Origin of the sequence: Bacillus cereus group sp. BfR-BA-01492, from assembly GCF_022662815.1 — a bacterium.
Taxonomy (GTDB): Bacteria; Bacillota; Bacilli; order Bacillales; family Bacillaceae_G; genus Bacillus_A; species Bacillus_A cereus_BD.
On record NZ_JAKUEH010000025.1, the window covers coordinates 1 to 48,795 of the forward strand.

The following is a 48,795-nucleotide window of genomic DNA, read 5'->3' on the forward strand; positions in this document are numbered from 1 at the left end:
CGCCAGCGTTCATCCTGAGCCAGGATCAAACTCTCCAATAAAGTTTGTCTAGCATCATAAATAAAAATTGACGTTTCACGTTGTTTGTTTCGTTCAGTTTTCAAAGAACTCATTTGCCGCAGAAGCGACTTTATTAATATAACATTTCGTTACATTTTCGTCAACAACTTTTTTTATTTAAAAGTTGTTTTCTTTTTTGTTTCTTGCGTTGTCTCTCGTGACAACGAATATAAATATACCAGTTCGGTTATTAAAATGCAATAGTTTTTTTAATAAAATTTTTAACCTAATAAAAAAGTATGAAATCAATACTAATACACTATATAAAAATACCTTTCTCATAAAGTGAAACTTGAATCATTCCCCTCTATCTTCTTCGTTTTTTTAAATCTTAAGATAGGAGATCTTGCTCACTATAAATAGTAGGATTAAAAAAAAGCTTTGGAGAAATCTCCAAAGCTTAGTCTTGTTTATGACGCATTGTAGGGAATAACAATACATCACGGATAGATGGTGCATTTGTTAATAACATAACAAGGCGATCAATACCGATACCTAATCCACCAGTAGGAGGCATACCATATTCAAGAGCTTCGATATAATCATCGTCCATCATATGCGCCTCATCATTTCCTTGTTCACGCTCTTTTAATTGAGCTTCAAAACGTTCTTTCTGATCGATTGGGTCATTTAATTCAGTAAATGCATTTGCATGTTCGCGAGCAACAATGAATAGTTCAAAACGATCTGTAAATCGTGAATCCTCATCGTTCTTTTTCGCAAGAGGCGAAATTTCTACTGGATGACCGTAGATAAATGTAGGTTGAATTAACTTTTCTTCTACTTTTTGTTCAAAGAATTCGTTAATAATGTGACCAACTTCCATTGTATCTTTAATTTCTACATCATGTTCTTTCGCTAATGCACGTGCTTCTTCCACGCTCATTGGTTTCCAGAAGTCCACTCCACAATATTGTTTAATTGCATCCACCATATGAAGACGTGTCCATTCTGGCTCTAAATTAATTTCATGTTCACCATATTGAATTGTTGTTGTACCCAACACTTGTTTCGCAATATGAGCAATCATATTTTCTGTTAGTTTCATAATATCTTTATAGTCAGCATACGCTTCATATAATTCAATCATTGTAAATTCCGGATTATGACGTGTTGATACACCTTCATTACGGAAAACACGGCCAATTTCATATACTTTTTCTAGGCCACCTACAATAAGACGTTTTAAATGCAACTCAATTGCAATACGCATATATAATTCCATATCTAATGCATTATGATGCGTAATGAACGGACGAGCAGATGCACCACCTGCAATTGCATGCATCATTGGTGTTTCTACTTCAAGATAGCCATTATCATCTAAGTATCTTCTCATTTCACGGATGATTTTACTGCGAGTAACAAATGTTTCGCGACTCTCCATACTTGTGATTAAATCTAAGTAACGTTGACGATAACGTTGCTCAATATCTTTCAATCCATGGTATTTATCCGGAAGTGGACGAAGAGATTTCGTTAATAATGTAAATGATGTTGCTTTTACAGAAAGTTCTCCAACATTTGTTTTGAAAACTTTCCCTTCAACTCCTACTAAGTCACCTAAGTCAGCTGTTTTAAACAATTCATATTCTTCATCTCCAACAGCATCCTTACGAACGTAAATTTGAACTTGTCCATGTAAATCTTGAATATGTGCAAAACCAGCTTTCCCTTTACCGCGTTTTGTCATAATGCGCCCAGCGATAGAAACAGAAATTGCTTTTTCCTCTAATTCTTCTTTAGATAACTCTTCATACAAGCTCAGTAACTCTTTTGATGAATGTGTACGTTCAAAACGTTTACCAAATGGATCGATACCTTGCTCACGTAAGTTATGTAGTTTCTCACGACGAACAAGTAATTGGTCGTTTAATTCTTCGTGGTTCATGTTATCCATGGTATTGATATCACTCCAGCTCTATTTAATTTTACAATATATACAGTATATCATTTTCTATCCAACTAGAAAAACTGCCAGTAAGTAACTGACAGTTCTTCTTTCTTTCACGTAATTATAGGAAGCAAAAGAAAGAATGTCAATCATTCCCTCTCGCTTCTTAACCGATATGAATATTTTCTTGTTTCGCTTCTACTTCTTCTACAAATGCACCTAATAGCGAAGCAAGATCTTCACGAGTATTACAAGCATTGATCCCATTGCGTACTCGCGCATTTCCACGAACACCTTTTAAATACCAAGCTGCATGCTTCCTCATCTCGCGTACTGCAACATTTTCATTCTTTAAATCGATGAGACGATCTAAGTGCAGCATACATACATCAATTTTCTCACGCGCTGTTGGTTCTGGCATTAATTCCCCAGTTTCTAAATACTTCACAGTACGATAAATCATCCATGGATTTCCAAGCGCCGCACGACCGATCATAACTCCATCTACACCAACTTCATCTAGCATACGCTTAGCATCTTGCGGAGTTTCCACATCACCATTACCGATAACAGGAATATTTACCGCTTGTTTCACTTGTTTAATAATATCCCAATCCGCTTTACCCTCATACATTTGAACACGTGTGCGTCCATGAACCGCTACAGCTTGACCCCCTGCACGTTCAACGGCTCTAGCATTTTCAATTGCGAAGATATGATCTTCATCCCAGCCAATACGCATTTTAACCGTAACTGGTTTTTCAACCGCATCAACAACTGCTGCTACCATTTCATATATTTTATTCGGGTCTAAAAGCCACTTCGCCCCCGCATCACATTTTGTAATTTTCGGAACTGGACATCCCATATTAATATCAATAATATCCGCTGTTGTATTTTGATCTACATATTTTGCGGCATCAACAAGTGTCTCTTTCTCGCCGCCGAAAATTTGTAGACTTAACGGCTTTTCTCTCTCATCAATATATAACATATCTAATGTTCTTTTATTATTAAGTAAAATGGCCTTGTCACTTACCATTTCAGCACATACCAATCCCGCACCAAATTCCTTAACTGTTAAACGGAATGCAGAATTACATACTCCCGCCATCGGTGCTAGTACCACTGGGTTCTTCATCTCAATGTTTGCAATCTTTAACACTCGACTAGCCCCTTTCTTTATCCTTACTTTGGCATTAACTCATCTATTGAAATGTTCAATGTCTTTGCAACTTCTACAACAAAATCTTGAGAAGGTGATCTATTCCCTCTCTCAACCTCTCCTAAAACTGATACAGATACCCCTAATTCTTTCGCAAAACTTTCTTGCGTATAACCTTTCAACTTCCGAAAAGCACGAATGCGTCTTCCCCATTTTTCTGCTTCCATACCGTTACTCCCTCTCGCCTTTTCATTTCTTCTACTTGTGAACGTGAAATATTTTGTTCTATATCTTGATTAATTTCTAACAACGGAACGATAACAAAAGCTCTTTCAAACATCCGCGGATGCGGAACAATAAGATTCTCTGCTTCAATATTGTCTTGATTATAAAGTAGAATGTCAAGGTCGATGGTCCGTGGACCCCATCTCATTTCCCTTTTTCTTCCTAAATCATTCTCAATCTTTTGTGTTACTGTTAATAGTTCTTGCGGCAATAAATTGGTAGAAATTTTTATGACTACATTTAAAAAGCGATTTTGATCTGTATATCCCACTGGGTCTGTTTCATAGATTGAAGAAACAGCTTCCACTTGAATATCAGAATTCTTATCCAATAAATCGATTGCTTGTGTTAAATACGTATAGCGATCACCAATATTTGATCCTAAAGCAATATAAACTGTATTTTTCATGTTTGTTCTCTCGTTATTTCTACCGCTACAGAACGATAATGTCCTGGTATGGGAGGATCAGGTTTAATGACCTTTACTGTGCAGCGCATCACACTTCCATACTGTTCCAATATATTTGCGGCTATATTTTCCGCTATACTTTCCACAAGTTTATATGTTCGTTCTTCTACAATCCGTCTACACAGTTCAAAAAGCTCCCCATAATTGACAGAATGCTCTAAGTCGTCACTTTCACCAGCTTTTTTTAAATCTAGCTCTACCGTTAAATCTACTTTAAATCTTTGTCCTAATTTATTCTCTTCCGGGAATACCCCGTGATAGCCGTAAAATTCCATGTCATGGATATAAATTTTATCCAATCACTTTCCCCCCTTACCAATCATTGCATCCATCATCTTTGCCATACGGGCCATTTCCTTCACATCATGAACACGAATCATTTCACAACCTTTAGCAATCCCAAGACAAATTGATGCCCCTGTTCCTTCAACACGCTCTTCTACCGGTAAATCTAAAACATGTCCGATAAAAGACTTCCTTGAAGTTGCAAGAAGAACCGGATACCCTAATACATTCAATTGCTCTAAATTACGCATAACTTCCAAATTTTGTTCAGGTGTTTTAGCAAAACCAATACCTGGATCTAAAATAATATTTTCATCGCGTACACCTGCATTTTTCGCAATCTTAACACTCTCATATAAATCTGCAATCATATCGGGCATTACATTACGATAATTTGTATGATCGCGATTGTGCATTAAAATAATCGGTACATCATAGTGAGCTGCTACTTCTGCGATTTTCGGCTCCGCTTTCGCTCCCCAAATATCATTAATAATGTGAGCTCCAGCTTCAATAGCCTGCTTTGCTACTTCCGCTTTATAAGTATCAATAGAAATAGGCACATTCGCTTTCTTCGAAACAGCTTGTATAACGGGTAATACACGTGCTAATTCCTCTTCTACTGAAACTTTTGCAAAACCTGGACGCGTTGATTCTCCACCTATATCAATTAAATCCGCACCAGAAATCACCATTTCCTTCGCATGGCGAACAGCCGTTTCTAATTCATTATAACTTCCGCCATCAGAGAATGAATCTGGTGTTACATTCAAAATCCCCATGACTAATGTTTTTTCATTTAAATTTAATGTATATTCACCACAGCGCAAATCATAGTTCCATTTCAAGTTCTATATCTCCCCTCTATAATTCATTTCTGCTCCAAAGATTCTCTCTATGCATCTCATATGCACCAATTAATTTTTTTGTAATCTCTCCCTCTTTCCCCGGGAAATCTCTTCCTTCTATATGGAGAAGCGGCACAATTTCTTGAATCGAATTTGTTACAAACACTTCTTCCGCTGTAAGTAATTCCTCTTTTGTAAACAAACCTTCTTTTACTTTTATATTTAGCGTTTGAACAACCTTTATAATAAATGCACGAGTAATTCCATTTAGAATTCCTGTATGAAGAGAAGGTGTATATAAAGCCCCTTCTTTTACAAAGAAAATATTTGACACAATCCCTTCTGCTACGTAACCTTCCTTCGTAAAGAAGATCCCTTCTCTATTCACTGCATTTCCAATTTCACGTTTTCCTAAAATATTATTTAAATAATGATGCGATTTCAAACGGAAATCTCCCTCTGGTGTATTTCGCACCTGTTTTAAAATAACCCCTTCCTTTTCTATCACTATATCTGGAGGAGTTAAAGGTTTGATAAATACAATGACAGATGGATTTTTGTATACGCCTGTTTGTAATCCTATTTCATCTATACCAGCTGATACATTAAAACGAATATAAGCATGCTTGAATCCGTTCCTTAAAAGCAACTCTTTAAGGATAGTAAGTATATCTTCTTTCGTCATATCCCATTCGATTTGCAGAGCAGCCAGAGCAGCCAGTAAACGTTCATAATGATCATCTAGTAGAAACGGATGCCCATTATAAATACGAAATGTCTCAAAAACACCAAGCCCATACAAGTATCCGTGATCATACGGAGAGATTTTCGCTTCCGTATCTTCTACATATGTACCATTCACATAAATTAACATAACACTTCACTCGAGCTATATTTCTGAATAAAGTTTTCCAATAGCTCTTTCCCATGAGAAGTCATTATCGATTCCGGATGAAACTGCACACCTTCAATCGGCAATGTCTTGTGACGAAGCGCCATAATCTCTCCTTCTTCTGTCCAAGAAGTTACTTCTAAACATTCAGGCAATGTCTCTTTCTTTACAATTAAGGAATGATAACGAGTTGCTGTAAACGGATTGGGAATTTCAGAAAAGATCGTTTTTTCATCATGATACATTTGTGAGGTTTTCCCGTGCATGAAACGTTCCGCACGAACGACTTCTCCTCCAAATACTTGTGCAATTGATTGATGCCCTAAACACACACCGAAAATAGGAATTTTTCCAGCAAAATGTTTAATAACCGCCATGCTAATACCAGCTTCATTCGGGCTACAAGGACCAGGTGAAATCATTAAAAAATCAGGTCTCATATTCTCAATATCCGCAATGGTAATTTCATCATTACGCTTTACGACAAGTTCTTGTCCAAGCTCTCCAAGAAACTGTACTAAATTAAATGTAAAAGAATCATAATTATCGATCATTAATATCATTTCTCTCACCTAACCGTTTCTTCGCTACGTTCTTTCGCACGCCATAAAGCGATTGCTTTTTTTAACGATTCTTTATATTCATTCTTCGGACTTGAATCAATGACAATTCCCGCTCCAGCTTGTACATATGCTTGACCATCTTTTGCAAGCAACGTTCGAATCACAATATTTAATTCCATATCTCCAGAGTACCCTATCCACCCTATTGATCCTGTATAAATACCGCGTCTTACAGGTTCTAACTCTTCTATAATTTCCATCGTACGTATTTTAGGTGCTCCCGTAATGGTACCACCAGGAAATACAGCTCTTACTAAATCAAAAGCATCCTTATCTTCACTCACTATACCGCGAACATTTGAAACAATATGCATAACATGCGAGTATTTTTCGATTACCATAAATTCATCCACTTCAACTGTCCCATATTCAGAAACTCTTCCTAGGTCATTCCGTTCTAAGTCAACAAGCATTACATGTTCTGCACGTTCTTTTTCATTTTCAATTAGCTCCTTCGCTAATCTTTCATCTTCTTGTTCATTATCCCCGCGAGAACGCGTTCCTGCAATCGGTCTTGTACTCACCTGATTTCCTTGTTTTTTAATTAATAATTCCGGTGATCCGCTCACAATTTGAAAATCCCCAAGTTCTAAGTACCCCATGTATGGGGATGGATTAATTTCCCTTAAGCTTGTATAAATTTCAAAAGGATGTGTTTGCAGTGTTTTTTCTTGTCTTGTGGAAAGGTTCACTTGAAACACATCTCCTGCTCCAATATACTCTTGAATACGCTCAACCGCATGTATAAATCCTTCTTCTGTGAAAGCTACAACTTCTTTTTCGCTTGTTGGGCTTTCAAATGGAATTTTCACTTGAGGAGCTTCCTTCATCCAACGTTCTTCCCAGTCTCTCAAGCGTTGTTCTGCATTTTCACGTTCCTCTACATAATGCGTAATAATCCATAATACCTTTTCATGATGATCATATACAAACACATCGTCAAATAATAGAAAGAATATGTCAGGTATATCCACATCATCCTTTGCAATTGAAGGCAATTTCTCAATATAACGAATACAATCATAACTAAAATATCCGATTGCTCCCCCTTGAAATGGTGGATAATCTGGATTGTGATCTGTTTTCCATTGCTCCATATATTTTTGCATTAAATTTAATGGATTCCCATATTCTATTGTTTCCTTACCGTTTTCACTTATATGCAACGTTTCATTCTTCCCACGAATGACCACTACAGGATCGAGCCCTACAATACTATAGCGACCTCCGCGCCCACTTTCTAATAAAATATGTTGCGCCTTATTCTGAGAGAGAAACTTATATTGCTTAAAGAAATCAAAATGATATGGAATAGAAAGTGCCAAAGATTTCCTTTTCTGCATATCAACACCTCATCTTCTTTTATCCCACTCCCCTAGTCTAATCATCTCAAATCACCAATAACTGATATGAAACACTTATCCATGAGAGCTAATGAAAATAAATTAACTTTACTACTTATTTTACATGAAGTTTTCTAGTCATTCACTCTTTTCCTATTTCCAAAAGAAAAAAGCATCCCTTTTCAGGAATGCTTTTTTCTAGCAACACAAATTATGATTCAAATTGGTAAAGAGGGGTGCTTAAATAGCGTTCACCGTTACTTGGAATGATTACAAGAACCTTTTTCCCTTTGCCAAGTTTTTTCGCAACTTCTGTTGCAGCATAAATAACAGCACCTGAAGAAATACCAACTAAAATTCCTTCTTCACGAGCTACTTTTCTTGCATATTCAAATGCTTGTTCTGTCTTCACTTGAATGATTTCATCATATATTTCTACATCCAATGTTTCCGGAACAAATCCAGCTCCAATTCCTTGGATTTTATGTGGACCTGGTTTTCCGCCCGATAGTACAGGAGAGTCTGCTGGCTCGACTGCATAAATTTTAATGCCTTTATACGTCTCTTTTAATACTTCCCCAGCACCTGTAATTGTACCACCAGTACCAATTCCTGCGATAAATGCATCTAATTGGTCACCCATCTGCTCAACAATTTCTGGCCCTGTTGTGAAACGATGAATTTCTGGGTTTGCTGGATTTTGGAATTGTTGTGGCATGAAATAACCATTCTCTTTTGCTAATTCAGTCGCCTTACGAATTGCGCCACCCATTCCTTCTGGACCTGGAGTTAATACCAATTCAGCCCCGTAAGCACGAAGTAAATTACGGCGTTCTATACTCATCGTCTCCGGCATTACTAAAATTGCTTTATATCCTTTTGCAGCTGCCACCATCGCTAAGCCAATCCCTGTGTTACCACTTGTTGGCTCAATGATTGTATCGCCTTCTTTTAATGAACCTTTTTTCTCAGCAGCTTCGATCATAGATAATGCAATACGATCTTTCACGCTACTTCCAGGGTTCATAAATTCTAATTTTAAATATATATCTGCACTGTCTTGCTCTACGATGCGGTTCAACTTAACGATCGGCGTTTTCCCGATTAATTCTGAAACTGATTGTGCCACTCGCATTCCTGTCACTCCTAACACCGAGTATTTTTATTGGTTTTCTCTATATTAATATCTTGTCAGAAAATTCTTCATTTGTCAATCTATTTAGACAACATGTTATCCATATATATATTACTTATATTATAGTGTTTCAATTAAATGTTTAATATCGTCTTTAGAAAATTTATATCGCTCATTGCAAAAATGACAATGTACTTCAGTTTCCTCTTTTTCCTCACGTATTTGTTCTAATTCCGCTTTACCTAAACTAATCAGTACACTTTCGATGCGCTCTCGTGAACATGTACAATTAAATTGTACATCCATCGTTTCTAACACTTTTACGTTTTCTTCTCCTAATACTTCATTTAAAATTCCTTCAGGAGAAAGGCCTTTTTCAATCATCGTTGAAACAGGAGGAATTTTTTGTAGACGCTCTTCAATAAATGAAATTGTCTCTTCTTGAGCTCCCGGCATAATTTGCAAAATGAAACCGCCCGCTGCTAATATACTATCATCACCATTCACAAGAACGCCAACTCCTACAGAAGAAGGAGTTTGTTCAGAGACAGCAAAATAATACGTGAAGTCTTCTCCTAATTCACCTGATACAATTGGAGACTGTCCAATAAACGGTTCACGCATACCGATATCTTTAATTACCGTTACATTCCCTTCTGTACCTACAGCTTGATATACTCTTAATTTCCCTTGTTCTGTTGATTCAAAATCAACATGCGGATTTGTTACATATCCGCGCACATCACCATTCGCATGCGCATCAATGACAATCGGGCCAATCGGGCCATTCCCCTCTACTTTAATTGTTAGCTTTTGCTCCCCTTTTAACATAGCCCCCATCATTGCACCAGCTGTTAAAGAACGCCCAAGTGCAGCAGAAGCTGTTCTCCATGTATCATGTCGTCTTTGCGCTTCACTGACCATATTTGTTGTACGCACACTATATGCACGAACTTCTCCATCAAACGCTAACGCTTTTACTAAATAATCTTTCATCATTTATTCACCTTTCTCATGTTGTAAATTTGCATTACGTTCATATAACATGTATAAACCTTTTAATGTTAAAAACGGATCGACAATATCAATTACATTAGATTCTTCAGCAATCAATTTTGCTAATCCTCCCGTAGCAATTACGGTAGGTTCTTGTTTAGCTTCTTCTTTCATACGCTTCACAATACCTTCTACTTGTCCAACATACCCATAAAGAATTCCCGCTTGCATTGCACTTACAGTATTTTTACCAACAATGCTGCTTGGTTTTGTTATTTCAATACGAGGAAGCTTGGCAGCTCGGCTATATAAAGCTTCTGCAGAAATCATAATTCCAGGTGTAATAACACCACCCATATAATGTTTTTCTTCGTTAATATAGCAATATGTAGTAGCTGTACCAAAATCAACAATAATAAGTGGACTTCCGTATAATTGAATACCAGCTACAGCATTTACAATGCGATCCGCCCCAACTTCACGCGGGTTCTCATATTTTATATTTAAACCTGTTTTGATTCCTGGACCTACTACAAGCGGTTTGATTTTAAAATACTTCTCACACATACGCTCTAAAGCAAACATAATCGGTGGTACAACAGAAGAAACAATAATCCCTTTTATATCTCCAAAAGAAAGGCCTTCATGCTCAAGAAGTTGCTTTACCAGCATGCCATATTCATCTTCTGTTTTATGACGGTCTGTTTCCATACGCCAATGCTGACGAAGTTTCCCTTCCTCAAACACACCAAGTACCGCATTTGTATTCCCTACATCCAATACAAAAATCATATTCTCACCACTTATCTTATTTAATCTATATTTGTGTAGTATGTACAAAACTTATAATGCCATCATATCACACATACCCGTATAGTCGGCTTCTCCATCTTCCCCATTTTACAAAAAGATTGTTCATCATTTCAATTTTTAATATAAGCAATTTTAAAATATATGCACCTGTATGGTCACATATCCAAAATAAAAAGGAGTGACAATTGTCACTCCTTCGTTTCACCTTTATCCTCTGCATTTTCATCATCTTTTTTCATCGTAATGTTTACCTTTACATCACTTTCAGATGATTTTTTACGCTCAGGTAAAGTGCCATGTTCATATAAATGATTGATTTGCTCTGCATCTAACGTTTCTACTTCAAGTAACGTTTTAGCGATAATATCAAGCTTATCTCGTTTTTCAGTCAGGATTTGTTTTGCACGAGCATAACATTCTTTCATAATGCTTTGCATTTCCATATCAATTTGATGTGCAATTGCATCACTATAGTTTTGCTCAGAATGGAAGTCTCTTCCTAAGAATACTTGACCACCCTGCGAACTACCAAATTGCATTGGGCCTAACTTATCACTCATACCAAATTCTGTTACCATACGTCTAGCAATACCAGTTGCACGTTGGAAATCGTTATGAGCTCCTGTACTTACTTCACCAAATACAATTTCCTCGGCAACTCGACCACCAAGTAAACCAGTAATCTTATCAAGCAATTCTGGTTTTGTCATGAAGTAACGATCTTCTTTTGGAAGCATTACTGCGTATCCACCAGCTTGACCGCGAGGAACAATTGTTACTTTATGAACGATATCTGCCTCATCAAGCACAACACCAATGACAGTGTGTCCTGCTTCGTGGAAGGCAACGATATTTCGTTCTTTCTCAGAAATAACACGACTTTTCTTAGCCGGACCTGCAATAACTCGATCCGTTGCTTCATCAATATCAGACATGTCAATTTTCTTCTTATTTTGACGCGCAGCCACTAATGCCGCTTCGTTTAATAAGTTTTCAAGATCTGCACCAGAGAAACCTGGCGTACGAGTTGCAATTGCTCTTAAGTTGATATCTTCATCAAGCGGTTTATTACGAGCATGCACTTTCAATACTGCTTCACGTCCATTCACATCTGGACGATCCACTGTAATTTGGCGGTCAAAACGTCCTGGACGTAATAACGCTGGATCAAGAATATCTGGACGGTTTGTCGCGGCGATGATAATAATACCTTCATTTGCACCGAATCCATCCATTTCTACAAGAAGTTGGTTTAACGTTTGTTCACGCTCATCATGACCACCGCCAAGACCCGCGCCACGTTGACGACCTACTGCATCAATTTCATCGATGAAAATAATACAAGGTGCATTTTTCTTTGCATTTTCAAATAAGTCACGTACACGAGAAGCACCGACACCAACGAACATCTCTACGAAATCAGAACCACTAATAGAGAAGAACGGCACGCCAGCTTCACCTGCAACGGCACGCGCAAGCAATGTTTTACCAGTACCTGGAGGTCCAACTAATAGAACCCCTTTCGGAATACGAGCGCCTACTTCAGCGAACTTACGAGGATCTTTCAAGAATTCAACAACCTCAACAAGTTCTTGCTTTTCTTCGTCAGCTCCAGCTACATCTCTGAAGCGTACTTTTTTCTTTTCGTCATTGTATAACTTCGCCTTACTTTTACCGAAGTTCATAACACGGCTACCGCCGCCCTGCGCTTGGTTTAGTAAGAAGAAGAATAAAATGAAGAGAATAACAAACGGAATGATTGAAGTAAAGAACGTCACCCAAGCACTTGTTTCTTCTGCTGGTTGATACTTCACTTCTACCCCTTTCACCTTCTCATTAATTTTCTTTTGTAATTCCTCAGTATTCGGTGCATAAGTAACGAATTGTTCACCTTGACTAGAGTTAGCGAATTGTCCTTTTACTTCAAATACACCATTTTTTGGTTGAAGTTGCACATTACGCACTTCACCTTGTTCAAGTCTAGCAATGAATTTGTCGTAGCTAACTGAAGTCGTTTTTTGCGTTGAACCATTGAAGTAGCTCACGATTCCAATTACTACTAAGAATATCAGTAAATAAAAGATGGTATTACGGAAGATACGATTCATTCCTAACCTCCTCTCACGGCATAAACACTATAGTAAATCGTAACATAGAAAAACTTTCCTATACAATTATAACGCCTGTATTTGATTAATTTGAGTAAACGCTTGGTTTTAATACTCCTACATAAGGCAGATTACGATATTGCTCTTTATAATCTAAACCGTAGCCTACAACAAATTCATGCGGAACAGTAAATCCAACATAATCCGCTTTAAGGTCTACTTTTCGACCAGTTGGCTTATCTAGAAGCGTAATAATTTTTACAGATTTTGCTTTGCGATATTTGAATAAATCTACTAAGTAGCTTAATGTCAGACCGCTATCAATAATATCTTCAACGATTAAAATATCGCGACCTTCTACAGAAGTATCAAGGTCTTTCAAAATCTTCACTTCACCTGTTGAAACTGTAGAATGACCGTAACTAGATACAGCCATAAAATCCATTTCAAGATATGTATCTGTTCTCTTTAATAGATCTGCCATAAAAGGCATTGCCCCTTTTAATACACCAATTGCAAGAGGTACTGTATTCTTATACTCCTCCGCAATGATCACACCTAGTTCGCGCACCTTTTCCTGTATTTGCTCCTCAGAAATTAATACTTTTTCAATATCTTGATTCATCATTTCATTATCCTCCCGGAAGACTCCTTGCTTTTGTAGTGAATAATTATATATTTATCCTTGTTTGCTACTTTTTGCGAAATAGCAAATGCAGATCGTTTCAACAAGGGAACCCAAATAATGTTTCCACTTGCATCACAAACAATCGGCCACTCTTCTCTTTTTTCCTTTGGTACTTTCGCTTCGATAAAGATAGTTTTTATCTTTTTTGTACCGCTCATACCTTGTATTGACATGCGATCTCCATTTTCTCGAGAGCGAATCAAAAGAGGATATGATATATCATTATACTTAGCGACAAATATCATTTCATTCATGTCACTCGGTATTTCCTCTATTACTTCTGCTATAAGCTTATCTCCATTCGCTAATGTAACTGCACCAGGTACGGATAAAACTTCGGAAAAAGGGGTAACAAATTCTTGTTTAAATCGGAAACTGCATTCTTCATATGCACGAACAATTTTTAAACCTTCTGGAAAATCTAGTGACCCTGATGGTTGTATTCGTTTGAAAAACGCAATTACTTTGTCAATATGTATAGAAGAAAGCGAAGATGGAATCTTATATTCATAAAGATAGTTTAATATTAGTTGAATCCCTCTCCTTTGTAAAGGCATAGACAAGGATTCAAAGGCAGGAATTGATAAAACAAGATATTTATCACTTTTTTTTGTAATTACTTTATTCATCTTTTCAAAAGCTAATTCCTGCAAATAGGCCTCATCCTCTTGCATAAGCTGACTAAATTTTTGAAATCGCTCATGCACCTGAGGATTTTCTTCTTTTAAATAAGGCAAAACATACTTACGTAGTCGATTTCTTGTATATACTTCTTTTTTATTACTTGGATCTATACGCGGTATAATGTCTAACTTGTCGCAGTAATCTAAAATTTCTTCCTTTGTCACTGCCAATAAAGGCCTAATTAAATATCCATTATGAAAAGGGCGTTTCACAGCAATACCAGCATATCCTTGCGGAGTACTCCCGCGCACGAGACGCATCAGAATCGTTTCTACTTGATCATCTCCATGATGACCAAGCGCTACATACCCTGCATCATATTTCCTCATTATTCTTTCCAAAAATGCATATCGACATTCCCTTGCAGCTACCTGCGCATTCTTTCCATATTGCTGTTGATATTGCGAAACATTAATTCTTATCGTTTCACAAAGAATCCCAAGCTCATGGCAAAGATTTTCTACAAATTGTAAATCTTCGTAGGATTCATCTCCTCTAAACATATGATCTACATGCGCGACTACAATTGTTAAATTCTTTGCTTCTCTTTTTTCTAACAAATAATATAGTAGAGCTAAAGAGTCGGGCCCTCCTGAAACTCCTACAACAATGGTCGAATGTTCCTCTAATACATCATGCTGCTTTGCAAATCTATCCACTTTTTCAACAAATGAATTTTTCAACTTCGCATTCACCCTTCATTAAAACCAAACAATAACATACTTTACCTTGATTATAATGGTACAACTTTTACAAACTTTGTGCAAAAAAAAGATGTACAAAATTCATATTTTTATCTTACATCCTTTATTACAATAAAAACCAGATTTCTCTCATACAAAAAGGCCTAGAGCTTCTAGGCCTTACGATAATTTACTATTGCGCCTGCATACCTACAATCGGGATTGTAGCCCATTTTGGCATATTTTTCTTCACCTTTGCAACTACAATCGTCATATCATCATGAATATACCCATCACCCGAGCGAATGACTTCTTCCATAATAATGTCAGCAATCTCTTGTGGGTCATCTGTTTGTAGCTCTTTAATTTTACGCTTCATCCATACTTCATGATTTTCAACATGTTGCGCCCCTTCGAAAATCCCATCGCTCATCATAATGAGAATATCCCCTGTTTTTAGTTGTTCACCTACAACATCTACTTCAACATCCTCAATAATCCCCATCGGTAAATTACTTGCTTCTATTTTTATAATGTTATTTCCACGCTTCACAAAGCTTGGTGTTGAACCAATTTTTAAAAACTTAGCGCTCGCATCTCGCAAATCTACCATAGCTAAATCAAGCGTCGTAAACATTTCTTCAGTTGTTCTTAAAGAAAGAATCGAATTAATAGATTTAATTGCAATCTCCTCATCAATACCAGATTGCAATATTTTGTGTAGTAGTTTTACCGTCTCCTTACTTTCCAGATGAGCTCTTTGTCCATTCCCCATTCCATCGCTTATCGCTAAAGCATATTTCCCTACACTTAAATCCATCATTGCATAAGAGTCTCCAGATACAAATCCTCCCCCCTTAGCTGCTGTGGCAAGTCCTGTATCAAGCGAAAATGTTTTTGCAGACCCAAATGAGATAAGACTATGACCATTTGGATAAGCAGATCGATCTTCATGTTTAACAATAATATTCTCTTTTAAAATATCAGAAAGCATCGGTGCAACTAATTTTTCACATTCACCATGCTCGTTAGACATAGCTGGAATCATCATTTCAATATCGATACTCCCCCTATCTAAACAATAAATATCCACGTGCTCTATCTCAACACCAAAATCTCGTAATGCTTGTAAAATTTGTTCCTCTTGTGCTTGATGATTCTCTCTTTCTTTCTGAATTTCTTTTGCAAAGTCCTCCATAACCTTCGAAACACCTAGTAGCTGCTCCGCAACAATTCTACGATTTTCCTTCATTTGTCTTCGTAATTTTTGTCCTTCATAAAAATGATCTAATTCACTCGCTACTAAATCCGTCACTTTCTTTCCTCTTACACAATACTTGTCCCACCCACGAACTAATTTACGGTTATGTTGAAGTGTCCCAGCCTCGGTTTCATCCATAATCTGTTTCATATAATCATACGTCTTATCAAAATTCACAACCCAACATTGATCTTTTTTAAAGCAAGTTTGACATGTTTTCGCAGTAATGGTACTTAAAAACAAGTCTGCTTCCGCTTCTTTATCTTCTTCTTCTACATATCCATACACCGAAAAACTATTTGACAATGCGGAAAATACATTTGCAAACTGATTAATTTTATTTGCTGTAACGTCACGCATTCTCCGTAAATATTGCTGCTGATCCTGTGAATGTTCTTGTGTCCCTGGCATAAACTTAGCAATTCGATCTATCATTGTTTTTGGTGTTAACATAAACAATGCAATTGCTATACCGGATTCTATTAAAGTTGTAATAATACTTGTTTGTTTATCTACATACAATGTAATTAAGCTTGTACCAATTAATAATCCTAAACTTACTCCAATTCGCTTTCCTTCTCTTAATAATCCTCCAAGCAGTCCCGAAAAGGCTAATAAACTCAGTTGGGATAAGCTGGCTACATTGGCCAAACTTAATATCAATCCAGTTACAACACCCACTGTTGAACCAGTCGCTGCTCCTGCAACGAAAGCAAACAATAACACTAAATATCTCGTAAAAATATGCTGAATAGAAGCATCATAAATAAACCAATCTGTTGTACCTGTAAGTACAGACGCCAATAATATAATCAAGCAAACAATTTCTTCGGTTTCTAGAGCTTGTTGCTTTCCCCTTCTTTCTGTTAACAACGGAACACTTTGTAAAAAAATCATTGTCAATACAAAACTAAGTCCTGCTTCTATTGTACTTACAAGCAAATCATACATGGTAACTGTTTGTTGCGCGAAATAAACAACAATAAGATGTGCGGTTAATGCGGAGATAAAAACTTGAAATGGTACAAGTCCAACGGTTTTGCGTGTAAATCGCTTAAAGAAGATATTATAAATGAAGAAAGTAAAAATAGATGCAAAAGCAAAAAGTAAATTATCGATCGAAACAGAAAGCGCTCCACCCATAAGAGCTAAAAACGCAAGTGCCATCTTATCCCGTTTCATTACATATACGGCAGCAAAAAATGGTAATGCGAATGGTAAAATATTCGTTAATATATATGCTCGTCCTAAAAGAAAACCGATTAAAACGATTACAAACCCCCATCTAAAAAAAACATGCTCCAACTTCATCCTTATCTTACTTGTCCATCCTGTTGTACTAAGCTGACCATCACCCATTGCTAATACACTTGTATTCATTGTATTCCTTCCTGCTTTAGGCATATTTTTAACACCACCTGCATAGTTTAATTATTGTCATTATAAAAGATGATGTTCAGGATTTTTGTCAAAACAACAGATATTCCCCTCAAAATCGTTCGACTTTTTATTCAAAATAAATCTATATATATACAAATAGTCGGAAAAATAAAATAGGAAATAATAATTTTTCTGAAATTAAATGGTGTTTTTGTAGAATTATCGAATATATTTATAAAAAAAGATCATGCTAATTTGCATGATCTTTTTTGGGATGACCCGTACGGGATTCGAACCCGTGTTACCGCCGTGAAAGGGCGGTGTCTTAACCACTTGACCAACGGGCCGTTAAATTAAAATATAGCGGCGGAGGGGATCGAACCCCCGACCTCACGGGTATGAACCGTACGCTCTAGCCAGCTGAGCTACACCGCCATGTCGTCTTATTTAACGGACAATTAGTATCTTATATCAAATCCATTTCAAAGTCAACATATTTAAAAAAGTTTTTTATTCTTTTTTTAACAAATATATTCATATAAAAAAGCGCCCTGAGCAAATTACTCCGGGCACCTCTCTATATGTTAGAAATAAAATGGTTTTATCCGCGACGAGCGCCTCGGCCACCACGTTTAGATTCTGTATTACGCTTCAAAGAAGTTAATCGATCTTCACTATCTTTTAAAAAGCGTGCCATTTTTTGCTCAAACGTTTCTTTCTGGTTGCGGCTATCATTACCACGGTTATCTCTGTTAAAAGAGCGATTACGTTGTGGACGTCCAGAACGTTGTTCACCGCGTGGACGATCGCCCTCAGTTTTTTCACGTTCTTTAGCTTTCTTTATAGACAGGCCAATTTTCCCATCTTTTTCAACATTAATAACTTTTACTTCTACTTCGTCGCCAACTTTTAAATGGTCATTAATATCTTTCACATAATTATCAGCAACTTCACTAATATGAACAAGACCCGTTAAGCCTTCTGGCAGCTCCACAAAAGCCCCAAAATTTGTAATACCTGTTACTTTACCCTGTAACTTGCTGCCTACCTCAATTGACATAAAAAAAATGCTCCTCCTTAGTGGTTAAAAAGTCAAATTTTACTTTATTATATATAATCCTAAAATATAGTGTCAATAAGACATACTCTACTTAGAAACAGGAAAAATTATCTCTCCTTTTCCAGAGAAGAAATAATCCCTTCTAGCAATCTTTAAAACGTACTCTTCATCATTCAACTTTTGAATATCACCTTTTAATTTTTTTTCTTCTTTCGTTAATGCTTCCAATTCCTTCTTCATGTCTTCAACCTTTGCTTCTCGCACTTTAATAGAACTATTTTGCTGATAAAATGTTACACTAACACTTACAACAATTGTAAAAGCGAAGACAAGAAAAACCGTTAAACGGCGATAAAGTCGCTTCCTGTTGTCATTTGTTTGTATTATATGTTCCTTTACAGAATTTGGATTCTTTTTTTCAATCACTCTTTGTTTCAGTTCCCTCATTTCCGAGGTCCCCCTAACTTCTGTTTTAGCCGCCTCCATACCTTGAAAATATATTCTTTCCATTTCTTCACATATTCTAGGAGTCCCGCATATTTCTCTATAAAAATTTTAACACGGTTAGGGAGAAGTTTCCATATGAGTGACGCAATAAATCGAAAAGGCCAGAAAAAAACTTTCCACACAAAAAGTACGATTAAAGTCAAGAACTTCCATAAAACATGTCCAACAGAAAGTAGCATACGAAATAAAAATAATATAAGTGCAATCATAAGCTGCATTATAACAACAACCGGCTTGATCAGGAGTTGTTTCATCATTTGAATAGCAAATTGGATCATTTGCATAGAAATATAAATGAGAAAGTTCAATACTTTCATGTACAATGATTTCAGTAGACTTTGATATGCAGCAAAGCCACATAGTAACGCAACAAATACATACACACGCAGTTCTGCTTCATTTACAAGTAATAATACATAAAAGACAAATAGTGCTTGGACAATCCAAAATAGTATATCATTCATAAATACAGTCCATCGTTTACGCTGTGAGCGTTTTAAAAAACGTTGGTAGGTATCTAAAGATGCACCAATCCAAGCGCCCATCCCAATCATCGAAAGCATTGTATACAATTGCACCGTTAGACTCATTTAAACAACTTACTAAAGAAGCCTTTAGCTTTCTCCCCTTGATTCTCATCAATATAAAGCAGCTCATGAATTTTGCCTTTAATAGATACAATCCCTTTTTCAACATCTAAATTTTTCATCTGCAAATTTTGACCGCGAATCGTTAAAAACCCCATGACAGTCTCTAACAAAAATTCTTCACTATCAAAACTCTCTACTTGTTTTACGCCGGTAATGTCAATTACACGTCTCCCACGCATAATAATATCATGCTCTACAGACCCGTTTTGCTGGTTAGAAGATATAGTTGAATAACTATTATTCACGAAGAATCCCCCCATAGCTTGATATTAGCTAATAGTAATGTATGAGGGGAGAAATAAATTTAGAACAAGCCTTCTTCAGCTTTTACTTTTTCTTCACGAATGACAGTATACATATTAGCAGCTTCTTCTTTTTTCGTCGTTTCTTTTAACTCATTTATTTTCACAGTTACTACTTTTTGACCAAATCGAATTGTAAGTTCATCTTCAACCTTTACAACTGAACTTGCTTTTGCAACTTGTCCATTAATTGAAATTCGTCCTTGATCTGCTACTTCTTTTGCTAACGTTCTTCTCTTAATTAAACGTGATACTTTTAAAAATTTATCTAATCGCATCTCATTTCCCCCTATTTATTCTCTACTTGTTTTGCTTCCTCCCACAAAACGTCTAATTGTTCTAATGTGAATTGTTGTATTTCTTTATTCATCTCAGCTATTTTTGCTTCCATATATAAAAAGCGGCGCATAAATTTTTCATTTGTGACATGAAGTGCTTCTTCTGGATTTAAATTATAATAGCGAGCTATATTAACAAATGCAAACAATACATCACCAAACTCACCTAACATTTTTTCTCGATCCATTTTCTCTACTTCTTGTTGAAACTCTTCCCATTCCTCTAATGCTTTCTCTTTCATCGGCTGAACATCAGCCCAATCAAACCCAACTTTCCCTGCCTTCTTTTGGATTTCATAAGCACGCATTAGTTGCGGTAAACTTTTCGGTATACCTGCTAAAACAGACTCTCTTACATTTCCTTTTTCTTGCTTCTTAATTTCTTCCCAATTCGAAAGAACGTCCTCTGCATCTTTAACCTCTACTTCACCAAATACATGCGGATGACGACGCACCATTTTCTCAGATAGTGTTTGAATGATGTCATCGATAGAGAACCAACCTTCATCTTCTCCAATTTGAGCATGAAGCATAACTTGTAATAATACATCACCAAGCTCTTCAACTAAGTGATCATCGTCCTCTTCATCAATCGCCTCTAATACTTCATATGCTTCTTCTATTAAGTATTTCTTTAAGGATTGATGCGTTTGTTTTTTATCCCAAGGGCAACCATTTGGCCCGCGAAGCTCCGCAATAATTTCGCGTAGCACATCGAATTGTTGATACAACACTTTCCGTTCTTTCACTGGAGGTACATACACACTCGTTAAATTGTTCAGCTTTGTTTCATGATCTAACATATATAACGGTACTTTTTTCACTTCTTCAAAAGATGTCCCTGCCGCTGTTACAATATATACCTCATATTCATCAGGTAACATTTCCATTAATGTCAATTTTACGTCCGATGCGACGAATGCATCATATACTTGACAAAAAATCAAATGGTGTCGCAATTCCAATTGTCCACGTTCAAAAGATGTAGCATCAACAAATTGAAATCCTTCAATCGGATCAATTTTCAAGCTAGAAAACATCGGATCGAGAAAGCTTTGTCCACCTTCAATCCGAATTTCAACTTGCTCTTGTTTTCCCTTTTCTAAGAGTAATTGAACGGTTCTTTCCGCAACAAGCGGATGACCAGGTACAGCATAAATAATTTCCGTATTTTGCGCTTTTTCTAGCAGGACATTTACAATTGTTTCATATACAATTTCAAATGTATCATGCGCTTCATATATATGATCAAAAGCTGTGTACTGAATTCCTTCTTTTTCTAATTCCTCAATAACAGGATGTTCTTTTGTGCGTACATACATATGCGACGCTTCTTTTATCTTCTTATATACACCCATTGTTAGCTGGTCTAACTCACCAGCTCCTAATCCTAACACTGTAATTACTCCACTCACAGAAGTCACCTCTATCCACTCTTCTTCAAGGAATCTTTTATTTTATCTTGCTTCATAAAAGTTCCAAGTTCCTCTTTTGTAAAAACAGACATTTTCAAAATGAAAAATCCGTATATCAGAACACCAATTCCTACTCCTAATAAAGCCTCAATTGATGCAAAAATTCGGCTCATACGACCTAAGCTTTCAAATATATTTATAAAAACCATCAATATAACAGCCATACCTACACCGCTAATCACGATTTTCGTCAATTGCTGCTTTTCAATAATTGCTTCTTCTACAATTCGAACAAGTAAACCACCGTTTAACAACACGATACTAAGAAGTGCTAATAAAGTTGCAATCGCAGCCCCTGCTATCCCTATATATGGCATCAATATATAGTTAAGTACTAACTTTAAACAACTTCCTAGTACAACAAAAAGCGCTGGCTTTAACGTTTGTCCTAATCCTTGTAAAATAGAAGCCGTTGTAATAGATAATGAACTAAATAAAATGGATATAGCTAAAATCGCTAATACGCCTGACCCATTACTATTCTCAAATAACATCGTATTGGTTGGCTTTATAATGCAAGCTAGTCCAACTGCTGCTGCTAGTCCAATGACAATCGTTATTTTTATCGCCAACTTTACCTTTTCTCTAATAAATGCGTAATCTCCTCTTTCTCTCGCCGCTGTAATAAGCGGGATAAGTGAAAGCGAGAACGATGTCGTTACAACTGTCCCAAGCTGCATTAACGGAATACTTCTATCATAAACCCCTTTTAACATTTTAGCGATTTCTGCTGGTTCTCCAGCATGAATAAGCAAAGTATAAAAAGAGAGGGAATCTGCCATTTGAATAAAAATTAAAACTAAATTACTTACGCAAATACCAATTCCTTGCCAAAAGAGCATACGAATCATGGCTTTTTTATTTCGAATCCTTTTCCATCTTTGCAAGAAAATTGATTTGAAATCTTGGCGCATATAAAGAAACAGTACAATCATACCAATCAGCCCACCAGCAACTGATCCAAACATTGCTCCAGCCCCAACTGTATATAAATCAAATCCATGAGCCATAAGAAATAATGATAACAATACAATAATGGATACACGAACGCTTTGTTCCATTACCTGCGAAACAGCTGTCGGCATCATCTCATTAAATCCTTGAAAATATCCTCTTGCTACAGATAAAAAAGGCATCAATAAAAACGAAAACGAAATAACTCTCAGCAATTTATATAGTTGTATATCACCCATCACTAACGCAATAGTATGGGCACCAAAAAATAAGGTAAAAAAGCCAATGCTACCAATTCCTAATAAGAACCAAAAAGAAACACAAATGATTTCTTCTGCTTCCTTTTGCCTACCTTGTTCCAAACGTTCCGCTACCATCTTAGAAATAATGATTGGAAAACCATACGTAGCTAGGATTAGGCAAAATCCATAAAAGGGATAAATCTGCTGATAAATATAAAACCCAATATCCCCTGCTATATTTTGATATGGAATACGGTAAAAGGCGCTTAACACTTTTGTAACAAAACTGGCAACCGTCAATATAATTGCCCCGCGCCAAAAGGCTTGATACTTCTTCGCTTCCATACGAGAAAACTCCTTTTCTATTCTCATCTTCCGTATTATATCACAAAGAAAAAAGCAGAATTCTATTTGAAACAATCTCATCCTGATCGAATAAAAAATAATAAATATACCAGGAATATAAAAAAAGGTAGCAAAAGTAGCTACCTTTTTTTATATTATTTATCTTCACGCAACAGTTACATTTTCTAATAAGGAAAAATGATAATTAGGAAAGGTTGTTATTTATAAATAGCTGTATTTCTTATTGCTCCATTTGCTTAGCTAAAAAGCTTGCAGCAGTATCTACAGCTTTATGCTCTACCTCAGTTATAACTGTATCCTTCGAGAAAATGATAACAGCTCCAATTGGATCTCCATTGGCGACAATAGGGCCAATCGTATAAGAATGAGCCTTTTCCGTTACCCCTTCAATAATTGAAATTTCACTTTCATCTGTCATAATAACAGACTTTCTTTCTTCCATTATCTTTTCAACTAAATCCCCAATACTTTTATTTAAGTATTCTTTTTTAGATGCCCCCGCTACAGCAATAATGGAATCTCGATCACAGACGAGTACATTATGTCCTAAGCTATCATATAAAGCATCTGCATATTCTTTTGCAAAATCACCTAATTCACTAATTGGCGAATATTTTTTTAAAATCACTTCTCCATCGCGATCGACAAATATTTCTAGTGGATCTCCCTCGCGAATACGTAAAGTTCTACGAATTTCTTTTGGAATTACTACCCTACCTAAATCATCAATTCGACGTACGATTCCAGTTGCTTTCATTCTAATGCTGCCTCTCTTTCTACTGATGATGAAAGTGGTGAAATTACCTGTTCATGTAAAAATCACCAACTGTTAAACATAGTATTTTACACATTAGTTCTTCTATGCACGCCGAATTGCATTTTTTATTTTATTTTAAGCATTTATTGCCTCTTTCTTCACGTCTGGTAAGCCTTTTAATAAATTTTCAGCAATCGTTAACCATTTTGATGTTTCTAATCCATTTATTTTCATACTAACTTTCAAATGTGGCCCTTCCATTCCAAGTCCAATCATACGTCCAAATTTATTTCCAAGCATAAATAGTTTTCCACCATCAATATTTTGACTTGCTTGTTCCGAGAATAAGAATGTCACTTCAAACTTCGTTTGTTTAATTAATTCAATCTGTTCTTTCATTGCCAACACTTTAATATTTGCAATTTGTAATAAATATCCTACCTCTTGCGGATAATCACCAAATCGATCAATCATTTCTTCTTGTAATTCTTCAATATCTTCCAGTGTAGAAACGCCTCTAAATTGTTTATACATCATAATCTTTTGTTTACTATCCGATATATAGCTATCCGGTAAATATGCATCTACTTCTAAATCAATTTCAACATCAATTGTATTTTCAATACCCTGTTTTCCTCTTCTTTGTTCAATGGCATCTTTTAACATTTGAGAATATAGATCAAATCCTACTGAATCAATAAATCCATGTTGTTCCGCTCCTAATAAATTCCCTGCACCACGAATAGATAAATCTCGCATTGCAATTTTGAAGCCTGATCCAAGCTCTGTAAATTCCTTAATTGCTTGCAGGCGCTTCTCAGCAACTTCAGATAACACTTTGTCGCGCTTATATGCAAAATATGCATAAGCAACACGATTTGAACGCCCAACTCGGCCACGAAGCTGATACAGCTGCGATAATCCCATACGATCTGCATCATACACGATTAATGTATTTACATTTGGAATATCAACGCCCGTTTCAATAATTGTCGTACTTACCAGAACATCATGTTGTCCCTCTAAAAATGACAGCATGACAGATTCAAGTTCACTTTCATTCATCTTCCCGTGCGCATATGTTACACGAGCATCTGGAACTAACATAGAAATTTCATCTGCTTTTCTTTCAATATCCTCTACACGATTATATAAGAAGTAAACTTGACCACCTCGGGCAAGTTCTCTTTCTATCGCTTCTCGAATTAGCGCCGGGTTATATTCCACCACATACGTTTGTACTGGAAAACGATTTTCTGGCGGTGTTTCAATAACCGATAAATCCCGCACTCCAAGCATGGACATATGAAGTGTACGTGGAATTGGAGTTGCTGTTAACGTTAAAACATCAATATTCGCCTTCAATTGTTTAATTTTTTCCTTATGTGTAACACCAAATCGTTGTTCTTCATCAATAATAAGAAGGCCTAAGTCTTTATATGTTACATCTTTCGATAAGATACGATGTGTCCCAATAACAATATCGACAGTCCCATCTTTCAACCCTTTAATCGTTTCATTTTGTTCTTTACGAGTACGGAAACGACTTAATAACCCGATGTTAATCGGATAGTCTTGAAAACGCTCTCGAATTGTTTCATAGTGTTGTTGTGCAAGAATGGTTGTCGGTACTAAAATGGCAACCTGTTTTTCATCCATAATCGCTTTAAATGCCGCTCTAATAGCTACTTCTGTCTTTCCATAACCAACATCACCACAAAGAAGACGATCCATTGGTCGACTGCGTTCCATATCCTTTTTAATCTCTTCAATGGAGCGTAATTGATCTTCTGTCTCTTGATACGGGAAAGAAGATTCAAACTCCTGCTGTTCTGCAGTATCTGGTGTAAATGCATATCCTTTTGACGCTTCACGTTCTGCATATAATTTAATTAAATCATCTGCAATATCTTGTACAGATCTTTCTACCTTTGTTTTCACTTTTTTCCAATCATTACCACCAAGTTTATAAACTTTCGGGTCTTTACCTTCCGACCCTACATATTTTTGAACTTGATCAATTTGTTCAATTGGAACATATAATTTATCATTTCCTTGATATTTAATATTTAAATAATCTTTATGAACACCATTAATCTCTAATGTTTCTATTCCTAAGAATTTACCAATACCATGGTTTACATGAACAACATAATCCCCGACTTTTAGTTCAGAATAGCTTTTAATTCGCTCGGCATTTGATAACTTTTGCTTGCGCTGCGACTTTTTCACCTTTTTATGGAACAACTCTTTTTCTGTAATGACAACAAGCTTTTGCATCGGCATTTCAAATCCTGCATGTAAATCACCTACAGCAATTTGCAAACGTCCAGGAAGTAATATATCTGTCGATTCTATAATATCTGCCTCAATATCATAATCGCTTAATATATGTTGTAATTTCTTAACACGCTCCTCATCTGTTCCTAAGACAACTGTTGTAAATTGCCCCTCATTCCATCGATCAATTTCTGTTTTCAAGAGTTGCATTTGCCCATGAAAATCCTGCATTGTTTTACATGTCACATTGACAATATTTTGCGGGTGCGTATGTGCAATGTGACGTAAAAATAATGTTAAATACACAAACCTTCTTTTTTTATGGTGCAAAAACTCTTCAAAGGAATGAGAGAATACCAAATCTTGAATGATAGCCCCTTCACTAAGAAGTGATGTATACCACTCTGCCTCTTCTGTCTCAAGATGTGATGCTGTCTCTTGAACGCGTGAAATTTCATCTAAAATAACTACACCGTTTTCAGGTAAATAATCTATTAGACTAGCAGGTTCCTTGTAGAAAATAGATAAATACTTAAACATTTGCTCTATATTTTGACCATTCTTTAATAACTCTATCTCATGACTAACTGTTTCTAATACTGCTGTTTTAATTTTGTCATCAGATAATTTTTGCATCGTCTTTATTAATCCTTTTTCAAGATGCTCTATACCTAACTGCAACTCTTCTGGTGAAAATAAAAACTCCGTCGCTGGTCCAAACTTTACACTTTCTCTTTTATCTTGAGATCGTTGTTCCTCAACATCGAATAAGCGAATCGAATCAACCTCTGTATCAAAAAATTCAATACGAAACGGCAATTCCTCTGTTAAAGGATAAATATCTAATATTCCTCCGCGTAAACTAAACTCTCCCGGAGCCTCTACCATTGATTTACGCTCATAGCCAATATGATGTAAGGTATGAAGCAATGTATCTAAATCAACCTCTTGCCCTAGATTGATTTCAATTTGTTTTTGCTTCCATAACTCCTTCATAGGCAAAAATCTTCGTAATCCAGCAACAGGAGCAACAATGATACCAGTCTCCCCCATCGCTAAACGATTTAATACTTCAATTCGCTGCGCTTTAAGTTCAGGGCTGGCAACACCAACTTCTGATGCAATCAATTCATTCACAGGATACAGCCAGACGTCCTTTTCACCAAGTAATGATACTAAGTCTTCATATATTTTTTGTGCTTGATATAAATTGTGTGTCACAACAAGTTGAGACTGCTTTGTCTTTTTATATAAAGCAGCCATTAATAAAGAACGGGAAGAGGTTGCCATCCCTGATACCAGTTGCTCTTTTAATCCTTCTTCTAAACCATTTATAATGGATTGAACCTCTTTATTTTTATAAAATTGCTCTAATAATCCTATCATTTTCAAAACTCCTCTCAACATAAAAGAGCAAGTGACTATATTTTTATGCAAATATTTTGGAAAAAGAAAATAGAAAAATGCTTTGGACACGCCAAAGCGATATGATTTATTGCAAAAACTTTTCATATTCATAATACTCAGGATAAGATGCGAGTGTTTCTTGACATAGTTCACAAATTGTTTTTATATATATATTTCCATTCTCATGAAAATGAATCATATTCACTCTTTCTTGCTCTGTCAGTTGAAACAAAACATCGCTGTATACTTTTTCTACGGTAATGGAACCTACGTGACAACCACAATGCCTACAGTAATAATGTCCGTCCATACTATCCTCCTAAAGGTACAATTACTACTAGTATGGATCAAAACATGATAAAATATTCCAATTCATAAAATTAGTTATTAAAATCGTTCATTACTTGAAGAAACGATTTGTTAAGCCACTCCTCGCACGCGTCAGCAGCTTTCTTAATAGAATGATTTACATCTACCATTTCTTCCGCTGTAAAACGTCCTAACACATAGTCTACTACCTTCATTCCATTTTTAGGGCGATCAATTCCCATACGAATACGTTGGAACTCTTGTGTTCCTAAATGAGCGATTGTCGACTTTACTCCGTTATGACCACCCGCACTTCCTTTCATACGAAGGCGTAATTTCCCTACAGGGATATCTAAATCATCATACATAATAATAAAATCTTCTAAATCAATCTTATAATAATCCATAAGTGGACGGATACTTTCTCCAGACAAATTCATATATGTAAGCGGCTTTAATAGAATCACTTTTTCACCATTCACAAAACCTGCTCCAAACATCCCCTTAAACTTTTGTTCATTTAAAGAAATGTTCCATCGCTTCGCAAGTTCATCAATCGCCATAAATCCAATATTATGCCTTGTTAATTCATATTCTCTACCCGGGTTCCCAAGTCCTACTATTAATTTCATTCTTCCACCACTACTTTCTTTCTACGATACGAAAAGACGTAACCAAATTTGGTTACGTCTCATTCTATCCAATTAATTGAATAATACACTTACAGATTCTTCTTCGTACACACGAATGATTGCTTCTCCGATTAATGGAGCAACAGAAAGTTCGTGTACTTTGTCAATTTTCTTCTCTTCTGGTAATACGATAGAGTTCGTTACTACTAACTCTTTAATATTTGAATTTTCAATGCGCTCAATTGCTGGACCAGATAAAACTGGGTGTGTACAGCAAGCATATACTTCAGAAGCACCATTCTCAACAAGAGCGTTTGCTGCTAATGTAATTGTACCAGCTGTATCAATGATGTCATCAATTAAGATTGCTGTTTTTCCTTCGATATTACCGATAATGTTCATTACCTCAGCTACGTTCGGACGAGGACGACGCTTATCAATAATAGCGATTGGCGCTTTTAAGCGATCAGCCATTTTTCTTGCACGTGTTACACCACCGTGGTCAGGAGACACAATTACGATATCTTTAAGACCTTTGGACTCAAAGTAATCAGAAAGAATTGGTACACCCATTAAGTGGTCGATTGGAATATCAAAGAATCCTTGAATTTGTGGAGCGTGTAAATCTAGAGTAATTACACGAGTTGCACCTGCTGTTTCAAGCAAGTTTGCTACAAGTTTCGATGTAATCGGTTCACGAGAACGTGCTTTACGATCCTGGCGTGCATAGCCATAATAAGGCATTACAATATTAATTGTTTTTGCAGATGCACGTTTTAATGCGTCAATCATAATAAGTAGTTCCATGATATGTTCGTTTACTGGAAAACTTGTAGATTGAATAATGAATACATCACAACCACGAATACTTTCTTCAATGTTAATTTGAACTTCTCCATCGCTAAAACGGTCAACAGAACATTTCCCTAACTCAACTCCAATATGCTTTGCAATTTGCTCAGCAAGTTCCTTGTTAGAGTTTAAAGAGAATACTTTCAAATTAGAATTTAGATATTGAGTTGACATCTAGATTAACCCTCCACATTATGATTTTTTCTTATTCAGCAATTGATCAACATAATCTTCTTTGTTAACTTGACGCGCACGTGCAATTGATAATGCTTTTGATGGAACATTCTCTGTAATTGTAGAGCCTGCTGCCACATACGCACCATCTTCAACTGTTACAGGAGCAACAAGGTTTGAGTTACAACCAATAAATACGCCGTCTCCAATAACCGTTTTGAATTTATTCTTGCCATCATAATTCACTGTAATTGAACCACAACCAAGATTCACGTTTTCTCCAATTTGTGCATCCCCGATATAACTTAAGTGTGAAGCTTTACTTCCATTACCAAAAACAGTTTTCTTAATTTCTACGAAGTTTCCAACGCGTACTTCATTGCCGATAACGGAATCCGGACGAATGTGTGCAAATGGACCAACTGATACTTCTGTACCAATCTTGCTGTCATGCACAGTAGATTGACGAATTGTTGTACCGTCTCCAATTTCACTATCACGAATGACTGTATGTGGTCCAATTTCACAATCAGATCCAATTACAGTCTTGCCCTCAATAATTGTACCTGGATGAATAACTGTATCACTACCAATCATTGCATCTGCAGAAATATATGTGTTACTTGGATCTATAATTGTAACACCATTTACCATGTTCTTATGATTGATACGATTCTTCATAATGACTTCCGCTTGCGATAGAGCGACTCTGTCGTTTACACCTAACGTTTCATCAAAATGCTCCGTTTGATAAGCCGATACAATATGACCTTCACCTTTTAAAATTTCAATAACATCTGGAAGGTAGTATTCACCTTGTGCATTATCATTTGAAACTTTAGAAAGTGACGCAAATAGTGCTTTATTATCAAAACAATACGTACCTGTATTAATCTCTTTAATCGTTAGCTCTACTTCATTTGCATCTTTGTGCTCAACAATTTTTTCAACATGACCATTTTCATTACGAACAATACGACCATATCCAGCAGGCTCTTCGATGTATGCCGTTAGCACTGTAGCTTTAGCTCCTGCTTCCTCATGATGTTTTAACAATGCTTCCATTGTTTCTGCAGTTATAAGTGGTGTATCACCACAAATAACTAAAGTTGTTCCTTCTTCATTTGCAAGGATATCAGCAGCCTGATCGACAGCGTGTGCTGTACCAAGTTGTTCTGCTTGCAATGCAAATTCACTTACGTTTCCTAGTTGTTCTTGTACTTTTTCAGCACCATGTCCAACTACCGTCACAAGTTTCTGCAATCCTAATTGAGATACTTGATCTACTACATGCTGTACCATTGGTTTTCCGCATACAGGATGAAGCACTTTGTATAGCTTGGACTTCATACGCGTGCCCTTACCTGCAGCAAGAATCACTGCAAATCTGTTTGACATATAGACCCTCCATCGCAACCTATTTATCCATTAAAGATATTATCCTAAATCATTATATATTTCAAGAAACACAGCATAACTATTAAATTTTACCATAATTCTTATAAAATGTTTTACTCTTGCGTATCTTTTTTTAGAAATAAGTCATACTATTTTAAGGGAATTGAACTCTCCCCACCTTCTCTTCGTTTTGAAATAGGAATTCCCTCGGTTGAAATGGTAAAAAAAAACAAACCCCTGTAAACACTTACAGGGGTTTGTTACAAAATTATAGAGCTCTCATTTTATGAAAAGAGCCCTTTTTATTCGAATTTTACGAAGCTCCAGCTTCTTCAAACTCAACTTCTTCCAACTCGCCTAAACGGTGATACTCAGTTAAAACCGCATCTTGAATTTTTGAGCGTGTGTTAGAATTAATTGGATGAGCAATATCACGAAACTCTCCATCCGGAGTACGTTTACTTGGCATTGCTACAAATAATCCATTATTGCCATCAATTACACGAATATCATGAACAACAAATTCATGGTCTAGAGTAATAGAGGCAATCGCCCTCATACGGCCTTCTGTGTTTACGCGGCGTAATCTTACGTCAGTCACTTCCATCTTGTGTTCACCACCCTTTTCTAAATAAGCGATATGTTTGTATAAATTCCACAAATTTTCTATTTCTCCTCCAATTTTTTAAAAATTTTTAAGATAAAAATTTTTAAAAGAATAGAATATAAGGATTAACAATAGATACCGCTTACAAAGATTTATTTCACAAGGGCAATTACTTCTATCTCGACAGAAACATCTTTCGGCAATTTCGCAACTTGCACACAAGAACGAGCTGGTTTATGTGTAGAAAAATAAGATCCATATACTTCATTCACATCATTAAAATCATCCATGTCTTTCAAAAATACAGTCGTTTTTACTACCGTATCCAATGATGCTCCAGCTTCTTCTAATACAGCTTGTAAGTTTTGAAATACTTGTTCAGTTTGTACTTTTACATCTCCTGTTACAAGATCCCCATTTGCTGTTAAAGGAATTTGACCTGAACTGTAAAACATATTGTTTACAAGAATTCCTTGTGAATATGGTCCAATTGCTTGTGGCGCTTTATTTGTTTGAACAACTTTCATCACTTTTCACCCTTTAACTTTTTATTGTTATACAAATATCCTACCTACACAAATTCATGAATCTATAAGCAGAATGCAACTTGCTAGTAGGCGATAGAGCTTTCGTTATTCCAAAAAGTCCTATCGCCTACTAGCATCTTTAACTATAAAAAAGATAAATCCCTTTGCTTTACCTTTTTATTCTGCTTCCACAAGTTCCTCATCAAATGGAACAAGTGAATAGTTTCCCTTCTCCACTTGAATTGTTTTTTCTTTAATATCTACTTCTGATAAACGAATCAATGAGACAAAATTGTTAATAAGTCTTTCCTCAATGTCTGTAGATTCTACTAATACACCAATTCCGACTACATTTGCCTTAAACTCTTCTAACATGCTAATCATACCTTGAATCGTTCCGCCAGCCTTCATAAAGTCATCAATAATTAACACATTAGCTCCTTCTGGTAAACTGCGTTTTGCTAATGTCATTGTTTGAATTCGCTTAGATGAACCTGATACGTAATTAATACTAACTGTCGGTCCTTCTGTTACCTTATTATCTTTCCTTGCAATGACTACCGGTACATCTAAGTAGTTTGCTACTGCATAAGCAAGTGGAATTCCCTTCGTTGCTACAGTCATAACTGCATCGATAGGTTGTCTTGCAAAAACAGAAGCAAATAAACGCCCTGCGCCATTAATATGACGCGGATTACTCAAAAGATCAGTCATATATAAGTATCCACCTGGTAAAATACGATCTGGATTCTCAAATAAACTACATAGTTCACTAATAATCAGATTCGCCTCTTCTTCACTTATATATGGAATATATTTCACTCCTCCTGCTGCTCCTGGTATCGTTTGCAATGTGCCGACCCCTTGCTGTTCAAACGTTTGCTTAATAATAACTAAATCTTCACTAATAGAAGATTTAGCAGATTGATACCGTTCAGCAAAAAAAGTGAGAGAAACTAGCTGACGAGGATTTTGTAGCAAATAATAAGTCATATCGACTAATCTTGTACTTCGTCTAATTTTCACACTCTCACCTCAAATCACGAATATTCTAAACAAATAATAACGTATTATACGCCTTTATTCAAGCGTTTCTCGCTCCCCTAATAGGCGTACAGCATATACCTGTTCACAAAAACCTTTTAATCCATTATAGATGCGATGCATTCTCGAATCATGATGCACAAGTCCAAACACCGTTGGACCACTGCCACTCATTAAAACTGCATCTGCCCCAAATCGCTTCATCTGTGCTTTAATCCGTGCAACTTCAGGATGCATTGCAAATGTCACATCCTCCAATACGTTGCCAACAGCATTACAAATTCCCTTATAATCACCATGATTAATCGCTTCGACCATTTGATCGACGTCAGGGTGTGTAACACGATTCAACTTTAAATTTCCATATACGTCAGCAGTCGATACACCGATATGCGGCTTCGCTAAAATAACCCAGCAAGATGGAGGTGTTTTTATATGCTCAATCTTCTCTCCTCTTCCTGTTGCAATTGCCGTTCCTCCATACACACAAAAAGATACGTCGGATCCAATCTCTGCGCCAAGTTCTGCTAGTTCATCTATTGTAAGTCCTAAATTCCATAGTTTATTAAGGCCACGTAATGTAGCAGCTGCATCACTGCTTCCACCTGCTAATCCCGCTGCCACCGGAATTGTTTTTTCAATTACAATAGATACACCTTGTTTTACCTGAAATTTTTCTTTTAATAATTTTGCTGCCTGATAAGCCAAGTTACGTTGGTCGTCTGGGACATATCGATTATGAGACACGATTTCAATACGATCTTCCGTTAACTCAGTTAGCTCTAAACGATCAGCTAAATCGATTGTTGTCATAATCATTTTTACTTCATGATAGCCGTCTTGTCTTTTTCCCAGTACATCTAACGACAAATTAATCTTTGCTGGTGCTTTCACTAGTAGCTTCAATCTATTCACCCACTCTATGTACTCAATCTTTTATCGTTTATTTTACCATAAATTTATAGTAAGACGATGACACTTCCCTAATTATAACGAAAAGCATGTAGAATGAAACTACTTATGCAAAATGATGACACCTTTTGGCGTGCAAAAAGCCGAGGATTTTCACCTCGGCTACCGCAGCATAGGAATATGTTACAACTACTGATTTTGTTTCATCAATTGCTTCTCAGCAATTTCAATAGCCCGTTTCACCATATTACCAGCATCTTTCGCACGAATTCCGCCCCATCCTTCTTTCTGAACAACATCGTAAAATCCAAGCTCTTTTGCAAGCTCTTCTTTAAATTGATTTGACATGACTCCTCTTCGTCTACTCAATGCAGATTACCTCCTTATTTTGCTACGGTATAGTTAGTATGCAAAAACATATAGCGTTTCATTTGTGGGAAAATATGTAACACGTCATATAATTAACCTAAAATCACCTCATTATGAGGGTCATCATAAAATGTTAATTCCACCGTTTCTGTTAAAACATCTGCATAACTATAGGAAACACGCTGTAATGTATCTTCTTGTTGATCGAGCTGCACAACAAACACAGAACGATATGTCTCTGCTAATACACCCGATTGCTCTACCGTTTTTCTTCTACCACTATTCGCCTTTAACATAAGACGCTTTCCAAGATGATGATCTAATTCGTTTTTAATTTCATCTAAACGTTTTGCCATATGCTTAGCTACACCTCGCTGTAATTTAGAGTGAATACTTAAGAACACATGATCTCTCTATCCTAATGATAAAGTGAAACTTTAATGAGCCCTCACCAATCGGTCTGTTACAGGCAGTAAGGCTCCCACCTATCTTCCTTGCTTCTCCACTGGTGTTAGCCAGCTTGTCCCTTTAGGGGTGGGAGTGTCAAAACTAACAAGCCCTATTATTAGCTGCACTTACTGCCTTTGAATAGATAGAAGAAGTACTATATTTAAAAGTATTAGTAATAGTGTGTTCGTTCCTATCTTCTTTTATCCAAACACCCATAAAATATTAAGTATAGATATATAATTATAAGCATTATATTCCACCTACTAAAAAAGCAAGATACCTATGTACCTTGCTTACTCATCATAATATTGAAATGGTAGCCCTGTTCGTAAAATACCTCGCGTTTCAACGCCACCAAGACCTTTTTCACCAGTAATTGTATTACGCACAACATCCCATACGTTTACACGTTCCATAAAGGAAGTAAAACTAACTTTTCCTACTACATATACAGGATCTAGAGCATGAATATTAATACGGGAAGGAGAACTAGCAAAATTAGCACCCGCTCGAATTAAAGCTTCAAAATGCGATTGACACGCTCCCGCAAAAATAACAAGCTGATCTAATGATGGGTATTTTTTTCTTACTTCACGAACTGCCTGTACAAAATGTCTAGAATGCCTGTAAGCTGCTAAATCTCCCATTACCCCTTTTGACTTTGTATACGCATCATGACCTGTTATGACTAAAATATCTGGTCGAAAATGATCAATTAAATCCACTACCTTTTCATGCATTTCTGTTTCCTTACAATGAATTCCTTGCACTGGCACTCCTATCTTTGTATATAAATCTAAACATTTCCGTAAATATAATGGATCTCCATCTATATGCAATACCCTTCCCGGCATTTGAAAGTAACTCACCTCATTCGTATAGCCACCTGTGGAAGTATGTTCATGCCGCTCTTTCATGAGTACATAATCTTGCTGAAATAGACGATATGTGCGCTCCATCTTCTCCTTTTCACGCTTTTCTCTTTTTTTATACTCACGCTGATTAATAATGATTAAATCTTCAAGTGGAGCGTCCGCAACAAGCCTAACTTCTTCTCCAAATAAAATTGCCATTTCTCCTTTTATCTCTATAATACGAAAAAGTATATCCCGATTATACGATTGGCGTTCTACTAAATCTCCAACATGTACAGCCATTCTCCTACCTCCAAACTCATTAGGCCATCTCACTAACCATCTTCTGTTCATAACCTATGAGTTTAGGAGGGAAAAGGTGACAAAAAGGACAGCTCTATTTAAGCTGCCCTTTATTATTTATTTAAAATTTCATCCGCTAGTTTATAGTAGCTAGTTAGTGTGCGCTCCTAGTCAGTGAAGGATAAAACTCCCCATCGATTCATATTTTACTTCATCTTATGAGGAACGAGCGCATTACTTAACATTGCAAATTCTTCAATAGATAATGTTTCACCTCGACGTTTCGGGTCAATTCCTATCTCTGTTAAAATTTTCTCTAACAATTCTTTATCTTTCGGAAAGTCATTTAAGTTATTTGATAAATTATTCATTAATGTTTTGCGGCGTTGTGCAAAACTTGCTCGTACTACCTCAAAGAAAAACTTTTCGTCTATTACTTCTACAATTGGCTTCGGACGTTTTAAAAGACGAATAACGGCTGAATCCACATTTGGTTGTGGAACAAATACCGTACGTGGAACCGTCATAACTGTCTCTACTTCTGTATAGTATTGAATTGCAATAGATAAAGAACCATAATCTTTTGTTCCCGGCTTAGCAGCCAAACGATCTCCTACCTCTTTTTGCATCATTACTACAAATCCACGAACAGGTAGCTTTTCTTCGAGCAATTTGAACAAAATTGGCGTTGTCACGTAATATGGTAAATTAGCTACCACCATTACGTCTTGTCCCTCTTCGAATTGTTCTTGAAATACTTCATGCACATTTGCTTTTAAAACATCTTTATTAATAATCGTCACATTACCGTATGGAGCTAACGTCTCATCTAAAATGGGTAATAGTCTTTGATCAATTTCAAAAGCCACTACTTTTTTGGCACGTTTCGCTAATTGCTCTGTTAAAGCCCCGATACCAGGACCAATTTCAATAGCTCCGCCTTTCGGGCCAATCTCTGCATAATCAACAATACGATTTAATACATTTGTATCAATTAAGAAATTTTGTCCCAAACTTTTTTTAAATGAAAATCCGTACTTTTCAACAATATCTTTTGTACGATTTGGCGTTGCGATATCCTTCATTTCTTTTCCTCCTGTAATACTTGTTTATAAGCTGCTGCAAATGCCTCCTTAGAAACTTGAAACATTTGTAACCGTTTATGTAACTGCTTCGCATTTGTATAACCAATCTTTAATAGCTTACCCATTCTTTCTCGACGACTTTTTGCCATCTCTCCGCCCACTAGGCCAGCATCGACTAGATCACTCCAACTAATTTCACTTGTGTAATCTTCCATTTCCTCATGAACATTTTCTAACGCACGGCGAATAGACTCATTAGAAGCATGCTCAATGCCGACACCTTTTTTCCTCTTAGCAAGTGCTTCTTCTTTTGGTAAAAAAGCATGCTTACACCCCGGTACTTTTTCAGATATGATTTTTCGAATACGTTCTCCAGGATAGTCTGGATCGGTAAAAATAATAACGCCCCGTTTTTGTTGCGCTAATTTCACTTGTTCAATAACATGATCACCAATTGCTGAACCGTTCGTTTCAATTGTATCTGCATCTACAGCACGTTTAATGGCCACTGTATCATCTTTACCTTCTACAACGATAATCTCTTTTATTTTCATGACTGCCTCCACACTCATTTCGTCTCTACTTAGTAAAACAAAAAAACGGATACTTTTCCATTATTATTTTCCCATTCATGCAATTAAAAAAAGGAAAAGAATGGGCATCCCCATTCTTTTTTTACTTCACACCAAACAAAGCCTTTGCATTCTCCGTTGTTATTTTTGCAACTTCATCATATGAAATACCTTTTAGATTTGCAATTTCTTCTGCTACAAGCTTAACATAGCTTGGTTCATTTCGCTTTCCACGGAACGGATGTGGTGTTAAATATGGACAATCTGTTTCTATTAATAATTTTCCCATTGGAATTTCTGTAGCAACTTCCTTCGGTTTTTTTGCATTTTTGAACGTTACTGGTCCCCCTAATGAAATGAGGAAATTCATATCAATACATTGCTTTGCTACTTCTACACTTCCACTAAAACAATGCATAATGCCTCCTACTTCAGCTGCATTCTCCTCTTGTAAAATATCTATAATATCTTGTGTCGCTTCACGATTATGAATAATAATCGGTAATTTTACTTTCTTAGCTAATTGAATCTGTTTGCGAAATACTTCTTTTTGTACTTCTTTCGGAGACTTGTCCCAATGATAATCTAGCCCCATTTCACCAAGGGCAACCACTTTCGGGTGAGCGGCTAACTCTTCTAACCAAACGAGATGCTCTTCCTTCATATCAATTGCATCGACAGGATGCCAACCAACTGCGGCGTAAATAAAGTCATATGTTTCTGCAAGTTCAATTGCCTTCTTTATCGTTACTTCATCAAAGCCAACAACAACTGTATATGCTACCCCAGCTTCTTTCATCCTAGCAATAACTTCTTGTAAGTCTTCCTCAAATTGCTCTGCGTTTAAATGTGAATGCGTATCAAACAACATGTCAAATAACTCCTTTTATTTAAAATAAATGCTACTAAAAAACATTTTCCTAACGATAGAATGCCAGTAATATTACAATATAAATCAAAAGGAAATTCCTTAGTAAGAAAAAAGATGCTTCACGAATGTTACACGTGAAACACCTCTTTCTTTGTCATAATTACTTGATTTTTGTACCATTTGGTAAGTTTTGATCAACTGTTGCTAACGATAGGACACCGTCTTCTTCACCCGCTAAAATCATACCTTGTGATAATTCACCACGTAATTTTACTGGTTTTAAATTCGTTACACAAATAACTTTTTTACCTTTTAAGTCTTCTGGTGTATAGAATTTCGCAATTCCAGATACAACTTGGCGTTTTTCTGTTCCTAAATCCAATTGAATTTTTAGTAATTTATCTGCTTTTTTCACTGGTTCTGCTTCGATTACTTCTGCCACACGCAATTCTACTTTAAAGAAATCATCAATCGTAATTTCTTCTGCTTTCGGTTCTTCTTTCTTCTCTTCAACTTTAGGTGCAGAACCCTTCATTTGTTCTTTAATATAGGCAATCTCTACTTCTACTTCTAAACGTGGGAAGATTGGTTGTCCTTTTACAACTTTTGTACCAGTTGGGATACATCCAATTGTAGAAAGGCTCTCCCAAGATTGATATGCCTCATCAGTAATACCAAGTTGTTCAAAGATTTTACCTGGTGTTGCTGTTAAGAATGGCATAAGCATGATACCTGTTTGACGTAGCATTTCTGCTAAATGTGCCATAACAGATGCAAGCTTCTCTCGATCTTTCTCATCTTTCGCTAATACCCATGGCTGTGTTTCATCAATATATTTATTCGTACGACTAATTAATTGCCAAATGGAACTTAATGCTACCGAGAATTCCATGTTTTCCATTGCTTCTTCTACTTTTTGTAATGTATCTGCTGCAAAATTTACTAACGTTTCGTCAAATTCTGTTACCTTTGCTTTAAATGCAGGGATTTGGCCGTCAAAGTACTTATCAATCATTGCAACTGTACGATTTAATAAATTCCCTAAGTCATTTGCAAGGTCAAAGTTAATACGTTCAACAAAACCTTCTGGTGTAAATACACCATCTGATCCAAATGGAACTTCACGAAGTAAGTAATAACGTAATGCATCTAATCCATAACGATCAATTAATGTAACAGGATCAACGACATTCCCTTTCGATTTGCTCATCTTTCCATCTTTCATTAAAATCCAGCCATGAGCAAATACTTTCTTTGGAAGTGGTAAATCGAGTGCCATTAAAATAATTGGCCAATAAATTGTGTGGAAACGAACAATCTCTTTTCCTACTAAATGAACATCTGCTGGCCAAAACTTTTTATACTTCTCTGCATTTTCTGTTCCATATCCTAATGCTGTAATATAATTTGATAATGCATCTACCCATACGTAAATAACATGTTTAGGATTTCCTGGGACACGAATTCCCCAGTCAAATGAAGTACGTGAAACAGCTAAATCTTCTAATCCTGGTTTAATGAAGTTATTAATCATTTCGTTTTTACGTGATTCTGGTTGAATGAAATGAGGATTCTCTTCATAGAACTTTAATAGTCGATCTACATATTTACCCATTCTAAAGAAGTAGGATTCTTCACGGACAAGTTCTACAGCATGTCCACTATCAGGGCTTTTTCCACCAACTACTTTACCATCTTCCATAATTGGATCAACTAATTGATGTTCCGTATAGAATGTTTCATCTTGTACAGAGTACCATCCTTCGTATTCATCTAAGTAAATATCACCTTGATCAACTAACTGTTTGAAAATCTTTTCTACTACTTCTTTATGACGATTTTCTGTTGTGCGAATAAAATCATCATAAGAAATATTCATTTTTTTCCATAATTCTTTAATTCCCGCAACGATGTCATCAACATATGCTTGTGGTGTTACTTGTAATTCTTCTGCTTTCTTTTGAATCTTTTGTCCATGTTCATCAGTACCTGTTAAATAATGAACATCATACCCTTGCATGCGTTTGTAGCGTGCCATTGCATCTCCTGCTACTGTTGTATAAGCATGTCCAATATGGAGCTTTCCGCTTGGGTAATAAATTGGAGTAGTAATATAAAAGGATTTCTTTTCCTCTGTCATTATTTTGAACCTCCCAAATGACCTCATATGTATTTATAAACAGTATATCAAAAACTGACGCATAAAAACGAATTAATGCTCGATATCTTTATCATCTATTACTCATATTTCACAAAAATATACAAAAAGGAGAAGAAATATCATAATTATAGAACTCCCCCTACCTTCTATTCGCTTAGAGGCGGGAACTTTTCGGCTAAGATGATAAAATCAGAAAATGCTTGCGCAAATATTGTCGATTCTATTATAAATAAGAAGTATAAAAAATCTAGAAATCTTTTATAAAATCTAGAATTTAAGAATTGACGGAAATGTAAATGATTGGTATCATATGTTCATAGGGTATTTTGTCGAAAAATGACGAATTAAAATATAGGCTCGAAAAATTACAAACTATGAGGAGGATAACGAATATGAAATCTACTGGTATCGTTCGTAAAGTTGATGAATTAGGCCGCGTGGTAATTCCGATCGAACTACGTCGTACATTAGGTATTGCAGAAAAGGATGCTCTTGAAATTTACGTTGATGACGAAAAAATCATCCTAAAAAAATACAAACCAAACATGACTTGCCAAGTAACTGGTGAAGTATCAGATCATAACTTATCTTTAGCTGACGGTAAAATTATCTTAAGCAAAGAAGGCGCTGAGCAAATCTTAAACGAATTACAACATTACATTCAATCAGCAAAATAAGCTTCTCAATTATGAGAAGCTTATTTTTTATCAATATGATAGATTTGATAAACATCTCGTTTCGACAGGTTTCGATCTTTTGCAACTTTTTTTATTGCATCCTTTGAGGACATTCCTTCCTCGTTTATATACTGTTCGATATGATCATATACTGAAATAGTTTCCCACCATTCTACCTCAGAAACAGCTTCCTCTTTTGATCCAGATACTAATATACAAAATTCACCACGTACTTCGTTCTTCTTTGCCCATTCGATTGCCTCTTCAATTGATCCTCGAATAAATTCTTCAAATTTCTTTGTTAATTCTCGGCACAATACAATTTCCCTATTACCAAATACTTCTTTCATAGAAAGCAACGTATCGTCTAATCGGTGCGGTGCTTCATAGAACATCATCGTAGTTGAAACATAACGTAGTTTTTCTAATTCTGCTTTACGTTCTTTTTTATTTCTTTGTAAAAATCCATAGAAATAAAAATGTTTCGTTTCTAATCCCGATGCAATGAGTGCTGTAAGAGCAGCATTTGCTCCTGGAAGTGGAATAACGTGATATTGTTTTCCCACAGCTTCTACTACAACATCGTATCCTGGATCAGAAATACAAGGCATACCAGCATCACTTACAAGGGCTATTGTCTTTCCCTCTTCTAGCTTAGCTAAAATCTTTTGACCACTTACTTCCTTATTATGTTCATGATAGCTCATAACTGGCGTTTCAATTTCAAAGTAGTTACAAAGCTTTTTCGTCTGCCTTGTATCTTCAGCAGCAATAATATCAGCCTCCTTCAATATTCGAACCGCTCGAAATGTCATATCTTCTAAATTGCCAATTGGAGTTGGTACTAAGTATAAAACTCCCTCTTCAGTCTGTTGAAAGCTTTTTTGCTGCCACATAACGTTCTCCTTTTTTCATATATTCTTCTTTGTCTTTCCTCTTTAACTGCTTAAAATAATATTCAGCTTGCATAGCTGTTCGTTTTTCTTCATGAACTTCGAGATATTTCAATGCAACTGGAAGCCTAGCACGCGTATATTTAGCTCCCTTTCCATTGTTATGAGTTTGAATTCGTTTTTCTATATGATTTGTATAACCTGCATAGTAGCTACCGTCTGAACATTCCAATACATAAAAATAATGTTTATTCTTCTCCATACAAAATGCTACGAATCTCCTTTGTATATTCATTGTTCTCATCATATACAAAAAGCGGTGGTAAAATCTTCAGATCAGCACTACCATCCTTCATTCCTTCAATTAATAATGTATTTGCTTCCTTACCTGCTTTTGGATATACAAATTGTACACGTTTTGGCTCGATTTTATATTTCCTCATTAATGTTACAATATCGAGCAATCGGCCTGGTCGATGTACAAAAGCCACTTTTCCGCCTTGTTTCACCAATTGACTACTAGCACGTACCACATCTTCTAACGTACACATAATTTCATGACGTGCGATTGCTAAATGTTCATTTATATTTTTCTCCGATGATTTTGGTGTTTGAAAATAAGGGGGATTGCACGTAACAACATCATATTGATGATGACCTAATGTTTGCGGCATATCCTTTAAATCCCCATGAATTAAATGAATTCGTTCTTCTAAACGATTGTATTGAACACTTCTTATTCCCATATCATATAATCGCTCTTGAATTTCTACACCAGTGATTTTCCCTTTTGTTCTTTTACTTAATAACAGTGGAATAACTGCATTCCCCGTACATAAATCAAGCAAATTTCCTCTTTGAATCGGAACCCAAGCAAAATTTGCAAGTAACACTGCATCTAAAGAAAAATTAAATACAGATGGACTTTGAATAATTTTCATTTCTTCATTTAATAAGTAATCTAAACGCTCATCTCCATATAAATCCATATATGATATCCTTTCTTCCAATTAACCTATCCTACTTCATTATCTATTAACGTAAAATTAAAGTTTATTCTTTCCAATCTTACGCTCATGTATAAAAAATTACCTTTCCAATACATTGGAAAGGTAATTTTATTTTTTATTTAAAAATGACAGACAGAATAAACAATCTCCTTCTTTACGTACACTTCCATAATGTAAATTACAAATATGAAATCCCTCTTGATACAAGCGAGCTAAATTATCATATCCTTCACCGATATCTGTTTTAGGTTTTACTTCTTTACGTTTTTGAGTTTTTTGCTTTTCCTTAGTCTGCGCTTCCTCAAAGCGACGTCGCAAATTCTCATTTTCCATTTTAATATGTTGGTTTTCTTCCAATAACTCGGCAAGATGTTGTTTTAATTCTCCCAACTGCTTATATAAATGTCCAATTTGCCCTTCCATGCTAGAAACCGCTGCAAAAATATCTTTTTTCTCCACAAGCACCCACCTCGTTAATCTGTGGTTTGACTCGAAACGACCCCTTCATTTATTAATTCATCTAACGTATATTCAACTATCCGTTCCTTGTCTACTAGTTCCACCTGTATTAATCTTTCTAAAATATTTAATCCGATGACACGTCCAAGACCATTTGGTGTTTGTATACGTTGATCTAAATCAGGAAGTTGCTCCTTTGCCGCCTCATATTCATCATTCTCGTATTTTAAGCAACACATTAAACGACCGCATAAACCTGAAATTTTTGCAGGATTTAATGATAAATTTTGATCCTTAGCCATCTTAATAGATACAGGTTCAAAATCTCCTAAAAAAGTAGAACAACAAAGCATACGACCACATGGTCCAATGCCGCCTAGCATTTTAGCTTCATCTCGAACGCCAATTTGTCTTAATTCAATTCTTGTTCGGAAGATTGCTGCTAAATCTTTTACAAGCTCACGGAAATCAATTCGCCCATCCGCTGTAAAATAGAAAATAATCTTATTGCGATCAAACGTATACTCTACGTCTACCAATTTCATATCAAGATTGTGGTCCGCCACCTTTTGTTGACAAACTTGATATGCTTCTTTTGCAGCATGCTTGTTCTCTTCAACAATGGTCCGATCATTTTCATTTGCAATGCGAATAACTTTCTTTAGTGGTAATACAACATCATTTTCATCTACTTGTTTTTTTGTAATAACCACTTTCCCATATTCAATCCCTCTTACAGTTTCTACGATTACAAACTCATTTTCCGAAATATCGAATTGATTGGGATCAAAGTAATATACCTTTCCGGCCTTCTTAAAGCGAACACCTACTACATCATACAAAACGGTCATCCCTCCTGTAACCGCAACACTAACTGCTCGAACACAAGCTGCGCATTTACATTAGCGTTGATTCTATTTTTTGCCTCTAATATATAAAAAAGGGCTGATACAATGCGCTTCTGAGCATAAGAGAAAGTCACAAACATCTCCTTCTGCTCTTGAAAAACGAGACGATCTTCCTCTCCTAGTTGAACATATAATAAATCCTTATAAATAAGGAGTAACATATCTAAACCTAGTTGTAATTGTTCCTTCTCTCCAAAGTGTTTCCCCCATTTTTCTTGTACAAAAAAAAGAGAGGTTTTATCTTTTTCGAGCGCTTCACATAATTTTATCACTAAAGTTCGTGCTTGTGCAAACCATTCATCATTGCACAGAGCTAATGCTTCCTCAAAACTATTCGTAATTTGAGCTGCGAGAGTAGATAAGAAAACCGTTATTCCTTCATCCTGTAATCTCTTAATTAAAGATTCTGTAGGAAGCGGCCGAAAAGTCACTACTTGGCAGCGAGATAAGATTGTATTTAATATTTGATGACTTTGTTCTGTAAGCAAAATTGCAGTTGTATCACTACTTGGTTCTTCTAAAAACTTTAATAGAGTATTGGCAGCATTTGCCGTCATTCGGTCTGCATGCTCAATAATATATATCTTCTTATTTGCTTCTAAACCTGTTTTTGAAAACTCTTCTTGTAAGTCATGAATTTGTTGTTTTTTAATTGATAGTCCGTCTGGCTTTACAAGATGTAAATTAGGATGATTCCCTGAATCAATCCGACGACAATTAATACATGTATGACATGGTTCTACACCACTTCTTTGCATACAAAGAAAGCTTTTTGCCATTTGAATTGCCGTTGCAAACTTTCCAGTTCCTTTCGCACCTTCTAACAAATAAGCATGGGATATACGCTCTTTTGCAATACTATTGATTAACATCTTTACACCAATGGGTTGTATAGCAGAAAGCTGCTCCCACGTCTTCGTCATAATGCATACCTCACTTATCCTATACTTTCCTTCTATTATAACAATTTACTTTCTATAAGCTGAATAACCTCTTCTAAAACGTTCTCCATTGGCTGATCTGCATTTACTACCACGATGCGATCTTTGAACCGTTCTACAATTTGTAGATAGCCTTCACGTACAAGGTGATGAAATGCAATACTTTCCATATCTAAACGATTCACTTCTCTTGCAGCATCTTTTTCAATACGTGCCAAACCAACTTCGGGTGCAATATCTAAATAAATTGTTAAGCTCGGCATACAGTCTTCTGTAGCAAAGCGATTCATTTCATATACTTTATCAATCCCTAATCCTCTTGCATACCCTTGATAAGCAAGAGAGCTATCAATAAAACGATCACACAATACAAGCTGATCTGCCTCTAATGCGGGCATAACTTTTTCTACTAAATGTTGTCTCCTTGCTGCTGCATATAATAGCGCCTCTGTACGAGCTTCCATCATTATATACTCTTGTTTATGTAAAATCGTTCGAATTTCTTCTGAAATAGCAATTCCACCTGGTTCCCTTGTTGCAATTACTTTCTGTCCCTTATTTTCAAAATATGGTAATAACTTTGTAATTAATGTTGATTTTCCTGACCCTTCTGGTCCTTCAATTGTTACAAATAATCCCTTCATCCTAAAACCTACTTTCTCTCTATAACATATACCTTTATATACGCTGGATTCCCTTGAAAACGAGCTCCAGTTCTTTCTAAATGAGCAATCTCTCTTATATGCTCTAAACGAATTGCTTCCCCATACATAATGAGTGGTATTCCAGGTGGATAGGGAATAACCATCTCTGCTGCTATCATACCAACAGCTTCTTCTATAGGTACTCGTTTTATCTCATATTCCTCTAAGTGCTTATATGCAAATGGTAAAGGAGAAATCTCCCCTTTATAAGTATAACGAATAGAAGGTCTATTGTCTGTTACCTTATAATGGCTTAGCAATGATCGTATGATTTCTATTCCTTTCATGTATTTCTCATTTACTTGTAACGGTAAAATAAAAAGTACGTTATACGGATCTGCCATTTCTGCATATATACCAGCCTGTTCAAATAGGGACTGTAATTCATACCCAGACAATTGACAACGACTTTGGACAGTAACCTTGAGTTCATCCTGTAATGGATATTGCAAAACCTTTATTTGCGGAATAGAATGTAATGCTTCTTTAAATTGTTTGATGAACTCAATAATGGAATGATAACCCTTTTCTTTCATATTTGCTAATGCAAAACGAGCAATATCCAAAGAAGCCATAATTGGATAAGATGGGCTACTAGATTGTAACATATTTAAATAACTAAAAACTTTCTCTCCATTTATTAAATCACTATTTATATGTAAATAAGATCCCATCGTCATTGCAGGTAATGTTTTATGTGCAGACTGTACTACAATATCCGCACCATACGCCACTGCTGATTGAGGAAATGGTTCTCCTAAGCAAAAATGTGCGCCATGTGCCTCATCTACTAATACAGGTATTTGATGCTGATGCGCATAGGCGATACTTTCTTTTAAATTGACGCCCATACCGTAATAATTAGGATGTGTTAAAATAAGTGCTTTAGCATTTGGATACTGGTCAATAGACTTTTTTATGATTTCATTATGAACGCCAACAGGCACATGATATACCTCATCAATCCATGGTTCTAAAAATACTGGATTAGCACCTGCTAACTTTAAAGCATTTATAACGGATTTATGACAATTTCTTTGTACAAGAACAATGTCATGTTCCCCGCAGCAAGATAAAACCATTGCTAAATTTCCAACTGTAGAGCCACTAACTAAAAAGTAACTTTTCTGTACTTCATATACATCAGCCAGCAATCGTTGTGCCTCATCTATACATGCAGAGGGACTATGTAAATCATCTAATCCTGTTAATTCAGTTACATCAATAGAAAGTACATCTTTAAAACTGTCGATTGCTTCTTTAGGGAAATTCAAACCATTTTTATGACCTGGGACATGTAAAGATAATGGTTGTTGCTGTTTAAAGCGCACTAATGCTTCGTATAACGGTATTTGATTTTGATTCATATGTTACCTCTTCCTAACTTTTCTTTCTTCATCTATTATACAGATATCAAACCAAAAAAAATAATAGGCATATGCCTATTTAAAAATATGATACTTCTATTTTCTTTAGTTGTTTCAAATAATATATATATTTTGGATCATTTGTCTCAGTATTCACCATATCCTTTTCACATTCATCACAGATGAAACGATTCTGAACATATATCCCTTCGTTTCTTTTATGCTCACATATAATGCAAATTTCATTTAGCGATTCCATAACTTATCCTCCTCCCAATTTAACTGAATATATTTTATATTTCTATTCCTTAACACTTTTCAGAAAAATATACGCCCTTTTGTTATATATAATATGAAGTGCTTCTAGGCAATGTGTTTGTATTTCATACAATGCTGAAAAACTTCTGCTATATTTTTTATCAAATTCCTTTTCAAAACAAAAAAACACGAATCGATTGATTCGTGTTTGAATTGCTTGGCGATGTCCTACTCTCACAGGGGCAAGGCCCCAACTACCATCGGCGCTAGAGAGCTTAACTTCCGTGTTCGGTATGGGAACGAGTGTGACCTCTCTGCCATCATCACCAAACTATTGAAGGTATATTCCTTCAAAACTAGATAACATTCATGTAGTTCTTAGCGTAATCTAGCTCCAACGGCTCTGAACAAGCCGTTTCCGCTTTTTTTATTGGTTAAGTCCTCGATCTATTAGTATTCGTCAGCTCCACGTGTCACCACGCTTCCACCTCGAACCTATCAACCTGAT

The 48,795-nt window shown here is 36.0% G+C and carries 50 protein-coding genes, 2 tRNA genes and 1 rRNA gene; 1 reads left to right on the forward strand and 52 read right to left on the reverse strand.

Features of this window, described 5'->3' with window-relative positions; all coding sequences use genetic code 11:
- Positions 1–460 precede the first annotated feature (460 nt).
- The 42 genes from lysS to metG all read right to left on the reverse strand — a co-directional run bounded on the left by lysS (position 461) and on the right by metG (position 41,049).
- A complete protein-coding gene (lysS, locus tag MR063_RS19920) occupies positions 461–1,960 on the reverse strand; it encodes a lysine--tRNA ligase (protein WP_242200991.1) in 1,500 nt (499 codons plus the stop codon).
- Positions 1,961–2,120: 160 nt separating this feature from the next.
- On the reverse strand, positions 2,121–3,119 hold the full coding sequence (gene dusB / locus MR063_RS19925; RefSeq protein WP_242200992.1) for a tRNA dihydrouridine synthase DusB: 999 nt from the start codon (positions 3,117–3,119) through the stop codon (positions 2,121–2,123).
- A gap of 23 nt (positions 3,120–3,142) precedes the next feature.
- On the reverse strand, positions 3,143–3,346 hold the full coding sequence (locus tag MR063_RS19930) for a helix-turn-helix domain-containing protein (protein ID WP_041809355.1): 204 nt from the start codon (positions 3,344–3,346) through the stop codon (positions 3,143–3,145).
- Complete coding sequence (gene folK / locus MR063_RS19935; protein WP_242200994.1) at positions 3,298–3,813, reverse strand: 2-amino-4-hydroxy-6-hydroxymethyldihydropteridine diphosphokinase; 516 nt, start codon at positions 3,811–3,813, stop codon at positions 3,298–3,300. Before folK ends, MR063_RS19930 begins: the two co-directional genes overlap by 49 nt.
- Entirely contained in the window at positions 3,810–4,172 is a 363-nt protein-coding gene (folB, locus tag MR063_RS19940; protein ID WP_242200995.1) for a dihydroneopterin aldolase, read from the reverse strand. The genes folK and folB overlap by 4 nt, the downstream gene beginning before the upstream one ends.
- Complete coding sequence (gene folP / locus MR063_RS19945) at positions 4,173–5,006, reverse strand: dihydropteroate synthase (RefSeq protein WP_242200996.1); 834 nt, start codon at positions 5,004–5,006, stop codon at positions 4,173–4,175.
- 16 nt (positions 5,007–5,022) lie between these two features.
- Positions 5,023–5,880 carry an aminodeoxychorismate lyase gene (gene pabC, locus MR063_RS19950; protein WP_242200997.1) on the reverse strand — a complete coding sequence of 286 codons (858 nt, stop codon included), beginning with the start codon at positions 5,878–5,880 and terminating at the stop codon, positions 5,023–5,025.
- Positions 5,874–6,461 (reverse strand): aminodeoxychorismate/anthranilate synthase component II, encoded by a 588-nt coding sequence (gene pabA, locus MR063_RS19955; protein WP_242200998.1) that lies wholly within the window; start codon positions 6,459–6,461, stop codon positions 5,874–5,876. The genes pabC and pabA overlap by 7 nt, the downstream gene beginning before the upstream one ends.
- 5 nt (positions 6,462–6,466) lie before the next feature.
- Entirely contained in the window at positions 6,467–7,864 is a 1,398-nt protein-coding gene (gene trpE, locus MR063_RS19960; protein WP_242200999.1) for an anthranilate synthase component I, read from the reverse strand.
- Positions 7,865–8,075: 211 nt separating this feature from the next.
- Positions 8,076–8,999 (reverse strand): cysteine synthase A, encoded by a 924-nt coding sequence (gene cysK / locus MR063_RS19965; protein WP_242201000.1) that lies wholly within the window; start codon positions 8,997–8,999, stop codon positions 8,076–8,078.
- A gap of 120 nt (positions 9,000–9,119) precedes the next feature.
- Positions 9,120–9,995, reverse strand: a complete 876-nt coding sequence (hslO, locus tag MR063_RS19970) for an Hsp33 family molecular chaperone HslO (protein ID WP_242201001.1) — start codon at positions 9,993–9,995, stop codon at positions 9,120–9,122.
- Between the two features lie 3 nt (positions 9,996–9,998).
- Positions 9,999–10,787, reverse strand: a complete 789-nt coding sequence (locus MR063_RS19975) for a type III pantothenate kinase (RefSeq protein WP_242145718.1) — start codon at positions 10,785–10,787, stop codon at positions 9,999–10,001.
- 209 nt (positions 10,788–10,996) lie between these two features.
- Positions 10,997–12,916, reverse strand: coding sequence for an ATP-dependent zinc metalloprotease FtsH (ftsH, locus tag MR063_RS19980; RefSeq protein ID WP_242145717.1), 1,920 nt, complete (start codon positions 12,914–12,916; stop codon positions 10,997–10,999).
- A gap of 85 nt (positions 12,917–13,001) precedes the next feature.
- The gene (gene hpt / locus MR063_RS19985) at positions 13,002–13,544 is read right to left on the reverse strand and encodes a hypoxanthine phosphoribosyltransferase (protein ID WP_242201002.1); all 543 of its coding nucleotides are present in this window, start codon (positions 13,542–13,544) and stop codon (positions 13,002–13,004) included.
- A complete protein-coding gene (gene tilS, locus MR063_RS19990; protein WP_242201004.1) occupies positions 13,541–14,971 on the reverse strand; it encodes a tRNA lysidine(34) synthetase TilS in 1,431 nt (476 codons plus the stop codon). The genes hpt and tilS overlap by 4 nt, the downstream gene beginning before the upstream one ends.
- Before the next feature lie 193 nt (positions 14,972–15,164).
- The gene (spoIIE, locus tag MR063_RS19995) at positions 15,165–17,636 is read right to left on the reverse strand and encodes a stage II sporulation protein E (protein WP_242201005.1); all 2,472 of its coding nucleotides are present in this window, start codon (positions 17,634–17,636) and stop codon (positions 15,165–15,167) included.
- A gap of 251 nt (positions 17,637–17,887) precedes the next feature.
- Positions 17,888–17,959 (reverse strand) — tRNA-Glu (locus MR063_RS20000).
- A 14-nt stretch (positions 17,960–17,973) separates the two neighbouring features.
- A tRNA-Met gene (locus MR063_RS20005) sits at positions 17,974–18,047 on the reverse strand.
- 166 nt (positions 18,048–18,213) lie between these two features.
- Positions 18,214–18,672: a S1 domain-containing RNA-binding protein gene (locus MR063_RS20010; protein WP_011983200.1), complete on the reverse strand. Its 459-nt coding sequence runs from the start codon at positions 18,670–18,672 to the stop codon at positions 18,214–18,216.
- 87 nt (positions 18,673–18,759) lie between these two features.
- The gene (gene divIC, locus MR063_RS20015; protein WP_242201006.1) at positions 18,760–19,119 is read right to left on the reverse strand and encodes a cell division protein DivIC; all 360 of its coding nucleotides are present in this window, start codon (positions 19,117–19,119) and stop codon (positions 18,760–18,762) included.
- On the reverse strand, positions 19,116–19,769 hold the full coding sequence (gene yabQ, locus MR063_RS20020) for a spore cortex biosynthesis protein YabQ (protein ID WP_242201007.1): 654 nt from the start codon (positions 19,767–19,769) through the stop codon (positions 19,116–19,118). The genes divIC and yabQ overlap by 4 nt, the downstream gene beginning before the upstream one ends.
- Positions 19,766–20,074: a sporulation protein YabP gene (gene yabP, locus MR063_RS20025; RefSeq protein WP_242201008.1), complete on the reverse strand. Its 309-nt coding sequence runs from the start codon at positions 20,072–20,074 to the stop codon at positions 19,766–19,768. The genes yabQ and yabP overlap by 4 nt, the downstream gene beginning before the upstream one ends.
- Before the next feature lie 59 nt (positions 20,075–20,133).
- Complete coding sequence (locus MR063_RS20030) at positions 20,134–20,409, reverse strand: RNA-binding S4 domain-containing protein (RefSeq protein WP_242201010.1); 276 nt, start codon at positions 20,407–20,409, stop codon at positions 20,134–20,136.
- 11 nt (positions 20,410–20,420) lie between these two features.
- Positions 20,421–21,884 (reverse strand): bifunctional methyltransferase/pyrophosphohydrolase YabN, encoded by a 1,464-nt coding sequence (gene yabN, locus MR063_RS20035; protein ID WP_242201012.1) that lies wholly within the window; start codon positions 21,882–21,884, stop codon positions 20,421–20,423.
- 11 nt (positions 21,885–21,895) lie between these two features.
- Positions 21,896–23,485: a putative polysaccharide biosynthesis protein gene (locus MR063_RS20040; RefSeq protein ID WP_242201014.1), complete on the reverse strand. Its 1,590-nt coding sequence runs from the start codon at positions 23,483–23,485 to the stop codon at positions 21,896–21,898.
- Positions 23,486–23,726: 241 nt separating this feature from the next.
- Positions 23,727–24,263: a stage V sporulation protein T gene (gene spoVT, locus MR063_RS20045; protein WP_242201016.1), complete on the reverse strand. Its 537-nt coding sequence runs from the start codon at positions 24,261–24,263 to the stop codon at positions 23,727–23,729.
- Between the two features lie 135 nt (positions 24,264–24,398).
- Positions 24,399–27,929 (reverse strand): transcription-repair coupling factor, encoded by a 3,531-nt coding sequence (mfd, locus tag MR063_RS20050; RefSeq protein ID WP_242201018.1) that lies wholly within the window; start codon positions 27,927–27,929, stop codon positions 24,399–24,401.
- Positions 27,930–28,035: 106 nt separating this feature from the next.
- A complete protein-coding gene (locus tag MR063_RS20055; RefSeq protein WP_242145706.1) occupies positions 28,036–28,260 on the reverse strand; it encodes an anti-sigma-F factor Fin in 225 nt (74 codons plus the stop codon).
- Positions 28,261–28,330: 70 nt separating this feature from the next.
- Positions 28,331–28,891 (reverse strand): aminoacyl-tRNA hydrolase, encoded by a 561-nt coding sequence (pth, locus tag MR063_RS20060; protein WP_242145705.1) that lies wholly within the window; start codon positions 28,889–28,891, stop codon positions 28,331–28,333.
- Positions 28,892–28,963: 72 nt separating this feature from the next.
- Positions 28,964–29,917 carry a ribose-phosphate diphosphokinase gene (locus MR063_RS20065; RefSeq protein WP_242145704.1) on the reverse strand — a complete coding sequence of 318 codons (954 nt, stop codon included), beginning with the start codon at positions 29,915–29,917 and terminating at the stop codon, positions 28,964–28,966.
- Positions 29,918–29,935: 18 nt separating this feature from the next.
- A complete protein-coding gene (glmU, locus tag MR063_RS20070; protein ID WP_242145703.1) occupies positions 29,936–31,315 on the reverse strand; it encodes a bifunctional UDP-N-acetylglucosamine diphosphorylase/glucosamine-1-phosphate N-acetyltransferase GlmU in 1,380 nt (459 codons plus the stop codon).
- 313 nt (positions 31,316–31,628) lie between these two features.
- Positions 31,629–31,922: a septation regulator SpoVG gene (spoVG, locus tag MR063_RS20075; protein ID WP_000454042.1), complete on the reverse strand. Its 294-nt coding sequence runs from the start codon at positions 31,920–31,922 to the stop codon at positions 31,629–31,631.
- Positions 31,923–32,074: 152 nt separating this feature from the next.
- Positions 32,075–32,449 carry a RidA family protein gene (locus tag MR063_RS20080; RefSeq protein WP_242201020.1) on the reverse strand — a complete coding sequence of 125 codons (375 nt, stop codon included), beginning with the start codon at positions 32,447–32,449 and terminating at the stop codon, positions 32,075–32,077.
- Between the two features lie 177 nt (positions 32,450–32,626).
- Positions 32,627–33,475, reverse strand: a complete 849-nt coding sequence (gene purR / locus MR063_RS20085; RefSeq protein WP_242145701.1) for a pur operon repressor — start codon at positions 33,473–33,475, stop codon at positions 32,627–32,629.
- 54 nt (positions 33,476–33,529) lie between these two features.
- On the reverse strand, positions 33,530–34,399 hold the full coding sequence (gene ispE / locus MR063_RS20090) for a 4-(cytidine 5'-diphospho)-2-C-methyl-D-erythritol kinase (RefSeq protein WP_242145700.1): 870 nt from the start codon (positions 34,397–34,399) through the stop codon (positions 33,530–33,532).
- Positions 34,400–34,594: 195 nt separating this feature from the next.
- Positions 34,595–34,774, reverse strand: coding sequence for an acid-soluble spore protein SspF (sspF, locus tag MR063_RS20095; RefSeq protein ID WP_080377448.1), 180 nt, complete (start codon positions 34,772–34,774; stop codon positions 34,595–34,597).
- A gap of 92 nt (positions 34,775–34,866) precedes the next feature.
- The gene (gene veg, locus MR063_RS20100) at positions 34,867–35,130 is read right to left on the reverse strand and encodes a biofilm formation stimulator Veg (protein ID WP_242145699.1); all 264 of its coding nucleotides are present in this window, start codon (positions 35,128–35,130) and stop codon (positions 34,867–34,869) included.
- A 387-nt stretch (positions 35,131–35,517) separates the two neighbouring features.
- Positions 35,518–36,381: a sporulation peptidase YabG gene (gene yabG / locus MR063_RS20105; protein WP_242145698.1), complete on the reverse strand. Its 864-nt coding sequence runs from the start codon at positions 36,379–36,381 to the stop codon at positions 35,518–35,520.
- 206 nt (positions 36,382–36,587) lie between these two features.
- Entirely contained in the window at positions 36,588–37,466 is an 879-nt protein-coding gene (gene rsmA, locus MR063_RS20110; protein ID WP_242201022.1) for a 16S rRNA (adenine(1518)-N(6)/adenine(1519)-N(6))-dimethyltransferase RsmA, read from the reverse strand.
- Positions 37,463–38,020, reverse strand: a complete 558-nt coding sequence (gene rnmV / locus MR063_RS20115) for a ribonuclease M5 (protein WP_242145696.1) — start codon at positions 38,018–38,020, stop codon at positions 37,463–37,465. The genes rsmA and rnmV overlap by 4 nt, the downstream gene beginning before the upstream one ends.
- Positions 38,021–38,141: 121 nt before the next feature.
- Positions 38,142–38,909, reverse strand: coding sequence for a TatD family hydrolase (locus MR063_RS20120; protein ID WP_242201024.1), 768 nt, complete (start codon positions 38,907–38,909; stop codon positions 38,142–38,144).
- A 160-nt stretch (positions 38,910–39,069) separates the two neighbouring features.
- Positions 39,070–41,049, reverse strand: coding sequence for a methionine--tRNA ligase (gene metG, locus MR063_RS20125; protein WP_242201026.1), 1,980 nt, complete (start codon positions 41,047–41,049; stop codon positions 39,070–39,072).
- Between the two features lie 413 nt (positions 41,050–41,462).
- Between metG and MR063_RS20130 the strand changes: the two genes are divergently transcribed.
- Positions 41,463–41,747 carry an AbrB/MazE/SpoVT family DNA-binding domain-containing protein gene (locus MR063_RS20130; protein WP_011983177.1) on the forward strand — a complete coding sequence of 95 codons (285 nt, stop codon included), beginning with the start codon at positions 41,463–41,465 and terminating at the stop codon, positions 41,745–41,747.
- Positions 41,748–41,767: 20 nt separating this feature from the next.
- Here the strand turns inward: MR063_RS20130 and rsmI are convergent, their stop codons facing one another.
- From rsmI to rrf, 10 genes are all read right to left on the reverse strand, one after another.
- Positions 41,768–42,643, reverse strand: coding sequence for a 16S rRNA (cytidine(1402)-2'-O)-methyltransferase (gene rsmI, locus MR063_RS20135; protein WP_242201028.1), 876 nt, complete (start codon positions 42,641–42,643; stop codon positions 41,768–41,770).
- Positions 42,612–42,902 carry a GIY-YIG nuclease family protein gene (locus MR063_RS20140; RefSeq protein ID WP_242201030.1) on the reverse strand — a complete coding sequence of 97 codons (291 nt, stop codon included), beginning with the start codon at positions 42,900–42,902 and terminating at the stop codon, positions 42,612–42,614. Before MR063_RS20140 ends, rsmI begins: the two co-directional genes overlap by 32 nt.
- A complete protein-coding gene (locus MR063_RS20145) occupies positions 42,889–43,629 on the reverse strand; it encodes a tRNA1(Val) (adenine(37)-N6)-methyltransferase (RefSeq protein ID WP_242201032.1) in 741 nt (246 codons plus the stop codon). The genes MR063_RS20140 and MR063_RS20145 overlap by 14 nt, the downstream gene beginning before the upstream one ends.
- Positions 43,630–43,758: 129 nt before the next feature.
- On the reverse strand, positions 43,759–44,109 hold the full coding sequence (gene yabA / locus MR063_RS20150; RefSeq protein WP_242145690.1) for a DNA replication initiation control protein YabA: 351 nt from the start codon (positions 44,107–44,109) through the stop codon (positions 43,759–43,761).
- 14 nt (positions 44,110–44,123) lie between these two features.
- Positions 44,124–44,951 (reverse strand): PSP1 domain-containing protein, encoded by an 828-nt coding sequence (locus MR063_RS20155; RefSeq protein WP_242145689.1) that lies wholly within the window; start codon positions 44,949–44,951, stop codon positions 44,124–44,126.
- A gap of 5 nt (positions 44,952–44,956) precedes the next feature.
- Complete coding sequence (gene holB / locus MR063_RS20160) at positions 44,957–45,940, reverse strand: DNA polymerase III subunit delta' (RefSeq protein WP_242201033.1); 984 nt, start codon at positions 45,938–45,940, stop codon at positions 44,957–44,959.
- A gap of 35 nt (positions 45,941–45,975) precedes the next feature.
- Complete coding sequence (tmk, locus tag MR063_RS20165) at positions 45,976–46,602, reverse strand: dTMP kinase (RefSeq protein WP_242201035.1); 627 nt, start codon at positions 46,600–46,602, stop codon at positions 45,976–45,978.
- 8 nt (positions 46,603–46,610) lie between these two features.
- Positions 46,611–48,029, reverse strand: coding sequence for an aminotransferase class I/II-fold pyridoxal phosphate-dependent enzyme (locus MR063_RS20170; RefSeq protein ID WP_242201037.1), 1,419 nt, complete (start codon positions 48,027–48,029; stop codon positions 46,611–46,613).
- A gap of 79 nt (positions 48,030–48,108) precedes the next feature.
- Complete coding sequence (locus tag MR063_RS20175; RefSeq protein WP_242145685.1) at positions 48,109–48,288, reverse strand: sigma factor G inhibitor Gin; 180 nt, start codon at positions 48,286–48,288, stop codon at positions 48,109–48,111.
- A gap of 214 nt (positions 48,289–48,502) precedes the next feature.
- A 5S ribosomal RNA gene (rrf, locus tag MR063_RS20180) occupies positions 48,503–48,618 on the reverse strand.
- Between the last annotated feature and the right edge of the window lie 177 nt (positions 48,619–48,795).

What these genes read in the sequence shown, in the direction of transcription:
- lysS (WP_242200991.1), bottom strand. Translation starts at nt 1,960, where the DNA reads ATGGATAACATGAACCACGAAGAATTAAACGACCAATTACTTGTTCGT.
- hpt (WP_242201002.1), bottom strand. Translation starts at nt 13,544, where the DNA reads ATGATGAATCAAGATATTGAAAAAGTATTAATTTCTGAGGAGCAAATA.
- mfd (WP_242201018.1), bottom strand. Translation starts at nt 27,929, where the DNA reads ATGATAGGATTATTAGAGCAATTTTATAAAAATAAAGAGGTTCAATCC.
- MR063_RS20170 (WP_242201037.1), bottom strand. Translation starts at nt 48,029, where the DNA reads ATGAATCAAAATCAAATACCGTTATACGAAGCATTAGTGCGCTTTAAA.
- spoVG (WP_000454042.1), bottom strand. Translation starts at nt 31,922, where the DNA reads ATGGAAGTGACTGACGTAAGATTACGCCGCGTAAACACAGAAGGCCGT.
- MR063_RS20080 (WP_242201020.1), bottom strand. Translation starts at nt 32,449, where the DNA reads ATGAAAGTTGTTCAAACAAATAAAGCGCCACAAGCAATTGGACCATAT.
- veg (WP_242145699.1), bottom strand. Translation starts at nt 35,130, where the DNA reads ATGGCAAAACGTTTAGATGAAATTAAAAACGAATTAGATCATCATCTT.
- MR063_RS20040 (WP_242201014.1), bottom strand. Translation starts at nt 23,485, where the DNA reads ATGGAAGCGAAGAAGTATCAAGCCTTTTGGCGCGGGGCAATTATATTG.
- spoVT (WP_242201016.1), bottom strand. Translation starts at nt 24,263, where the DNA reads ATGAAAGCAACTGGAATCGTACGTCGAATTGATGATTTAGGTAGGGTA.
- MR063_RS20030 (WP_242201010.1), bottom strand. Translation starts at nt 20,409, where the DNA reads ATGCGATTAGATAAATTTTTAAAAGTATCACGTTTAATTAAGAGAAGA.
- rsmI (WP_242201028.1), bottom strand. Translation starts at nt 42,643, where the DNA reads ATGTGGCAGCAAAAAAGCTTTCAACAGACTGAAGAGGGAGTTTTATAC.
- spoIIE (WP_242201005.1), bottom strand. Translation starts at nt 17,636, where the DNA reads ATGCCTAAAGCAGGAAGGAATACAATGAATACAAGTGTATTAGCAATG.
- metG (WP_242201026.1), bottom strand. Translation starts at nt 41,049, where the DNA reads ATGACAGAGGAAAAGAAATCCTTTTATATTACTACTCCAATTTATTAC.
- folK (WP_242200994.1), bottom strand. Translation starts at nt 3,813, where the DNA reads ATGAAAAATACAGTTTATATTGCTTTAGGATCAAATATTGGTGATCGC.
- tmk (WP_242201035.1), bottom strand. Translation starts at nt 46,602, where the DNA reads ATGAAGGGATTATTTGTAACAATTGAAGGACCAGAAGGGTCAGGAAAA.
- glmU (WP_242145703.1), bottom strand. Translation starts at nt 31,315, where the DNA reads ATGTCAAACAGATTTGCAGTGATTCTTGCTGCAGGTAAGGGCACGCGT.
- pth (WP_242145705.1), bottom strand. Translation starts at nt 28,891, where the DNA reads ATGAAATTAATAGTAGGACTTGGGAACCCGGGTAGAGAATATGAATTA.
- pabC (WP_242200997.1), bottom strand. Translation starts at nt 5,880, where the DNA reads ATGTTAATTTATGTGAATGGTACATATGTAGAAGATACGGAAGCGAAA.
- MR063_RS20140 (WP_242201030.1), bottom strand. Translation starts at nt 42,902, where the DNA reads ATGGAGAAGAATAAACATTATTTTTATGTATTGGAATGTTCAGACGGT.
- yabG (WP_242145698.1), bottom strand. Translation starts at nt 36,381, where the DNA reads ATGGCTGTACATGTTGGAGATTTAGTAGAACGCCAATCGTATAATCGG.
- rsmA (WP_242201022.1), bottom strand. Translation starts at nt 37,466, where the DNA reads ATGAAGGATATCGCAACGCCAAATCGTACAAAAGATATTGTTGAAAAG.
- cysK (WP_242201000.1), bottom strand. Translation starts at nt 8,999, where the DNA reads ATGCGAGTGGCACAATCAGTTTCAGAATTAATCGGGAAAACGCCGATC.
- MR063_RS20145 (WP_242201032.1), bottom strand. Translation starts at nt 43,629, where the DNA reads ATGGATTTATATGGAGATGAGCGTTTAGATTACTTATTAAATGAAGAA.
- pabA (WP_242200998.1), bottom strand. Translation starts at nt 6,461, where the DNA reads ATGATATTAATGATCGATAATTATGATTCTTTTACATTTAATTTAGTA.
- divIC (WP_242201006.1), bottom strand. Translation starts at nt 19,119, where the DNA reads ATGAGGGAACTGAAACAAAGAGTGATTGAAAAAAAGAATCCAAATTCT.
- MR063_RS19975 (WP_242145718.1), bottom strand. Translation starts at nt 10,787, where the DNA reads ATGATTTTTGTATTGGATGTAGGGAATACAAATGCGGTACTTGGTGTG.
- MR063_RS20010 (WP_011983200.1), bottom strand. Translation starts at nt 18,672, where the DNA reads ATGTCAATTGAGGTAGGCAGCAAGTTACAGGGTAAAGTAACAGGTATT.
- MR063_RS19930 (WP_041809355.1), bottom strand. Translation starts at nt 3,346, where the DNA reads ATGGAAGCAGAAAAATGGGGAAGACGCATTCGTGCTTTTCGGAAGTTG.
- rnmV (WP_242145696.1), bottom strand. Translation starts at nt 38,020, where the DNA reads ATGAAAATAAAAGAGATTATCGTTGTAGAAGGTAAAGATGATACAGTG.
- MR063_RS20175 (WP_242145685.1), bottom strand. Translation starts at nt 48,288, where the DNA reads ATGGAATCGCTAAATGAAATTTGCATTATATGTGAGCATAAAAGAAAC.
- MR063_RS20120 (WP_242201024.1), bottom strand. Translation starts at nt 38,909, where the DNA reads ATGTTGTTTGATACGCATTCACATTTAAACGCAGAGCAATTTGAGGAA.
- MR063_RS20130 (WP_011983177.1), top strand. Translation starts at nt 41,463, where the DNA reads ATGAAATCTACTGGTATCGTTCGTAAAGTTGATGAATTAGGCCGCGTG.
- trpE (WP_242200999.1), bottom strand. Translation starts at nt 7,864, where the DNA reads ATGCAGAAAAGGAAATCTTTGGCACTTTCTATTCCATATCATTTTGAT.
- MR063_RS20055 (WP_242145706.1), bottom strand. Translation starts at nt 28,260, where the DNA reads ATGGACGGACATTATTACTGTAGGCATTGTGGTTGTCACGTAGGTTCC.
- ftsH (WP_242145717.1), bottom strand. Translation starts at nt 12,916, where the DNA reads ATGAATCGTATCTTCCGTAATACCATCTTTTATTTACTGATATTCTTA.
- holB (WP_242201033.1), bottom strand. Translation starts at nt 45,940, where the DNA reads ATGACGAAGACGTGGGAGCAGCTTTCTGCTATACAACCCATTGGTGTA.
- hslO (WP_242201001.1), bottom strand. Translation starts at nt 9,995, where the DNA reads ATGAAAGATTATTTAGTAAAAGCGTTAGCGTTTGATGGAGAAGTTCGT.
- MR063_RS20065 (WP_242145704.1), bottom strand. Translation starts at nt 29,917, where the DNA reads ATGTCAACTCAATATCTAAATTCTAATTTGAAAGTATTCTCTTTAAAC.
- yabQ (WP_242201007.1), bottom strand. Translation starts at nt 19,769, where the DNA reads ATGAGTCTAACGGTGCAATTGTATACAATGCTTTCGATGATTGGGATG.